The 43,003-nt window shown below is 72.8% G+C and carries 39 protein-coding genes and 1 pseudogene (1 of these 40 only partly in view); 23 read left to right on the top strand and 17 right to left on the bottom strand.

What is annotated here, in order from left to right:
- From ACIQGZ_RS20565 to ACIQGZ_RS20575, 3 genes are all read left to right on the top strand, one after another.
- Positions 1-3,318 carry the 3' portion of a discoidin domain-containing protein gene (locus tag ACIQGZ_RS20565; protein WP_402603580.1) on the top strand. It extends 237 nt beyond the left edge of the window, so only the last 3,318 of its 3,555 coding nucleotides appear in the window; its start codon lies beyond the left edge, outside the window; its stop codon occupies positions 3,316-3,318.
- A 495-nt stretch (positions 3,319-3,813) separates the two neighbouring features.
- A complete protein-coding gene (locus ACIQGZ_RS20570; RefSeq protein ID WP_402603582.1) occupies positions 3,814-5,127 on the top strand; it encodes a GH25 family lysozyme in 1,314 nt (437 codons plus the stop codon).
- A 33-nt stretch (positions 5,128-5,160) separates the two neighbouring features.
- Positions 5,161-5,937 (top strand): D-Ala-D-Ala carboxypeptidase family metallohydrolase, encoded by a 777-nt coding sequence (locus ACIQGZ_RS20575; protein ID WP_402603583.1) that lies wholly within the window; start codon positions 5,161-5,163, stop codon positions 5,935-5,937.
- Positions 5,938-6,085: 148 nt separating this feature from the next.
- On the opposite strand, the gene gap is transcribed toward ACIQGZ_RS20575, so the two are convergent.
- From gap to ACIQGZ_RS20595, 4 genes are all read right to left on the bottom strand, one after another.
- Positions 6,086-7,084 (bottom strand): type I glyceraldehyde-3-phosphate dehydrogenase, encoded by a 999-nt coding sequence (gene gap, locus ACIQGZ_RS20580; RefSeq protein WP_402603585.1) that lies wholly within the window; start codon positions 7,082-7,084, stop codon positions 6,086-6,088.
- 109 nt (positions 7,085-7,193) lie between these two features.
- Positions 7,194-8,150 carry a GlxA family transcriptional regulator gene (locus ACIQGZ_RS20585; protein WP_402603586.1) on the bottom strand — a complete coding sequence of 319 codons (957 nt, stop codon included), beginning with the start codon at positions 8,148-8,150 and terminating at the stop codon, positions 7,194-7,196.
- Between the two features lie 106 nt (positions 8,151-8,256).
- On the bottom strand, positions 8,257-8,751 hold the full coding sequence (locus ACIQGZ_RS20590) for an N-acetyltransferase (protein WP_402603587.1): 495 nt from the start codon (positions 8,749-8,751) through the stop codon (positions 8,257-8,259).
- Positions 8,752-8,915: 164 nt separating this feature from the next.
- The gene (locus tag ACIQGZ_RS20595) at positions 8,916-10,367 is read right to left on the bottom strand and encodes an MFS transporter (protein ID WP_402603588.1); all 1,452 of its coding nucleotides are present in this window, start codon (positions 10,365-10,367) and stop codon (positions 8,916-8,918) included.
- A 194-nt stretch (positions 10,368-10,561) separates the two neighbouring features.
- Between ACIQGZ_RS20595 and ACIQGZ_RS20600 the strand changes: the two genes are divergently transcribed.
- A complete protein-coding gene (locus tag ACIQGZ_RS20600; protein ID WP_402603589.1) occupies positions 10,562-11,251 on the top strand; it encodes a TetR/AcrR family transcriptional regulator in 690 nt (229 codons plus the stop codon).
- Between the two features lie 242 nt (positions 11,252-11,493).
- On the opposite strand, the gene ACIQGZ_RS20605 is transcribed toward ACIQGZ_RS20600, so the two are convergent.
- Complete coding sequence (locus tag ACIQGZ_RS20605) at positions 11,494-11,709, bottom strand: hypothetical protein (RefSeq protein ID WP_402603590.1); 216 nt, start codon at positions 11,707-11,709, stop codon at positions 11,494-11,496.
- 264 nt (positions 11,710-11,973) lie between these two features.
- Between ACIQGZ_RS20605 and ACIQGZ_RS20610 the strand changes: the two genes are divergently transcribed.
- The 5 genes from ACIQGZ_RS20610 to ACIQGZ_RS20630 all read left to right on the top strand — a co-directional run bounded on the left by ACIQGZ_RS20610 (position 11,974) and on the right by ACIQGZ_RS20630 (position 15,967).
- Positions 11,974-12,564 carry a hypothetical protein gene (locus tag ACIQGZ_RS20610; protein ID WP_402603592.1) on the top strand — a complete coding sequence of 197 codons (591 nt, stop codon included), beginning with the start codon at positions 11,974-11,976 and terminating at the stop codon, positions 12,562-12,564.
- Between the two features lie 141 nt (positions 12,565-12,705).
- A complete protein-coding gene (locus ACIQGZ_RS20615; RefSeq protein WP_402603593.1) occupies positions 12,706-13,383 on the top strand; it encodes a sigma-70 family RNA polymerase sigma factor in 678 nt (225 codons plus the stop codon).
- Between the two features lie 345 nt (positions 13,384-13,728).
- Entirely contained in the window at positions 13,729-14,334 is a 606-nt protein-coding gene (locus ACIQGZ_RS20620; RefSeq protein WP_402603653.1) for an ATP-binding cassette domain-containing protein, read from the top strand.
- Positions 14,331-15,194 carry a metal ABC transporter permease gene (locus tag ACIQGZ_RS20625; RefSeq protein WP_402603595.1) on the top strand — a complete coding sequence of 288 codons (864 nt, stop codon included), beginning with the start codon at positions 14,331-14,333 and terminating at the stop codon, positions 15,192-15,194. The genes ACIQGZ_RS20620 and ACIQGZ_RS20625 overlap by 4 nt, the downstream gene beginning before the upstream one ends.
- Complete coding sequence (locus tag ACIQGZ_RS20630) at positions 15,152-15,967, top strand: metal ABC transporter solute-binding protein, Zn/Mn family (protein ID WP_402603596.1); 816 nt, start codon at positions 15,152-15,154, stop codon at positions 15,965-15,967. The genes ACIQGZ_RS20625 and ACIQGZ_RS20630 overlap by 43 nt, the downstream gene beginning before the upstream one ends.
- A 60-nt stretch (positions 15,968-16,027) precedes the next feature.
- Here ACIQGZ_RS20630 and ACIQGZ_RS20635 read toward each other — a convergent pair whose 3' ends face one another.
- Both ACIQGZ_RS20635 and ACIQGZ_RS20640 read right to left on the bottom strand, forming a co-directional pair.
- The gene (locus ACIQGZ_RS20635) at positions 16,028-17,656 is read right to left on the bottom strand and encodes a class I adenylate-forming enzyme family protein (RefSeq protein WP_402603597.1); all 1,629 of its coding nucleotides are present in this window, start codon (positions 17,654-17,656) and stop codon (positions 16,028-16,030) included.
- Entirely contained in the window at positions 17,653-19,422 is a 1,770-nt protein-coding gene (locus ACIQGZ_RS20640) for a CoA transferase (RefSeq protein WP_402603598.1), read from the bottom strand. The genes ACIQGZ_RS20635 and ACIQGZ_RS20640 overlap by 4 nt, the downstream gene beginning before the upstream one ends.
- A gap of 147 nt (positions 19,423-19,569) precedes the next feature.
- Between ACIQGZ_RS20640 and ACIQGZ_RS20645 the strand changes: the two genes are divergently transcribed.
- The gene (locus ACIQGZ_RS20645; RefSeq protein ID WP_402603599.1) at positions 19,570-20,763 is read left to right on the top strand and encodes an acyl-CoA dehydrogenase family protein; all 1,194 of its coding nucleotides are present in this window, start codon (positions 19,570-19,572) and stop codon (positions 20,761-20,763) included.
- 57 nt (positions 20,764-20,820) lie between these two features.
- Here ACIQGZ_RS20645 and ACIQGZ_RS20650 read toward each other — a convergent pair whose 3' ends face one another.
- The gene (locus ACIQGZ_RS20650) at positions 20,821-21,900 is read right to left on the bottom strand and encodes a sugar ABC transporter permease (protein WP_402603600.1); all 1,080 of its coding nucleotides are present in this window, start codon (positions 21,898-21,900) and stop codon (positions 20,821-20,823) included.
- Positions 21,897-23,036 (bottom strand): MFS transporter, encoded by a 1,140-nt coding sequence (locus ACIQGZ_RS20655; RefSeq protein WP_402603601.1) that lies wholly within the window; start codon positions 23,034-23,036, stop codon positions 21,897-21,899. Before ACIQGZ_RS20655 ends, ACIQGZ_RS20650 begins: the two co-directional genes overlap by 4 nt.
- A 316-nt stretch (positions 23,037-23,352) precedes the next feature.
- Between ACIQGZ_RS20655 and tsaD the strand changes: the two genes are divergently transcribed.
- On the top strand, positions 23,353-24,420 hold the full coding sequence (gene tsaD, locus ACIQGZ_RS20660) for a tRNA (adenosine(37)-N6)-threonylcarbamoyltransferase complex transferase subunit TsaD (RefSeq protein ID WP_402603602.1): 1,068 nt from the start codon (positions 23,353-23,355) through the stop codon (positions 24,418-24,420).
- A gap of 222 nt (positions 24,421-24,642) precedes the next feature.
- On the opposite strand, the gene ACIQGZ_RS20665 is transcribed toward tsaD, so the two are convergent.
- From ACIQGZ_RS20665 to ACIQGZ_RS20680, 4 genes are all read right to left on the bottom strand, one after another.
- Positions 24,643-25,845 (bottom strand): metallophosphoesterase, encoded by a 1,203-nt coding sequence (locus ACIQGZ_RS20665; protein ID WP_402603655.1) that lies wholly within the window; start codon positions 25,843-25,845, stop codon positions 24,643-24,645.
- 320 nt (positions 25,846-26,165) lie between these two features.
- On the bottom strand, positions 26,166-26,582 hold the full coding sequence (locus ACIQGZ_RS20670; protein WP_402603603.1) for an arsenate reductase ArsC: 417 nt from the start codon (positions 26,580-26,582) through the stop codon (positions 26,166-26,168).
- On the bottom strand, positions 26,575-27,669 hold the full coding sequence (gene arsB, locus ACIQGZ_RS20675) for an ACR3 family arsenite efflux transporter (RefSeq protein WP_402603604.1): 1,095 nt from the start codon (positions 27,667-27,669) through the stop codon (positions 26,575-26,577). The genes ACIQGZ_RS20670 and arsB overlap by 8 nt, the downstream gene beginning before the upstream one ends.
- Positions 27,666-28,073, bottom strand: a complete 408-nt coding sequence (locus ACIQGZ_RS20680; RefSeq protein ID WP_402603607.1) for an ArsR/SmtB family transcription factor — start codon at positions 28,071-28,073, stop codon at positions 27,666-27,668. The genes arsB and ACIQGZ_RS20680 overlap by 4 nt, the downstream gene beginning before the upstream one ends.
- Positions 28,074-28,152: 79 nt before the next feature.
- Between ACIQGZ_RS20680 and ACIQGZ_RS20685 the strand changes: the two genes are divergently transcribed.
- Positions 28,153-28,626, top strand: a complete 474-nt coding sequence (locus ACIQGZ_RS20685) for an ArsI/CadI family heavy metal resistance metalloenzyme (protein WP_402603609.1) — start codon at positions 28,153-28,155, stop codon at positions 28,624-28,626.
- Positions 28,627-28,683: 57 nt separating this feature from the next.
- On the opposite strand, the gene ACIQGZ_RS20690 is transcribed toward ACIQGZ_RS20685, so the two are convergent.
- Positions 28,684-29,586 carry a LysR family transcriptional regulator gene (locus ACIQGZ_RS20690; protein ID WP_402603612.1) on the bottom strand — a complete coding sequence of 301 codons (903 nt, stop codon included), beginning with the start codon at positions 29,584-29,586 and terminating at the stop codon, positions 28,684-28,686.
- Positions 29,587-29,771: 185 nt separating this feature from the next.
- Here ACIQGZ_RS20690 and ACIQGZ_RS20695 point away from each other — a divergent pair, with 185 nt between their 5' ends.
- The gene (locus ACIQGZ_RS20695) at positions 29,772-30,599 is read left to right on the top strand and encodes an EamA family transporter (RefSeq protein ID WP_402603658.1); all 828 of its coding nucleotides are present in this window, start codon (positions 29,772-29,774) and stop codon (positions 30,597-30,599) included.
- Between the two features lie 114 nt (positions 30,600-30,713).
- On the opposite strand, the gene ACIQGZ_RS20700 is transcribed toward ACIQGZ_RS20695, so the two are convergent.
- A complete protein-coding gene (locus ACIQGZ_RS20700) occupies positions 30,714-31,217 on the bottom strand; it encodes a Dps family protein (protein ID WP_402603615.1) in 504 nt (167 codons plus the stop codon).
- 327 nt (positions 31,218-31,544) lie between these two features.
- Positions 31,545-32,756 (bottom strand): hypothetical protein, encoded by a 1,212-nt coding sequence (locus tag ACIQGZ_RS20705; RefSeq protein WP_402603617.1) that lies wholly within the window; start codon positions 32,754-32,756, stop codon positions 31,545-31,547.
- A 256-nt stretch (positions 32,757-33,012) separates the two neighbouring features.
- Between ACIQGZ_RS20705 and ACIQGZ_RS20710 the strand changes: the two genes are divergently transcribed.
- From ACIQGZ_RS20710 to ACIQGZ_RS20725, 4 genes and pseudogenes are all read left to right on the top strand, one after another.
- Positions 33,013-33,789 (top strand): sirohydrochlorin chelatase, encoded by a 777-nt coding sequence (locus tag ACIQGZ_RS20710; RefSeq protein WP_402603620.1) that lies wholly within the window; start codon positions 33,013-33,015, stop codon positions 33,787-33,789.
- Between the two features lie 160 nt (positions 33,790-33,949).
- Positions 33,950-34,499: pseudogene (locus ACIQGZ_RS20715) on the top strand (YciI family protein).
- Between the two features lie 322 nt (positions 34,500-34,821).
- Positions 34,822-35,583, top strand: a complete 762-nt coding sequence (gene cobF / locus ACIQGZ_RS20720; RefSeq protein WP_402603622.1) for a precorrin-6A synthase (deacetylating) — start codon at positions 34,822-34,824, stop codon at positions 35,581-35,583.
- A 45-nt stretch (positions 35,584-35,628) separates the two neighbouring features.
- Positions 35,629-36,657, top strand: coding sequence for a phosphotransferase family protein (locus tag ACIQGZ_RS20725; protein ID WP_402603624.1), 1,029 nt, complete (start codon positions 35,629-35,631; stop codon positions 36,655-36,657).
- Positions 36,658-36,825: 168 nt separating this feature from the next.
- Here the strand turns inward: ACIQGZ_RS20725 and ACIQGZ_RS20730 are convergent, their stop codons facing one another.
- Positions 36,826-37,224, bottom strand: a complete 399-nt coding sequence (locus ACIQGZ_RS20730; protein ID WP_402603627.1) for a hypothetical protein — start codon at positions 37,222-37,224, stop codon at positions 36,826-36,828.
- Between the two features lie 492 nt (positions 37,225-37,716).
- Here ACIQGZ_RS20730 and ACIQGZ_RS20735 point away from each other — a divergent pair, with 492 nt between their 5' ends.
- From ACIQGZ_RS20735 to ACIQGZ_RS20760, 6 genes are all read left to right on the top strand, one after another.
- Positions 37,717-38,439 (top strand): ABC transporter substrate-binding protein, encoded by a 723-nt coding sequence (locus tag ACIQGZ_RS20735; RefSeq protein ID WP_402603630.1) that lies wholly within the window; start codon positions 37,717-37,719, stop codon positions 38,437-38,439.
- A 32-nt stretch (positions 38,440-38,471) separates the two neighbouring features.
- Positions 38,472-39,542: an amino acid ABC transporter permease gene (locus ACIQGZ_RS20740; RefSeq protein WP_402603632.1), complete on the top strand. Its 1,071-nt coding sequence runs from the start codon at positions 38,472-38,474 to the stop codon at positions 39,540-39,542.
- 3 nt (positions 39,543-39,545) lie between these two features.
- Positions 39,546-40,295 (top strand): amino acid ABC transporter ATP-binding protein, encoded by a 750-nt coding sequence (locus ACIQGZ_RS20745; protein ID WP_402603635.1) that lies wholly within the window; start codon positions 39,546-39,548, stop codon positions 40,293-40,295.
- A gap of 37 nt (positions 40,296-40,332) precedes the next feature.
- On the top strand, positions 40,333-41,115 hold the full coding sequence (locus ACIQGZ_RS20750; protein ID WP_402603637.1) for an acetoacetate decarboxylase family protein: 783 nt from the start codon (positions 40,333-40,335) through the stop codon (positions 41,113-41,115).
- 90 nt (positions 41,116-41,205) lie between these two features.
- Positions 41,206-41,895 (top strand): GntR family transcriptional regulator, encoded by a 690-nt coding sequence (locus tag ACIQGZ_RS20755; protein WP_402603639.1) that lies wholly within the window; start codon positions 41,206-41,208, stop codon positions 41,893-41,895.
- Between the two features lie 44 nt (positions 41,896-41,939).
- The gene (locus ACIQGZ_RS20760) at positions 41,940-42,731 is read left to right on the top strand and encodes an SDR family NAD(P)-dependent oxidoreductase (protein ID WP_402603641.1); all 792 of its coding nucleotides are present in this window, start codon (positions 41,940-41,942) and stop codon (positions 42,729-42,731) included.
- Positions 42,732-43,003 lie beyond the last annotated feature (272 nt).

The raw sequence follows: 43,003 nt of genomic DNA on the forward strand, positions 1-43,003 counted from the left end.
GCCGCCGACCCGCAGTGGCTCCAGGTCGACCTCGGCGCCAAGGCCACCGTCAGCCAGGTCGTCCTGACCTGGGAGGCGGCCTACGCCACGGCGTTCCAGCTCCAGGTCTCGGACGACGCCAAGACCTGGGCCTCCGTCTACTCCACCACCACCGGCGCCGGCGGCACCCAGACCCTCGCCGTCACCGGCACCGGCCGCTACGTCCGGCTGTACGGCACCGCCCGCGCCACCGCCTACGGCTACTCCCTCTGGGAGTTCCAGGTCTACGGCTCGGCCGACTCCACCGGCCCGACCGGCTGCGGCAGCGCCAACGCGGCGCAGGGCCACCCGGCGACCGCCTCGTCCACCGAGAACGCCGGGACCCCGGCCTCGGCCGCCGTGGACGGGGACCCCGGCACCCGCTGGTCCAGCGCCGCCGCCGACCCGCAGTGGCTCCAGGTCGACCTGGGGGCGTCCAGCCCGCTCTGCAAGGTGGTCCTGACCTGGGAGGCGGCCTACGCCACGGCGTTCCAGCTCCAGGTCTCGGACGACGCCAAGACCTGGGCCTCCGTCTACTCCACCACCACCGGCGCCGGCGGCACCCAGACCCTCGCCGTCACCGGCACCGGACGCTACGTCCGGCTGTACGGCACCGCCCGCGCCACCGCCTACGGCTACTCCCTCTGGGAGTTCGCGGTCTACACCGGCACCGGCGGCAGCACCGGAGGCACCACCGGCGGCAGCACCGGTGGCGGCGACGGCGGCGGCACCGGTGACTTCTCCGGTTCGGTCATCTCCGCGTACCAGCAGGTGTCGGCCTCGTCCTGGGAGGGCGCCAACGCCCCCGCCGCGGCGCTGGACGGCCGGACCAACACCCGCTGGTCCAGCCTGGCCACCGACAGCCAGTGGTTGCAGGTGGACCTCGGCGGCACCGCCACGATCAGCGGCATCGTGCTGAACTGGGAGGCCGCGTACGGCACCGGCTACCACGTCGACGTCTCCAACGACGCCAAGACCTGGACCACCCTCTACACCACCACCACCGGCAAAGGCGGCGTGGAGAAGCTCGCGGTCACCGGCAAGGGCCGCTATGTGCGGCTGTACGGCACCGCCCGCGCCACCGGCTACGGCTACTCGCTGTGGGAGTTCCAGGTGTACGGCACAGTCGACACCTCCGCCGCCACCGCGCCGCTGCTCTCCGGGCCCACCAAGGCGCCGGCCACCGTCAACCAGTTCGCCCTGTCCGCGCCCGCCGACAAGGCCCTGATCACCAACACCCGCCGGCCGGCGCTCTCCTGGGCGGCCGTCTCCGGCAGCGCCCGCTACGAGGTCTGGCTCAACGTCAGCCGCACCGACTACGACTTCACCGCCTCGGGCAACCTGCTGGACCTCTACACCAAGGTCGCCGAGGTCACCGGCACCAGCTACACCCCGTCCTGGGACATCACCGACCGGTGGACCTACCGGTGGTACGTGGTCGCGGTGAGCGGGTCGGGTGCCAGGACCACCTCCGACATCCGCACCTTCGGCATCTACCTGCCGGACGTCGCCAAGGCCGACGACGGCATCTCCATCGTCAACGGCGCCCGGGACCTCGACAAGAACGGGACCATCGAGCCCTATGAGGACTGGCGCCAGCCGGTCGAGACCCGCGTCGCCGACCTCCTCGGCAGGATGACCCTGGAGGAGAAGGCGTACCAGATGTTCTACAACGTCCAGTCGTACCCCATGTCCGGCTGGCACTTCGGACCGGCGCAGCCGGCCGACCTCGACACCGTGCTGGTCTCCACGGCCGCCACCCGGCTGGGCATCCCGCCCGTCTCCGCGGGCGACACCACCGCCGGCTACCAGACCACCTACCCGTTGCAGTCCACGCTGGCCGCGGCCAAGGACTACGCGCTCGACTACAAGCTGGCCGACATGCAGCGCAAGGAGGAGCTGGAGGTCGGCGCGCGCGGCACCCTCTCACCGCTCGCCGAGGTGGGCACCAAGGTGATCTACCCCCGCATCCAGGAGGGCAACGGCGAGAACGCCGACGTCGCGGCGGCGCAGCTGCGGGCGCTGGTCGCCGGTCTCCAGGGCGGGCCGGAGCTCAACCCCGGCTCGGTGCTGGCGACCGTCAAGCACTGGCCCGGTGAGGGCGCCGGCGGCGAGGCCGGCATCACTTACGACGGGGTGACCATCAAATACCACATGATCCCGTTCCGGGCCGCGATGGAGGCCGGGGCGGTCAACATCATGCCGGGCTACGCGGGCAGCTCCTACCTCGACCCGGGCGGCCCGGGGGCCGGCGACAGCGCCAAGATCCTCGCCTATCTGCGGCAGAACCTCGGCTACACCGGCCTGATCACCACCGACTGGCTGCCCTCCACCTCCTGGGTGGGCGCGGCCAACGCCGGCTCGGATGTGATGGGCGGGGCCGATCCGGGTGCGGCCGAATTCTCCATGGCCGACTTCGAGTCCAAGGTGCCGCTCTCCCGGATCAACGACGCGGTGACCCGCATCCTGCGGCTGAAGTTCCAGCTGGGCATCTTCGACCACCCGTACGGCGACCCGGTGAACGGCCCGTACCGCTTCCACCAGCCGAGCTATGTGGCGCTGGCCAACCAGGCGTCGCGGGAGTCCGACACCCTGCTGAAGAACAACGGTGTGCTGCCGGTCAAGCTCAACGCCGGGGACAACATCGTGGTGGCCGGGCCGAGGGCCGCCGACGGCGCCTCGTGCTGCATCTGGTCCAGCTACTTCCACCCCGACTACGGCTCGCTGACCACCCTGGACGCCATCAAGGCCAGGGCCGCCAAGGCCGGGGTCAATGTCTTCCAGGACACCGGTCCGTCACCCAAGCTGGCCGTCGTGGCGGTCGGTGAGCCCTCCTACACCCATGCCACCGCATGGCCGAACACCCAGCCCTACCTGCCGGCCGACCAACTGGCCCTGATCCAGAACTTCAAGAAGCAGGGCATCCCGGTGGTGGTGGTGCTGACTCTGCCCAGGCCGATCGTGATCAGCGAGTGGAATGACCTGGCGGACGCCATCGTGGTGACCTACCGGGGCGGTGAGGAGGTGGGGCCGGCGACGGCCTCCCTGCTCTTCGGCGACTACACGCCCAGCGGGAAGCTGCCCTGGCAGCTGCCCCGGAGCCTCGACCAGGTCCTCAAGCCGGGCGGCGGGGACACCCAGGCCGACGCCAACGAGGACTGGAACCTGCCGTACGACCTCGGGGCCACCGCCGCCGAGCGTGCCGACATCCGGGCGAAGATCGACGCTGGACAGCCGGTCCCGACCACCTACGGCAACCCGCTCTACCCGTACGGAGCGGGCCTGACCAGCTGGAAGTGACACTCCGGGGGCCCGGGGACCACGCGGTCCCCGGGCCCCCGCCTGGGCTGGCGGTGCTGGTGTCCCGAGTCTCTGATCCGTCGGCAGTAGGCGGCAAGTGACTCGAGGGTCTGGTCGGCGGTCCTGGCCCAGACGTACGGCCGGGGGTTGTCGTTCCAGTCGGGTGCGGCCGCCGCCGAGCGTGGTGTCCTTCGCGCCGCTGCCGTTGTTCATCCGCAGCGATGCCTTGAGCTGTCCTCGCCGGGGGTGCGCACGGTGCGCTCGAGGTGACGGCATCCGCCCGGCTCGGCCCGGGGGCCGCTTCCGGCCGCGCTGGAGTAACGGGAAGCGACGGGCGGTGCAACAGAGGCGCAACCGGGCCGGTCGATCTGTGGCTCGGCCCGGAAAGGGCCTGATCCGTCTTCCCGTGCCGCCGTCCGCACCCCTAGCATCTCAACTGTCATGGACGCTACAAGACGCCATGGCTCTCACCGTCCGACACCCTTAAGGACAGCCATGCCCACAGCCGGCAGGACTGCCCGCCGCCGAACACTCGCCCAGGCGGCCGGACTCCTGACCACCTCGCTCGCCCTCCTCCTCTCGCTGCCCGGCGCCGCCACCGCGCAATCCGTGGCGGACCGGGGCGCCCCGCCGACGATGACCCACCCCGATGCCGACCACGCCGGATCGGGCCTGCAACGTCAGGGCGGGAGCGGCGTATCCGCCCGGCCCGCAGCCACCCCAGCCGCAGCCACCCCAGCCGCCGCCACCCCAGCCGCCGCCGGCTCGCTGGCCGGCCTGGATGTGAGCAACTACCAGGGCAATGTGAACTGGACGGCGGTCAGGAACAACGGTGCCGCCTTCGCGTACGTCAAGGCGACCGAGGGCACCACCTACACCAGCCCCTCCTACAGCGGGCAGTACACCGGCGCGTACAACGCCGGACTGATCCGGGGCGCCTACCACTTCGCCCTGCCGGACAACTCCGGCGGCACCGCCCAGGCGGACTGGTTCGTCGCGCACGGCGGCGGCTGGTCCGCCGACGGCAAGACGCTGCCGCCCGCCCTCGACATCGAGTACAACCCCTACGGCGCCACCTGCTACGGCCTCAGCCAGAGCGCCATGGTGTCCTGGGTCCGCGCCTTCAGCGACGAGGTACGGGCCAAGACCGGGCGCTACCCGGTGATCTACACCACCACCGACTGGTGGACCACCTGCACGGGCAACACCGCAAGCTTCGGCGCGACCAATCCGCTGTGGCTCGCCCGCTACGCCGGCAGTCCGGGCACCCTGCCCGCCGGCTGGTCGGCGCAGACCTTCTGGCAGTACGCCGACTCCGGGGTCTTCCCCGGCGACCAGGACAGCTTCAACGGCACCCTCGCCGACCTCCAGGCCCTGGCCCTCGGCAACGGCGGCACACCGCCGCCCAGCGCGGGGTGGCCCACCGTGCAGCAGGGGCAGAGCGGTCGGCAGGTGAGCACCGTGCAGTACCTGCTCAATGCGCATGGCGCGTCACTGGCGGTCGACGGTGCCTTCGGCTCGGGCACCGGCAGCGCGGTGCGCTCCTTCCAGACCTCCCACGCACTGGCGGTCGACGGAGTCGTCGGCCCCGCGACCTGGCAGGCACTCCTGGTCACCGTGCAGCAGGGCAGCACCGGCGCGGCGGTCTCCGCCGTACAGGCAGAGCTCAATGCGCATGGCGCGTCACTGGCGGTCGACGGTGCCTTCGGCTCGGGCACCGGCAGCGCGGTGCGCTCCTTCCAGACCTCCCACGCACTGGCGGTCGACGGAGTCGTCGGCCCCGCGACCTGGCAGGCACTCGTCTCCTGACCGTCCCCCGCAAGCTCAAGGAGAGGATCAGTCATGAACGCAGAGCACAACCCGGGAAGGAACATGAGCCGGCGCACCCTCGTCAGAGGCGCGGTCGGTCTGGCGGCGGCGCTGGGCGGCGCGGCCGTCCTGAACGTCGGGCTGGCGGGCCGGGCGTCGGCGTACGGGTGGTCCCGCACGCTCCAGCAGGGCGCCAGCGGCTCGGACGTCACCGAGTTGCAGATCCGCGTCGCGGGCTGGGCGGCGGCCGGCGCGCAGCAGACCTATGTGGCCGTGGACGGCGCGTTCGGGGCGGGCACGGCGGCGGCGGTCAAGCGGTTCCAGTCGGCCTACGGGCTGGCCTCGGACGGGATCGCGGGACCGCAGACCCAGCAGGTGCTCAACGGCCTGGAGGCCGCGGACGGATCGACGACGCACTTCGGCTGGAACGAGTTCACCTCGCACGACGGCGCCGGGTTCACCGGGGGCAAGGTGGGCTCCGCGCAGGTCAAGGAGAACGTGCGGCGGCTGATGTACAAGCTGGAGGCCCTGCGCAAGAAGGCCGGGGACCGCCCCGCCACCATCAACTCCGGCTTCCGCAGCACCTCCTACAACGCCCAGGTGGGCGGCGCCTCCAACAGCATGCACACCTACGGCGTCGCGGCGGACGTGGCCGTGTCGGGGCTCTCCACGCTCAGCGTGTACCGGATCGCCGAGACCTGCGGCTTCTCCGGCCTGGAGACCTACACGGTGTCATGGCAGCACGTCGACAGCCGGATCGAGTACCCGTACGGCTCGCAGTCCTGGTGGTGGGAGGACGGCGTCGCCTGACCCGGGCACCCCGGCCACCGCTCTCGGACCGCCCACCGGCGGCCGGCCTGGCCGGGAGGCAACCGGCTGAGCGCTCCGGTCGGCCCGGCCGGGCCGGCTGGAGCGCTCACCGCGGAGGTACCGGGCCGTGCGGCCTCCCGGTCTCCGGTCAGCCGGCGGCGAGCAGTTCGAGCGTATCGATCACGCGGTTCGAGAAGCCCCACTCGTTGTCGTACCAGGCGACCACCTTGACATGGCGGCCGTCCACCCGGGTGAGAGCCGAGTCGAAGATCGACGACGCCGGGTTGCCCGTGATGTCGGCCGACACGAGCGGGTCGTCCGAGTACTCGAGTACGCCGGCGAGCGGACCCTCCGCCGCTGCGCGGTACGCCGCCAGCACGTCCTCGCGCGTCACATCGCGGGCGACGGTCGTGTTGAGTTCGACGATCGATCCCACCGGAACCGGCACCCGGATCGAGTCGCCCGACAGCCTGCCGTCGAGCTGCGGCAGCACAAGGCCGATCGCCTTGGCAGCGCCCGTCGTGGTCGGCACGATGTTGACGGCGGCCGCGCGGGCCCGGCGGGCGTCGCGGTGCGGACCGTCCTGGAGGTTCTGCTCCTGCGTGTAGGCGTGCACCGTCGTCATGAAGCCGTGCTCGATGCCGGCGAGATCGTCGAGCACTGCGGCCAGCGGCGCGAGCGCGTTGGTCGTGCAGGAGGCGTTCGAGACGATCGTGTGCGCCGCCGGGTCGTACGCGTCGGTGTTGACCCCGAACGCGAGTGTGACATCGGCGCCGTCCGACGGCGCACTGACGAGCACCCTCTTCGCGCCCGCGTCGATGTGGGCGCGGGCGGCCGTAGCCGAGGTGAAGCGGCCGGTCGCCTCAAGCACGATGTCCACGCCGAGCTCGGCCCACGGCAGCTGCGCCGGCTCGCGCTCGGCGAGTACGGTGATGCGGCGGCCGTCGACGACGAGGGCGTCCCCGTCGGCGGTCACCGGGCGGCCGAGCCGGCCCGCCGTCGTGTCGTAGGCGAGCAGCCGCGCGAGGGTGGCGGGCTCCGTGAGGTCGTTGACGGCGACGACCTCCAGGTCGCTGTCGCGTTCGAGCAGTGCGCGCAGCACATTGCGTCCGATGCGACCGAATCCGTTGATGGCGATGCGAGTCATGAGTGGTGTCCTTTGCTCGGTTCGCCCTCAGGATTTCGCGCGGTATCCGCCGGTGACAGCGGCGTGAGTGCCATGGTCCGCAAGGATCGCGCCATGCGGTGGTGGCGGGCTACTCACCCCGGGCGAAGGTCCGCCGGTACTCGCTGGGCGTGGTGCCGAGGATGCGCTGGAAGTGCAGCCGCAGATTCGCACCGGTGCCGAGACCCACGTCCGCGGCGATCTGCTCGATGCCCCGCTGCGAACGTTCGAGCAGCTCACGGGCCACGTCGAGCCGGGCGCGCATGATCCACTGCATCGGCGTGTACCCCGTGTCCTCGACGAAGCGCCGCGAGAACGTGCGCGGCGACACTCCCGCATGCCGGGCGAGCACATCGAGGGTGAGGGGATCACCGAGCCGGTGCAGTGCCCACTCCCGGGTGGTGGCGAACCGCTCACCGAGCGGCTCGGGCACACTGCGCGGTACGTACTGCGCCTGGCCGCCGCTGCGGTAGGGGGCCGCGACCAGGCGCCGGGCCGCGTGGTTGGACGCGGACACCCCGAGATCGCCGCGCAGGATGTGCAGGCACAGGTCGATGCCCGAGGCGGCGCCGGCCGAGGTCAGCATGCTGCCCTCGTCGACGAACAGGACGTTCTCGTCGACCCGGACGAGGGGACGCTTCACCGCGAGTGCCCGGGTGTAGTGCCAGTGCGTCGTGGCGCGCTTGCCGTCGAGCAGGCCCGTGGCAGCGAGCGCGAAGGCGCCCGTCGAGATGGCGGCGAGCCGCGCGCCCCGGTCGTGGGCGGCGATCAGCGCATCGACGACGGACGGCGGGGGGTCGTCACGGTCCGGGTGCCGGTAGCCGGGGACGAAGACGAGGTCGGCCCGCTCAAGTGCGTCGAGGCCGTGGGCGACGTAGTACGACAGGCCGTCGCCGCCGGTCACCAGACCGGCGGCCGCGCCGCACACCCGCACCTCGTACGGCATGCTCGCCCGGGTGGTGAACACCTGCGCGGGAATACCGACATCGAGGGGCTTCGCTCCTTCGAGCACGAGCACGGCGACCTGCCGCAGGGGTGGGACTGGCACGGGGAAGAGGGTACGCCGGAGTGCCGGGGGGTGCATCAGCCCGAGTGCGCCACGGCCGCGCCGGTGCTCGGGCCGACGACGGGCGGAGTTCGACGGACCAGCCGGGTCAGTCGAGATCCGGCAGGGCCAGCCAGTCCTGCCAGGAGAGGTCGCGTCCGACGTACCTCGGACGTTCGAAGGGCCATGCCTCAGCGATCCACTGCGGGACGAGCGCGTCCAGCGCCTGCTGGAGTGCGGTGCCGACCTGGTCGTCCACCACCCACCAGGAGATCTCGGCATCAGCGCCGGCCTTCTCCGGCGGGTCGATGTAGACGCAGCCGAGCAGGGCCGTACCCGCGTCGTCGAACAGCGCGTAGTTGAAGGACTCATGGGCCGCGATCTCGACCTCGTGCCGCACCAGGTCTTCCCGGTCCTGCTCATACGTCATGGTGGCCGGCGGCCAGCCCCATGCCTCACCGTAGATGGACCACAGACGTTGCCGCGAGCCCATCACGGCCGGGTAGTCGAGCGCGGTGTCCGCGCCGGTGATCGGGCGCAGGTGGTGGCCGTCGGGGAGTGCCACGCGGACGGGATGGACGAAATCAGCAGGCAGCCAGGTCATGGGCCGGAGGGTAGTTGACGGCCCGCCACCCGGCATCCGGATATACGGCGGGTGGCCATGGCGCCACGGGTTTTTCTGTTCGGGAACCCGGTAGGCGCAGCGGCCCCGAGGGCTCCCGTTCCGGGCCGGCCCCGGCTGCCGGGGCCGGCCCGTACGGTCGGAGGTCAGTCGTGGGCGGCGAGCAGGTCGCGGTCCCCCGTCTGCGCGGCCCGTTCCGGCGGGCTGGTCCGCCGCAGGACGGTGACGGCGACGAGGACGGCGGCGACCAGGAGCGCGGCGCCGAGGGTCAGGCCGAGCGCGTATCCGTCGTCGAGGGCGTCGAGGGTGGGGGTGCGGCCGGTGCGGTGCTGGGCCGCGGTGCCGAGGGCGGCGAGGCCGAGTGAGGCGCCGATCTGGCGTGAGCTGTTGAGCAGGCCGGAGGCGGTTCCGACCTCCTGGGGCGCGACGCCGGCGGTAGCGATGGAGACGACCGGTCCGAGGCAGAGCCCGAAGCCGACGCCGGCGACGATCGAGGGACCGAGGACATCGGTGGCGAAGGCGCCGTCCGTGCTGATCAGACCGAACCAGGCGAGCCCGATCGCGGTGAGCAGCCCTCCGACGATCAGCAGGGTGCGGGGAGGGAGGCGGTAGCCGAGTTTGACGGCGGCCACCGAGCCGGCGATCAGTCCGAAGGTGAACGGCAGGAACATGACCCCGGTCAGCGCGGGCCCCTTGCCGAGGATCTCCTGGAGGTAGAGGGAGACGAAGTAGAAGCCCGGGGTCATGGCCGCGCCGACCAGGAGGTTGTACGTGTTGGCGCCGGCGACCGAGCGGTTGGCGAACAGGCCGAGCCGGATCAGCGGTTCGCGGGCGGTGGTCCGTTCGACGTGGAGGAAGGCGGCCAGGAGCGCGACGGCGACCGCCAGGGTCGTCAGGGTGACGGTGGAGGTCCACCCGTACTGGTCGGTGCGGACGACGCCGAACACCAGCAGTGTCATGCCCGCCGTGGCCAGGACGGCACCGAGCACGTCCGGACGGCCGGCCCGAGCGGCCGGTGGGGTGGCGGCGACACCGCGCCAGGCCAGGGCCAGCGCGCAGGCGGCCATCGGCACGTTCACCAGCATGACCCAGCGCCAGCTCGCGTACTGCGTGAGCACACCGCCGATCACGACGCCGAAGGCACCTCCGGCGGCGTTGGTCGCGCTCCACACCCCGAAGGCCCGGACGCGGGCCCTGCCCGCGGGGAAGGTCGCGGTCAGCAGTGCCAGCGCGGCCGGGGCCAGTGCGGCGGCCCCGATGCCCTGCAGGGTCCGGGCGGCGACGAGCTGGCCGGGCGCCTGGGCGAGGCCGCCGCCGAGGGAGGCCAGGCCGAACAGGCCGAGCCCGAGCAGCAGGACCCGTTTGCGGCCGTAGCGGTCGGCGGCCTTGCCGCCCAGCAGGAGCAGCCCGCCGAAGGTGAGGGCGTAGGCGTGGATCACCCAGGTCAGGCCCACGGCGCTGAAGCCCAGGCCGGTGGCGATCTGCGGAAGCCCCACGTTCACAACCGAGATGTCCAGCGACACCATGAACTGCACGACGGCGACCACAGCGAGCGTGAGCCCTGGCCGTACACCCGAAACGCCGGAATTGTTCGTCATCGCAGACCCCGTCCTCGTCGCTGTGCTGCCAGTGCCACTAACTTTAGGAACATGTTCCGAAAGTAGCATCCGGAGCGGCCGCTGTGAACCGGAGGGGGCGCACCCCGCGTCGGTTTGGCGACTGGAAGGCGGGTGGACGTACGACCTGCGGCTCGTGTGCGCGGCCGAGTAGGGCGGGACGGCATGATGGGGCCATGCCCCGACCCCCCGCATCTCAGGGCCGCACCGGCCGCCCGCCCGTGACCTCCCGCGCGGAGATCCTGACGGCAGCCCGCCGACTCATCGACCGGGACGGCTGGGAGAAGCTGACCATCCGCCGGCTGGCCGCGGAGATCGGCATCGGGGCGACGACCCTGTACCACCACATCCGGGACAAGGAGGACCTGCTGATCCAGCTGCTCGAACACCACATCAGCCAGCTGGAGCGCCCTCGACTCCCCGGTGACCCACGGGAGCGCATCGTCGCCGCCGCCACCGCGATGCACGACGCGCTCGCGGCCTGGCCATGGGCCGCCGAGGTCCTCACCACCGACGGTTTCGTCGGCCTCCTCGACGAATCGGCGCTCTGGATGGTCGAGGCCATCGTCGCCGGAGCCGACGACCACGGGTGCACACCCGAACAATCCGTCGACGTCTTCCGCAGCATCTGGTACTACACCGTCGGCGAGATCCTCGTCCGCGCCCACACCGCCCGGCGGCAGAACGGCGAGAAGCTCCCCGTGTTCCGCACCAGCTTCGACGCGTCCCAGGTGCCGCACCTGGCTGCCGTCAGCGATCGATGGCGCGCACTGTCCGTACGGGACACCTACCCGCAGGGAGTCCGTGCGTTCGTCGACGGGCTGCTCGCCCGAGCCGCGTCGGCGGCTTCGGACGGCGCCGGCTGAGCCGGAGGGCCTGGGGCCGGCCGGGCCACGGCCTGGCCGTCGCGGACGGCGGTGAAGCGGCCGGGGTCGCACTCCCAGATGCCGACCTCCAGCCGACCGTAGGCCGGCTCCCAGCCGGTGAGGGCCGTCTCCGACTGGCTGTCGAGGCTGGTGGGCTTGGGCTGGGCGGGGGCAGCTCGACGGTCGAGGCGTCGGGGATGCAGCTGGGGGCAGTGCTGGTGTCCATGGTGGATCGGCTCCGTTCAGCGCCCGCTGATGACATGGGCGACGCGTGCGATGGCGGAGGTGCGGGCCAGGCCGGAGTGCTCGTGCACGCGCGGCACGCCGAGCACGCCGGACCAGGGGTGGTCGAGGGCGGTGTTCCGGGTGGCGGGGAAGTGCTGCCGCAGGATGGCCTGCGGCTGGAGCTGGGTGGCGGTGCGGGTCGGACCCTCTGCTTCGGTGGCGCCCTCGCCCATCGGGCGGCGGTGATCGCGGTCCGCGACTGGCAGCGGGAGCAGCAGCCGGCACCGACGGCATGAAACTCAAGCGGGCCGCCCTGGCAGGGGTCGGCTGGGGTCGGCTTCCAGTTCCGCACCTTCGCTGTGATGCGCATCACATGGTGAGTGGGCCTGAAAGCGTGCGCCGTTTTGGCCGACCTGACCCTATGCCCGGCTCACGGCGGCTGGGACGATAAGCCGGCCATGGACGTGGGACGGGGTATGCGCGGGGGACGGGCTGCGGTGTTCGCGGCCGTCTGCGTGCTGCTCGCGTCCCTGGGCCACGTGCTGATGTCCGGCACGGCCGTTCCCTGGTGGTCCGTTGCCGTCGCGTTCGCTGCCGCAGGGGCCGCCGCGTGGTGGCTCGCCGAGCGAGAACGCGGGCCGCTGCTGGTGACCGCCATGACGGTCGGCACCCAGACCGCGCTGCACGCCCTGTTCTCGCTGGGGCAGGCCGCCGACGGCGGTATGACCGGCGAGATGGCGGACATGCCGGGCATGGAGATGCGCGGCCATGCACACCAGGCCGTGGTCACGCTGCCCATGTCGGCGCATCACGGTGGCGGGGCGGTGGGCATGCTGACCGCTCACCTGGTGGCCGCGCTGCTGACGGGGCTGTGGCTGTCAGCGGGCGAGCAGGCGGTGTTCCGCCTCGGCCGTGCGGTGGCCGCGCGGCTGTTCGCCCCGGTGTTGCTGCTGCTGCGTCCGGTCTGCCCGCCGCACCGGCCGCCGCTGAGGCCGCGGCGCGCCCACGACGCGCGCCGACTTCGGCAACTGCTGCTCGTCCACGCCATCACTTCTCGGGGCCCGCCCGCCGGGGCCGTCGCCGTCTGACGGCTCTCCCGTCCGACGGCTCGCTCCCGGGGTCGCCCCCGCCGACGCCACGCCCGCACGGGTGCGGTGGTGCGGTGGCGATCCCGGCACGGTCCTGCGGCCGCCTGCCGCTTTCACCTTTCCCGAGAAGGACTTCCGGCGATGACCCCTGCCCTGCCGCGCCCGCGTTCCGCCCCGTGCCGGCCGCCGTACGACGATGCGACGGTCACCGCCTGGGCGCTCGCCGCCCGTGACGGCGACCCGATCGCGGTGGAGATGTTCGTACGCTCCACCCGGCACGACGTGTGGAGGTACGTGGCGTACCTGAGCGCCGAACCCCAGGCCGCTGACGATCTGACCCAGGACACCTACCTGCGGGCGCTGCGCGGCCTGCCCCGCTTCGAGGGCCGCTCGTCCGCACGGACCTGGCTGCTGTCGATCGCGCGCCGCACCGTGGCGGACCGCTTCCGTTTCGCGGCCGCCCGGCCCCGGCTGCTGGACACCGACGACTGGCAGGCGGTGGCCGAAGGGGCGCAGAACTGCGACCTGCCGGGCTTCGAGGAGGGCGTGGCACTCGCGGACCTGCTGGCGACGCTGCCCGCCGAACGGCGGGAGGCATTCGTCATGACGACGATGCTCGGGCTGCCGTACGAGGAGGCGGCCCAGGCAGCGGGCTGCCCGATCGGCACGGTGCGCTCCCGGGTCTTCCGGGCCCGGACGGTCCTGATCGGGCTGCTCGCCGACGCGGAGCGGCTGCCGGAGGAGCAGCGGCTGCCGGACGAGCAGCGACGGGAGGCGGCCCCTGAGCAGGGCCGTACGGTCGCGGACTGTGCGGCCTGAGGGCGTCCGACACGGTGGGAACCCCCGGGGTCCGGCTCCGACTGCTCCGACGTGGCAGCGACGGAGCCGGGCACCCGGCCGTGCCTCGCTCCGGCAGGCTTGGCCGGGCTGCTCGGCCGCGTCCTGGATGGCGCGTCCGGCGCGGGGCTGGGAGGTACGGAGCGGGTGGAGATCGCCGCCGTACCGGGGGCGGCCCGGGTCCTTGCCGACCGTCGCGAAGTCACCGGGAACTCATCGGCGCCGCTCTCCGACTAACGTCCCGTGGAACTCAGTAGGGAGCAGCCGGGCGCCGTCGCGGCCCGGCGGAGGCAGGCACCGGCCGGGTTGGACGTGCGGCTGCGTGGGGTGGTGTGCCGCCACGGCCGGGTGGAGGCCGTCCAGGGGGTCGACCTCGACGTGGTGCCCGGGGAGCGGATCGCGTTGACCGGTACCAATGGCTCGGGCAAGACGACACTGCTGCGCGCGGTGCTCGGCCTGCACCGCCAGGTCGCCGGCGAGCTGCTGGTGGGCGGGCGCGGCACCCGTACCGCCTCCGAGTGGGCCTGGCGTCGCCGGGCCTGCGCGTGGATCCCCCAGCGGCCGGCCGCCGGACGCTTCCCGCTGCTGGCCCGGGAGCTGCTGGCCAGCAGCGGCGCGGTGGCCGAGGCGGGCGCTGCGGCCGACCGGCTCGGCGTGGGCGCCCTTGCCGACCGGCCGCTCAGTGCCCTGTCGGGAGGCCAGTTGCAGCGGATGCATCTGGCGCGGGCGGTGGGCTGCGTGGCGGCGGGCGCGGGTGTGCTGCTCGCCGACGAGCCCACCGCCGCGCTGGACTTCGCCGGACAGGAGGAGGCCGCCGAACTGCTCACCACGCTGCCCGTGACCTTGCTGGTGGTGACGCACGACCGGGCGCTGGCCTCGCGCTGTGACCGCGTCCTGGAGATGGCGGCCGGCCGGCTGCGGGAGGTCTCGTGAACGCGCTCGGACAGATCGGTGCGCTGCTGCAGCTGGTGCCGGTGCAGCGCGCGGGGGCGGGTCTGCTGCTCGCGTCCCTGGGACTGCCGCTGGTGGGTGTGGTGATCGTCGGCCTGGACATCATGCCGGTGCGGTTCGCGATGATGCATGTCGCGCTGCTGGGTATCGCGGTCGGCATCATCCTGGGCCAGGACCCCGCCCTGTGCGCGATCACGGCGTGCGCGCTGGCCGGTGCGGGCGTGGCCCCGCTCGCCCGGACGCCGGACGGGCTGTCGGGGGCGATGGGCCTGCTGATGAGCCTGGCGATCGCCGCCGCTCTGCTGGTGCTGTCGGTGTCCGGTGTCAATGCGAACGGCGCGTTCGGCCTGCTCTGGGGCTCGATCCTGGCGGTGCGCCCCGCCGATCTGGCGGTGCTGGGCGTGCTGGCGGTGGCGGTTCCGGCGCTCCTGCTGTGGCGGCGCCGTGAACTGGCGCTGCTGCTGCACGACCGGGAGCTGGCGATCTGCTCCGGCGTGCGGGTGCAGTGGATGACCGTTGCGCTGCTGGTCCTGGTGGCGGTCGCCGTCGGCGCGGCCATCCGGCTCACCGGTGCGCTGCTGGTGGACGCCCTCACCCTGCTGCCCGCGCTGGCTGCCCGCCGGCTCGGCCGCTCGCTGGGTTCGATCGCCGCGTGGGCGGTCGGTATCGGTGTGGTGGTGAACCTGGCCGGATTCCTGATCTCGCTCGCCTGGGACCTCCCCCCTGGCCCGGTGCTGGTCCTCGCTGCGGGGGCGGTCGCCCTCGCAGCCCATCTGATACCCGAACGGAGAATCACCCCATGGCGCGCAACCGCGTCCCTGCCCGCCCCCTCGTCGCACTGAGTGCGGGCCTGCTCCTGCTCACCGCGTGCGGCGGTTCCACCGGCACGACCGCCGCCGGGCCCGCCGCGAGCGCCGCGAGCGCGCGGACCGGCGGGCCGGTGGTCGTGGCGACCACGACCTGGGAGGCCGCGTTGGCCAAGGCTGCCGGGGCCGAGGACGTCAAGGTCCTCGTCCCCGCCACCGTGAAGCACGCCCCCGACTACGAGTTGAAGCCCTCCGACCTGACTGCCGTCGCGGGCGCGGACTTTGTGCTCTACGCCTCGTTCGAGCCGTTCGCGGGCCGCGTCAAGGAGGCCGCCGGCTCCAAGGCCGAGCCGGTCGAGGTCAACCTGGACGAGCGACGCGCCGCGACGGCGGCCGAGGTCACCAAGCTCGGCAAGGTCTTCGGCACCGAGCAGGCCGCCGCACGGTGGAACAGCGCCTTCACCGCCCAGTACGACACGCTCGCGCAGCAGGTGAAGGCCGCCTGGGGCACCGGCCAGGCCCCGGTCGTCGTCGCCCAGACGTTCACCACCTGGGCGGCGGAGCTGGCCGGGCTCCAGCCGGCCGGCACCTACGGCCCGGATGCGGTCACCCCGGCGCAGTTGGCCGAGCTGTCGGCGAAGAAGCCGCAGTTCGTCCTGGAGAACGAGGCCATGTCGACCGGCACCGTGCTGCCCGGCTCCGGCGCCGAGCAGCTGGACATCGTCAACTACCCGGGGCAGGACCTGGATCTCCTGGCGGTGTACCGCAACGCGGCCGACCAGCTGGTGCGGGCGTTCTCCGGGTCCTGACCGGGTGGCCTGCCGCCGGAGGGTACCCGCTCGGGCGGGTGCCCTCCGGCGGTGCTGGTGTCAGTGCGCTTCAGCGGCCCACCGCCGTACGGCCGCGCGGTCGGGTTTGCCCGCCGGGGTCAGTGGCAGCGCCTCCGCGAGCAGCAGCGACTCGGGGTGCTTGCGCCGTTCCAGTCCACGGGCGTCCAGATACGCGCACAGTTCGGTGAGAGTGGGCGTATGGCCGCCCCTCGGCACGACGCAGGCCGTCAGCCGCTCGCCCATCAGCGGGCAGGGCACGCCGGTACACAGCACGTCCCGTACAGCGGGGTGCGCCGCCAGTTCGCCTTCGATCTCGGCGGGGCTGATGTTCACGCCGCCCCGGATGACGATGTCCTTGAGCCGCCCGACCAGGCGAAGCACGCCTCCGGCGTCGAACACGCCGAGGTCGCCGGTGCGCACCCAGCCGTCGGCGGTGCGGTACCGCTGGTTCAGCTCGGGCGCCCCGACGTAGCAGAGCGGTGTCATCGGGCCGCGTGCCACGATCTCGCCGACCTCGCCCGGTGTGGTCGCGAACCCGCCGGTGGGTGTGGTGACGCGGATGTCGGTCACGGTGGGGTCGGGCCTGCCGACGACGGTCCCCGGGCCGGCGGCCGAGGGCGGCTCGGTGCCGAGGCCGGTGTGGCAGTTGACGCCGTCCGCCGAGCCGTAGAGGTTCACCACCTGGCAGCCGAGGGCCGTCTCGGCCTCCTTCCGGGTCGCCGGGTCCAGCGGCGAGCCGCCCAGGATCAGGGCCGTCGGCTCCGGAAGGGGCTCGGTCACCTCGTCGAGCATCATGCGCACCATGGTCGGCACGCCCAGGACGTGCGTCGGCCGGTGGCGGCGGATGGCCTCCAGCGCGGCGGCCGGGCTGAAGCGGTCCAGCAGGACGAGTGTGCCGCCGTGCCGGGCGAGCGTGACGGCGGTGCCGCTGCTGCCGAAGGCGGTGGCCAGCGGCACCAGGAACAGGCAGCGCGGTGCGGTGTCCGGGCGTCTCAGGGCCGCGAGGAAGTTGCCCCGGCCACCGGCGAGTGCGTTGTGGGAGTACGCCACCATCTTGGGCTCGGCCTCGGTGCCCGAGGAGACCAGGATGCGGGCGGCTGAATCGGGGTCCGGCCGGGCGGGGGTGAAGCCGGTGGCGTCCGTGCGCAGCAGCTCGGCCAGGGACAGGCAGCCCTCCGGCGCCGCTGCGGTTCCCGCCGCGACCACCGTCCGCAGGTGGGGCAGTTCCTTCCTCGGCGCGGCCGGTTCCGGAGCGTGCTCGGTGCCTCGGTGGTCGGTGGCGGCGATCACGGCGCGCGCACCGGAGCGGCCGAGCAGCGACAGCGCCTCCCGGCTGCCCCGCCCGACGGGGAAGGGCAGGGCGATGGCGCCGAGGGCGGCCACGGCCAGGTCGGCTGTCACGGCGTCGCGGTTGTTGGGGAGTTGGATGCCCACCACGTCGCCGGCGCCTATCCCGGTCGCGCGCAGCCCGGCGGCCAGTGACCGTGCTCTGCGGTCGAGTTGGGTGTAGCAGAGCTTGCCCTTGGCGTCGATGACGGCGCTGCGGTGCGGGTCGGCGATGCGCCGGGCCCGGAAGAGGGCGTACAGGTCCAGGTCGGGGTAGCTTCCGTCTGCGGCCCAGGACCGTCGCAGGGTGGCGGGGACGAGATCGTGGAGCAGCGGGGTCACGAGAACCTCCAGGGCGTGGGGACGGCGAGGGCGCCGTGGCTGTCGCGGGTCAGGGCGCCGGCCAGGCGCGGATCGGCGGACAGGTCCCGCAGGTCGGTGGTGACGGCGGTGGCGGCCAGGCCCCGTTCGCGTAGGAAGGCCACCGCGTCCGTGGTGGGCAGTTGCCGCAGCTGTCCGGCGTGGGCTCGGGCGTCGGTGCGCGAGCTGTCGGCGGCGGCGACCCAGCCGTCGGCGGTGGGCAGTGGGCGGCGGAAGCCTGCTGGACGGCGTGGGTCCGCGCCTGCGGCGGCTCGTCGCAGGGCCGGGGCGGTGAGGGTCTCGGCGGCGCCGAGCAGCGAGGATTCGGTACGCACCCCGCGGCCGGTGTGCTCGCGCAGCAGCAGGGCGGCGAGTACGGCCTCGGCGCCGTGCAGGCCGCCGAGCACGTCGAGCAGGGTCATCAGGGACGGCGCGGGCCGCTCGTCGCTCGGGCGTACCCACTCGGCCATGCCGGTGCGCCCCTGCACCATGAAGTCGGTGGCCAGCGGGGCGCCGGGCAGCCGGCCGCCCCAGCCGCCGGTGTAGGCGTAGACGAGGCCGGGATGGGCGGCGCCGAGCGCGTCCGCGTCCAGGCCGAGCTGTTCGGCCTTGCCCGGTGCCCAGTTGTGCAGGAACACGTCCGCCGCCGCGGCGAGTTCGCGCAGCTGCGCCCGGCCGCCGGGGGACTTGATGTCGATCTGCACCGCGCGCTTGCCCCGGTTGAGGGCGAGCCAGCGGGCCGAGATGTCGCCGCAGCACGGTGGCATGCCGCGCAGCGGGTCGCCGCCCGGCGGCTCGATGCGGACCACGTCGGCCCCCAGCAGACCCAGCAGGTGGGCGGCCAGCGGGGCCTGGATGCGCCGGCCCGCCTCCAGCACGGTCAGCCCGGTGAGCGGAAGCGTGGCCGCCCCGTGGGCCCGGGTACGCTCCGCCGGTGCGCCCGTCCGGAAGGTCCAGGGTGCTTCGGGCTGCGGGTCGCCGGTCCGCTCGACCAGGGAGTGCAGTCGGCACACGTCGGCGCCGGCGGTGGCCGCGGCCTGTTCGATCACCGTCCAGGGGGTGTCCCGGGCGGTCGCGTGCAGGGCTGCGGGCAGCACGGCGCAGGCGGTGGCGTAGCGGAACTGGAACGGTCGCCAGCCGGCCTGAACGGCCTCCGCCGGGGCTCCGATGGCGCGCCAGAAGGCGTCCCACACCCCGGGTGCCAGTGCCTCCAGCTCGAAGCGGGTGCCGTCGGCGGCGGTGAACGGCGGACCACCCGGGCCGATCGGGACCGCCTCGTCCTCGTCCGCGCCCGTTGCCGCGAGGTACTGGGAGACCGTCAGCAGCGCCGCCCGGTCGGCGCCCGTGGAGAGGTGCGTGGTGTTCCCGCCACGGGCCCGGCCGACCAGCGCGGCGAGCAGGCCCTGCACGGTGAGCACACTGGCGCAGGTCGCGGCGTAGTCGGCGGCGAGACCGCGCGGTTCGCCGTCGCGTCTGCCGTGGACGTGCATGATCCCGGTCAGGGCCTGGACGGTCGCCTCGTCGGCGGCGTCGGCCGCCGGGCACAGGTCGGCCCAGGCGAGTTCGGCGCTCACCCCGCCGGGTGCCTCGAACCGGGCCGGTCCGTCAGGGTTCCGCTCCTCCAGCGGTCTCACGCCGAGTGCCCGCAGGTGTGCGAGGGCTGGGGCGGTGAGCGCGGGCGGTCCGGAGACTCGCAGGTGCACGGCGTCGAGCGGCTGCGCCGCCGGGGCGAGGGCAGGGCGGGCCATGGCTCTCCTCTCCGGCAGCCGCGCGGCGGCTGCGCGGGTCACAGGGACGGGCGCGGGAACTCGGCCGCTTCCGCAGCCGACCACTTCCACAGCCAGAGAGTCGGATTGTCGTCTCATCGGGTTCCCGGTGAATCAGGAGAAACTCCCGTGAACGATCACAAAGCACTCTTCACTGCGGGTGGACTGCCCGACTGTCCCCGCGAGATCACCGAGCTGCGCGCGAGGACGGCCGCGTTCGTCCGGGCGCGGGTGATCCCCTGCGAGCAGGTTCTCGACGCCGGCGGCCCCGGCGCGCGCCGAGCACTGGCACGGCTCCAGGCCGAGGCCAAGGACGCCGGGCTGTGGGCGCTGCCGCTGCCGGTCGAGCTGGGGGGCCGGGGACTGCCCCTGTCCCGGTACGCGCACGTCGCAGAGGCCGAGGGGGCCAGCGACCACGGCCCCGCCGCCCTCGGCTCCGCCCCGCTCCTGGACGTGCTGACGCTGGCCCGCCACGGCTCCGCCGCCGTCCGGGACCGCTATCTGAAGCGCATCACCGCCGGTGAGCTGCGCACCTGCTACGCGATGACCGACCCCGACACACCCGGCACCGACCCCACGATGACCTCCACCCGGGCCGTCGCCGGCGCCGACGGCCGGTGGACCCTGCACGGCCGCAAGTGGTTCACCACCGGAGCCGCAGCCGCCGACCTGGTCACCGTCATGGCCCGCACCGACGGGGACCCGGCCGCGCCCGCAGAACTGTCGCTCCTGCTGGTGCCCACCGCGGCACCCGGCTTCCGAGTGGTCCGCGAACTGCCGATCCTCGGAGCCGGCGGGCAGTGGGAGATCGCACTCGACGGTGTCACCGTGCCCGCCGACCACCTGGTGGGCGAGCGCGGCCGGGCACTGCGGGCAGCCGGCGAGCGGCTGCGCCTCGGCCGGGTGCTGCGCTGCCTGCGCTGGCTCGGCCAGGCCGCCCGCGCCTACGAGTTGATGTGCGAGCGGGCCTGCTCCCGTACCCAGGCGTCCGGCCCGCTCGCCGACCGCCAGCTCGTCCAGCAGCTGGTCTTCGACTCGCTCCTCGCCCTCCGCACCACCCGGCCGCTGGTGTACGAAGCGGTGAGCCGCCTGGAGTCCGGGCAGGACGCCCGGATCGAGACCGGACTCGCCAAGGTCGCGGCGGCCCGCATGCTCCAGCAGGTCACCGACGCCGCGATCCAGGTCCACGGCGCGGCCGGGCTCGGCCCCGACACCCCGCTACCCGCGCTCTTCCGGTCCGGCCGCGCCGCCAGGCTGCTGGACGGTCCGGATGAGCTGCACATCTCGGCGGTCGCCCGCCGGGTGCTGCGCCCGGAGCGCTGAACACCCGGGCGCCCGAAGCCCGCCGGCCGGGGCCCGGTCGGCTGGTCGGCGCCGGGATCAGGCGGCGAAGGGCCCGATCAGCCCCGTGAGGATCGCCAGCCCGACGGCCAGGAAGAAGTCGCCCCACACCAGCTCATGCCGGGTCGCCAGGCCGCGTTCCGCGTCGTAGCAACCGCCCAGCAGCATCCCGGCGGGCCGGGGCCCGCCCGGCTCCGAGAGGTGGTGCGCGCAGAGCCGGCGCAGGACGAGTTCCGCCCGCGCCGCCAGCCGATCGGCGTCGGCCGCCGCCCCCGCCGCCCGAGCCCGCGCCGCCAGCTTCAACGCGGCCACCGCCTCGATCGCGGCCGCCGACGTGTCGCCCGGCCCACCCGGCCCACCCGGCCCACCGGCCGGGGGCACCAGCGGTGCGGACCCGACGAGCCGCAGGGCGGTCAGTCGCCGTACCGCAGCCGGGAGTTCACCGCAGCGGCCGATCGCCGGGACGGACATCCCGTCCGCCGCGCCGAGCAGCAGCCAGGCCGCCGTCCGGCTCCAGCCCGGTGCGGGCTCGTCGCACCCCCGCCATCCGCCGCCGGGCAACGCCGCCCAGGCCGGACGGGGCGGCTCCTCCCCGAGGCACAGCCCCAGATGCAGCGTCAGGTGGGAGCGGGCCGCAGCCAGACCCGCCTCCCCCACCCGGGCGAGCAGCGGCACCGTACCCGGCACTCCGTCGGCCCGAGCCAGCCGCCGGGGCCCGCCGAACGCACCACCCCAGGGCACCACGCCCAGTACGGGGTCGAAGGCGCCCAGGCAGGCGTGTGCGGCCCGGTCGCGCAACCCGTCCGCCGTGGCGTCGGCCAGCGCGGTGCCGTACCAGAAGATCATCCCCCGGGTGGCGGTGTCCTGGTCCACCCAGCAGGCCAGGCGCAGGGTGCTCCTACGAGCGGCCGCGACATCGGTGCGGTCCCCCGACGCCAGCGCCCGCAGCCAGAGCAGCCCCGCCCAGAACCCACCGGCCCACGACCCGCGCCCGGTCGTCGTCCAACGCCCGGTGCCCGGATCGGCGTACAGGGGGAAGCGCGGCCCGACCTCCTCGGCAGTGGTCCCGACCCGCTCCAGCACGCCGGCCAGGGCCCGCTCGGCCCACGTGCGGCTCACGCGACCCTCCGGACCCGGCGCACCGCCAGGGACGCCGTGACCGCCGCCCCCGCGAACTCCCCCGCCACCAGCAGCCACCCCGGCCCGTATCCGGCCGCCGACACCGCCAGCCCGAACAGCGGCGGGCCGACCGCGAAGCCGGCGAAGAAGCCCGCCGACACCAGAGCCGAGTCCCGCCCCGCCCGGCCCGGCGCCGACCGCCGCATCACCAGCACCATCGACACGGCGTTCGCCGACACCGCGAACACCCCCACCGCGACCGCCCCCGGCCACACCAGCAGCGGCAGCACAGCCGCTGCGGCCAGCAGCAGCGCGGCACCGACGGCACCGAGCGCGAGCCGGGAGGGCAGCACATCGACCCGGCCGTCCTCGTTCGCCGCCCGCGACCAGCAGACCCGGCCGACTATGCCCGCCAACCCCAGCACGGCCACCGGTAGCGCGGCCACCGTCGCCGACAGACCGAGCCGCTCACTGCCGAACAGCGCCAGGTAGGTGTTGACCGACGCCACCCCGCAGCCGAGCAGCAGCGAGAAGGCCGCCAGCCTGCCGACGAACCCACCCGGCGCCGAGCCGGAGCCGCTGCGGACCGGAGCCGGCACCCCGTCAGCGGGCAGAACGCGTGCGGCCCATAGCGCCGCACCGGCGGCAGTCCCGGCCGCCGCCCATACGGCACCGCGCCAGCCGACGCCGGCCGCCAGCAGCGAGAGCGGCAGACCGGACGCGAACGCGCCGAACTGCACACCCGACTGCTTCCATCCGGTGACCGCGCCGCGCCGCGCCATCGGAAAGGCCGTCAGGATCACCTTGTTGGTGGCGGGATTGGCCAGGGCCTGCGGCAGACCTCCCAGCGCGACCCCGCCCAGCAGCGCCGCCGCACCCGGCGCGGCTCCGATCAGCGCGAGCGAGACGGCCGTGAGCAGCAGCAGCGCCACCACGCACCGTCGCGGCCCCACCCGGTCCACCAGCCGCCCCGCCACCGGCGAGAGCAGCGCCGCGACACCGAAACCCGCAGTCGTGGTCAGCCCCAGCTCCGTACGGGAGACGCCCAACACGCCGACCAGTCGCGGCCCGAGCGCCCCGACCAGGAACAACTGCATCATCGAGAACGCCATCGCGCACGACAGCAGCAACGTCACCCGCGCGCCTGCGGCTGCCTCGGGTACTGCTGTCCGAGCGGAAGCCCTACCGCCACTCATCATCTGCACGGCCGCCCCTTCGGATGCTGCCAGGTCTCCGCCCAGACAGTCGTACCGGCCGTCCATCGAGTTCCCGATGTGCGCCGCTCCCGCTCCCGTCTACGCGGGGGTCGCCTTGGACGCCCCGGCCCGCCACCCCGATCGGGCTGGGCTGCCGTGTCCGCGAACTCCGCGCCTGCGCCCAGCGGGCGCGGCCGCCGCCCTTGTTGCATCTAGTATGTAGTTGCATACCAAGGGCAAGAAGGAGCTGCGGCAGATGGCGGGATCGCCGGTGGTGCTGGGGATCGAGTCGTCATGCGACGAGACCGGTGCGGGCCTGGTGCGCGACGGCGTGCTGCTCGGGCAGGCCGTGGCGTCCAGCATGGACGAGCACGCCCGCTACGGCGGGGTCGTCCCCGAGATCGCCGCCCGCGCGCACGTCCACGCCATGGCTCCCGTCGTGCGAGAGGCACTGGAGCGGGCCGGGCTCACCCTGGCCGACGTCGGCGCCGTCGCCGTCACGGCCGGACCGGGCCTGTCCGGCGCGCTCCAGGTCGGACTCGCCGCCGCCAAGGGCTACGCCTTCTCGCTCGGGGTCCCCCTCTACGGGGTGCACCACCTGGCCGGGCACGTCGCCGCCGCGACGCTGGACGGCGGCCCGCTGCCGAACCCGTCCGTCGTGCTGGTCGTCTCCGGCGGCCACACCTCGCTCCTGCTGGTACGCGACCTGGCCCGCGACCCGATCGTCCACCTCGGGGACACCCTGGACGACGCCGCCGGCGAATGCTTCGACAAGGTCGCCCGCATCCTCGGCCTGCCCTACCCCGGCGGCCCCGCCATCGACCGCGCCGCCCGCACCGGCGACCCCGCCGCCGTCCGCCTCCCCAGCCCGCTCAGCGGACCGCGCGACGACCCGTACGCGTTCTCCTTCTCCGGCCTCAAGACCGCCGCCGCCCGCTGGGTCGAGGGGCAACGCGCGGCCGGCACCGAACCCCACGTCCCGGACGCGGCCGCCTCCCTCCAGGAGGCCATCGCCGACACCCTCACCCGCAAGGCCGTCCGGGCCTGCACCGACCACGGCATCAGCACCCTCGTCGTGGTCGGCGGCGTCGCCGCCAACTCCCGCGTCCGCGCCCGCACCGAAGAACGCTGCGCCGCCGCCGGCATCACCCTGCGCGTACCACCGCTGCGCCTGTGCACCGACAACGGCGCCATGATCGCCGCCATCGGGGACCTGCTGGTGCGCTCGGGCGCCGCACCTTCCCCGCTGAACCTGTCGATCGACCCGTCCGCCCCGCTGGAGTACGCCGCGCTCACCCCGCTCGCCCCGGCCCGGGTCGCGTGACGGCCGCCCAGGTGCGCCGAGCGGACCGGGCCGCGCTGCTCGGCCTGGCGGCGGAGGTCCGCTGTACGCGCGGGCCTGCGGCCGGCCCCCGTGGCACGAACCCGCCCACATCCGCCGGGGCGTCGGGACGGCGCCGCCGGCGGCGGTGAGCGCGCCTCGTACGGCAGAGCGACGGGCCGCGCGTCGCCCTGCCGTACCGGGCGTCCCGCGCCGGGGTCGGTGCTACGCCGACCGCAGGGTGAGCAGCGTGATCTCGCTCGGCGCGAAGACGCGGAAGGGCGGCCCCCAGAAGCCGGCGCCCCGGCTGGTGTAGAGCTGGGTCCGCTCGCCGTGTCGGCTCAGGCCGTGCACCACCGGCTGGTCGATCCGGACGAGGAAGTTGAACGGCCAGATCTGGCCGCCGTGGGTGTGCCCGGAGACCTGGAGGTCGATGCCGGCGGCAGCGGCCTGTGCGACGTACTTGGGCTGGTGGGCGACGAGCAGGACCGGCCGGTCCGGGTCGGCCCCCGCCAGCGCGCCGAGCAGGTTCGCGCTGTGTCCGGCCAGGCCGGAGGAGTCCGCGGTCACGTCGTCCACGCCCGCGAGCACGAGGGAGTCCCCGCCGCGCTCCACCACGACGTGGCGGTTGTGCAGCGGCTCCCAGCCCAGTTCCGCCATGCGGTCCAGCCAGCCCTGGGCCTCCCCGAAGTACTCGTGGTTCCCGGTGACGTAGACCCTGGCCAGCCGCGACCGGACCGTCCCGAGCGGCGCGGACTGCTCCCGGCGCTGGGCGGGGGTGCCGTCGGCGATGTCGCCGGCGTGGACCACGACGTCGGCGTCGAGCGCGTTGACCGCCTCGGCGACCCGCGCCGACCAGCCGGCCCGGTCGATCGGCCCGTAGTGGGTGTCGGCCAGCACGACGACCCGGGTCCCGTCCAGGCCGCCGCCGAGCCGCGCGAGGCGGACGTCCATCCGCTTCACCCGGGGCACACGCATGGCCTCGTGGTGTCCCCAGGCCAGCAGTCCGGCCGAGACCACGGCGACGGCCAGGGCGATGACCCTGGCGCGGTCGGCGCCGCCGATGTCGAGCCCGACCAGCACGAGGTGCAGCAGCCCGCCCAGCGCCGACCAGGTGAACAGCACCCAGACCACCCCGAGGGTGCTGTCCGCGATACGAGCCGCCCGGTCGGCCCGCCGGCGCCCGTGGCCTGCGGCCATCAGGAACGGGAAGGAGACCAGCCCGGCGGCGAAGACCACCGTGCCGGCCAGGAAGACCGGGAACGGCCAGTGGGCGCCGGAGGCGAACAGCGTCCACCAGGGCAGGAAGAACAGAGCGGCGAGGACGAGGAAGACCACGCTCCCGCCCAGTCGCCGGCGCAGGGACCGCCGGGGGCCCGCGCTCCCGCCCCCGGTCTCGGCCCCGGCCTCGGGTGGGGCGACGGCCATGGTGGCTTCCGGCCCGCCGACGTGGGCCGACCCCGGGTCCGACCCCGACCAGTCCGACTCCGACCAGTCCGACTCCGACCAGGTGGATTCGCCGTCTGTCACTACGCTGCCCCTCACGTCCGCTGACCGGCCGGTCGGTCACCATCATCCGTCACACGGCGGACCAGGGAACAGCCCGGGTCCTGTTTCCCCGTCGAGTGGCAACGCCGCCCTGACTTCCCTACGTCCCCCGCTCTGCTCCCAGCACCAGGTCATCGACGCGCGTACGCCGGACGGGCACGGGGGAGCCGGGAGAGAACGGGCAACGGCTGCGGCGCTGATCAGGCGGCGGCCTCGATACCGAGTCCGGCGAGCAGGCCACGGATGCGCTGCTCGATCTGGTCGCGGATCGGGCGGACGGCCGCCACGCCTTGACCGGCCGGGTCGTCCAGCTTCCAGTCCAGGTACCGCTTGCCGGGGAAGTACGGGCAGGCGTCGCCGCAGCCCATGGTGATCACCACGTCCGAGGCTTGCACGGCCTCGGAGGTGAGGACCTTCGGTGCCGCCGCGGCGATGTCGATGCCGACCTCGGCCATGGCCTGGACGACGGCGGGGTTGACGGTGTCGGCGGGGGCGGAGCCGGCCGAGCGGACCTCGACCCGGCCTTGGCCGAGGCGGGTGAGGAACGCGGCGGCCATCTGGGAGCGGCCCGCGTTGTGGACGCAGACGAAGAGCACCGACGGCTTGGACTCAGACACGGGCGGGACCTTCGGGGGCGGCGGCGGGTTGGGGGAAGCAGCGGCGGGCCGCGAGCGCGACATAGACCAGGCCGATGAGGACGGGCACCTCGATGAGGGGGCCGACGACCCCGGCCAGGGCCTGGCCGCTGGTGGCGCCGAAGGTGGCGATGGCGACCGCGATGGCGAGTTCGAAGTTGTTGCCCGCAGCGGTGAACGCGAGCGTGGTGGCCTGCGGGTACTCCAGGCCCACCGCGCGGCCGAGCAGCAGGGAGCCGGTCCACATGAGCGCGAAGTAGACCAGCAGGGGCAGCGCGATGCGGGCGACGTCCCACGGCCGGGAGGTGACGGCCCCGCCTTGGAGGGCGAAGAGGACGACCACGGTGAACAGCAGCCCGTACAGGGCGAAGGGGCCGATGCGCGGGACGAGCGTGGTCTCGTACCAGGTGCGGCCCTTGGCCTTCTCGCCCAGACGGCGGGTGAGGTAACCGGCGGCGAGGGGGACGCCGAGGAAGATCAGCACGCTGCGGGTGATCTCCCACACCGAGATGTCCAGGGCGGTCTGTGCCAGGCCGAGCCGGCCGGGCAGGACCGACAGGTAGAACCAGCCCAGCGCGCTGAAGGCGATCACCTGGAAGACGGAGTTGAGGGCCACCAGGACGGCGGCGGCCTCGCGGTCGCCGCACGCCAGGTCGTTCCAGATGATGACCATGGCGATGCACCGGGCCAGCCCGACGATGATCAGCCCGGTACGGTACTCCGGCAGGTCGGGCAGGAAGATCCAGGCCAGGGCGAACATCAGCGCCGGGCCGACGAGCCAGTTCAGCACCAGCGAGGGGACCAGGAGACGGCGGTCCCGGGTGACGGCGTCGAGTCGGTCGTAGCGGACCTTGGCGAGCACCGGGTACATCATCACCAGCAGGCCGAGCGCGATCGGCAGCGAGACGCCGGAGACGGTCACCTTGGCCAGCGCCTCCCCGAGGCCGGGCACCAGTCGGCCCAGCCCGAGGCCGAGGGCCATCGCGGCCAGGATCCACACCGCGAGGTAGCGGTCCGTGAACGACAGCCGGGCCGCCACCGGAGCGGACGCCTGGCTCTCGGCGCTCACGAGCCGGCCCCGGGCGCGGCGGCAGGTGCGGGCAGCGGCTCGCCCGCCGGGCGGGTCAGGATGCCGGCGAGGCGGTCGGTCATCTCCGGGAGCAGCCGGTAGTACACCCAGGTGCCCCGGCGCTCGCAGTCGACCAGCCCGGCCTGCCGCAGCAGTTTCAGGTGGTGGGAGATCGTCGGCTGGGACAGGTCGAAGGCCGGGGTCAGGTCGCACACGCACACCTCTCCCCCGGCCCGGGAGGCGATCATCGACAGCAGCCGCAGCCGCACCGGATCGCCCAGCGCCTTGAACACTCGCGCCAGCTCCACGGCCTGGCCCTCGTCCAGCGGAGCAGCCAGCAGCCCGGGGCAGCACCCGTCCGCGCCGTCGTCCTGGCCGAGCACCCGAAGTTCCTGTTTCGACATGCGTCTATGTTGACAAGCTTCGATCCAGAGCGCAAGGTTGCATCGACGTACATCAATCCAGCATGTTGGGAGCAGTGCCATGTCCCGAGTCCAGCTCGCCCTGCGCGTCGCCGACCTCGAAGGCTCCATCGCCTTCTACTCCAGGCTCTTCGGCGTCGAACCCGCCAAGCGCCGCCCCGGCTACGCCAACTTCGCCGTCACCGAGCCGCCCCTGAAGCTCGTCCTCATCGAGGGCGAGAGCGGCGCGGACACCCGCCTGGACCACCTCGGCGTCGAGGTCGCCACCACCGACGACGTCACCGCCGCCACCGACCGGCTCAAGGACGCCGGCCTGGCCACCTTCGAGGAGAACGACACCTCCTGCTGCTACGCCCTCCAGGACAAGGTCTGGGTCACCGGCCCCGGCAAGGAGCCCTGGGAGGTCTACGTCGTCAAGGCCGACGCCGACACCCTCGGCAGCAGCGCCGGCAGCACCCCCGCCCCCTGCTGCACCGGTGGCGAGCAGCCCGCCGAGCCGACCGACGCCCCGGCCGGATGCGCCTGCGGCAGCTGACACCCGCTGCGCCTGGACGGAGCAGCCTCGGCTGACAGCGCCGGTGGCCCCGGCTGGTCACGTACGCGCGCGCGGGGTGCGGTGGTCCTCGCGGTAGAGGTCGGCGGCGAGGGCGATCGCGGTGTGGGTGGCGGGGTGGGTGGTGTGGGCGCGCCAGATGAGGTGGACGGGAACCGGCTTGGCGTCGCGCAGCGGGCGGTAGCTGATGCCGTCGCGGCGGTACTGGGCGGCGGTGGCCTGGGGGGTCACTCCGATGCAGCGGCCGGTGGCGATGGCGGCGAGCCAGTCGTCGATGTCATGGGTGTACTCGACTGCGGGCCGGTCCCCCTCGGGCCACAGGTCCAAGGCGGTGGTGCCGGTCCGGCGGTCGATGGCCAGGGTGCGGCCGGGGAGCTCGGCCAGGCGGATACTGCGGCGGCGGGCCCAGGGATCGTCGGACGCCAGGGCGACATAGCGGGCCTCCTGGCCGATCAGCGCGTGCGACCACGGGGTGAGGTCGATCGGGGCACGGATGACGGCGAGGTCGCACAGCCCTTCGGCGAGGCCGCCGGTGGGAGTGTTGTGGCGGATGAGGCGCAGCTCGGTCTCGGGGTGCTGTTGGTGCCAGCGGCGTTGGAACTCGGTGGTGTGCCGGCCGAAGGCGGACCAGGCGTGGCCGATGTGCAGGCGGGTGTGGCCGGTGGTGGCTTCGCGGACGAGTCGGTCGGCGCCGGCGAGCAGGACGCGGGCGCGGGCCAGGGCTTGGACGCCGGTGGCGGTGGGGGCGATGCTGCGGCTGGTGCGGTGCAGCAGCCGTACGCCGAGCAGGCTTTCCAGGGCGGCGAGGGTGCGGGAGACGGCGGCTTGGGAGATGCCGAGTTCACGGGCGGCGTCGGTGAAGCTGCCGGTGTCCATGATGGCGACCAGGCACCGCAGGTGCTTCAGCTCCAGCCCGGCCGCCCTGTTCCGCAGCTCGTCCATACGTCCAGCGTATAGGTCGGTGGCTGGATGCATTTTGCGTATGCCGGCCGCACTCGCATCGTGGGGGCATGAAGCCCGACTCCTCCCCCGCCGCGACGCCCCGGACCGCGGTGGCCGACGGGACCACCGCAGCCGACGGGGCCGCTCCCGCCCGGGGCTCGGGGCACGGGGCCGGGGTGGCGCTGATGCTGGGCAGCGGCCTGTCCACCCAGACGGGGGCCGCCATCGCCGCGCTGGCGTTCCCGGTCCTCGGACCCGCCGGTGTCGTAGCGGTACGCCAGTGGGTGGCCGCCGTCGTCCTCGCGGCCGTCGGCAGGCCCCGGCTGCGGCGCTTCACCGCAGCGCAGTGGCGTCCCGTGCTGGGCCTCGCGCTGGTCTTCGCGGCGATGAACCTCTCCCTCTACACGGCGATCGAGCGGATCGGGCTCGGACTGGCCGTCACACTGGAGTTCCTCGGCCCGCTGACCGTGGCCCTGGCCGGCTCCCGCCGCCGCATCGACCTGGCCACCGCGGTAGCGGCCGCGGGCGCGGTGGCCGTCCTCACCCGCCCCACGCCCTCCACCGACTACCTCGGCATCGGCCTGGCCCTGCTGGCCGCGACCTGCTGGGCCTGCTACATCCTGCTCAACCGAACCGTCGGCGCCCGCCTGCCCGGCCTGGAAGGCTCAGCCGCCGCCGCGGCGCTCTCCGGCACCCTCTACCTCCCCGTCGGTGCCTGGGCGCTCTGGCACCACCCGCCCACACCCACCGCACTGGGCTGCGCCCTGGCAGCCGGAGTGCTCTCCTCCGCAGTGCCCTTCCTGGCCGACCTGCTGGCCCTGCGCCGCGTCCCGGCGCACTTCTTCGGCGTGTTCATGAGCGTGAACCCGGTCTTCGCGGCCCTCGTCGGGCTCGCCGTCCTCGGGCAGCGGCTCGACCTCCTCGCCTGGCTCGCCATCGCCGTGATCGTCGGCGCGAACACCGCCGCCGTCTCCACCGCACACCGCTCCACCACCCGCCGGAGCACGACGTGAAGGTCCTCATCGCCCGCCTGCCCCGGGCCCGCCGGGATCGACTGGAACGGCGCCCGGGGCCATCCTCGCGTACCGAGGGATCGTCGTCGGCCGACGGCACGAGGGGGGCCGGTCTCAGACGGTGCGGTTCTCCGCGCTGACCATCCAGGCGTGCTTCTCCAGCGAGTCGATGATCGCGTGCAGCAGGTCGGCCGTGGAGGGGTCCTCGCTGTCGACCTGGTCATGGTGGGTGCGCAGCGTATCGACGGTGGCGCGCAGGCGTGCGGTGACGAGGTCCACAACGGAGCTCACACTCTGCTCGCCTTCCGGGAACCCGGGGAGAGTGGTGGTCGCCGCCACGGTGTCGGAACGGCCGTCCGGGCAGGACGCGAGCGCGCGCATGCGTTCGGCGATGGTGTCGGCCGCCTCCCTGGCCTCGTCGACGACCTGATCCAGTTGCAGGTGCAGATCCCGGAAGTTGTGGCCGACCACGTTCCAGTGGGCCTGCTTCCCCTGGAGGTGCAGTTCCACGAGGTCCACCACGATCTGCTGCAAGGCTCGGACAAGCTGCGGCGAGGCCGTGAACCCGGCGACATCTGCCGAACGCCGGGAGCCCCCAGAGGCAGCGGAAGCGGTCATGGTGTCTTCTCCTTCGAGAGCACAAGAGAGCGGCCCCCGGAACCGGAGGCCCCCGGGCCGACGCCCTCAAGCCTACGAAGGTCCCTCCCCGCCGCCACCCGGCGTCCGCCCGTCCGCCCACCCACCCGTCCGCCCGTCCGGCATGCTCCGCGCGGCTGCCACCTTGCCGTCCCCAGCCGCCTCATCGTCCGGCGCCGCCCATGCGACGGTGCCCCTGCGCAGTCGACGCGCACCCGCCCGCGCCCTCTCGGCTGCGGCACGGTCGCCCGATCGGACGCACCCTCCCGGAGCTGCCCGGTGCTGCCCGAGTCGGGTCGGTCGCAGGAGTCAGCCGACCCGCTCGACGGTGGCGAGCACCGGTCCCAGGGCGACGGCTGCGGGCGTCCGTTCGATGTAGTGGCGGAGCGCGTCATGGATCTCAGCCGGCAGGTGTCCGGCAGCGAGTCCCGCGCACAGGGCGAGCAGCGCGCGGACCAGTTCCTGTAAGGGCGCCGGGAATCCTTCCAGTGCCGTGTCGTCGCCGGTCTTGAGGCCGTCACAGACGGCTCTCATCGCCGCGTCGACGTCCTTGAGCCGGCGGTCGAGCTCCGGCCCGTCCGTGTCCGTGCCGATGAAGTGGATCAGCGCGGGCCGGAACCGGAGGATGTTGGGATGCCGCGCCCAGAAGGGCGGTCGCGCTCCCTCCGGCAGCGGGTTCAGCGGCCGCGGCTCACTGTGGCCGACACGGCACCAGTCCAGGTGAGCGGCCCTGGGTATGAAGCGGGGCGGATTGAGGCTCCACCGCCAGGAGAGCACGGGGGCGAGTCCCTGTACCGGCAGGCCGGTGGTGCGGAAGCGGTCCGGCGGCTGGACGGTGAACTCCGGGGCGCCGTCCGGACGGAAGGTCAGGCTCAGCTGCCAGGCGCAGCAGTAGCGGCGGGCCTCCGCAGTGATGATCAGCTTCAGCGACTCGTCCGGCGCGAGGCGAACGTGGGTGCGGTCGAGGTACGGCCGGGTGCCGATGGGTCGGCGGGTGTACTCGTCGACCTCCCACAGCTGCGACTCGGGCCGGTCGAGGTCGAAGGTCAGTTCGGGCACCGACTGGCTCCCGGCCGTCTCCTTCCCGATCAGCGCACCGGTCGGCGGCGCGTCGCGTTCGAGGACTTCGGCGCGGATGCCGCGCAGCGTGAGATGGGCGTCCGAGCGGTTGGTCAGGGTGACGAACAGCACCGTGTGGCCGAAGTCGATGCCGCCGTGGTCCCGTGCCCACCCTGCGATGTCCTCGCCGCCGGTCAGGACGCCCGGCCCCCGCACGGGTGGGTCGGCGGTGATGGCGTCGAGCGCGGGGAGCACGACATACCGCCCGACCGGATCGTGCTGCTCGACCAGGACTTCCACCGCGTCGGGCCCGGGTGGCCGGGCCGCCTTCGGCTGGTCGTGGACGTGCATGCCGCCGTACACCGTGCGGACCTGGAAGATCGGACCATTGACCGTGCTGTCCGACACCGAATTGTTGGTGCTGCCCGCCGCCGAGGCGCCCTGCTCCGAGTCCTGGGACATGACCGATACTCTGCCACGCCGGACTGACAGCGTCTCAGGTTCGGTGCCGGAGGGTCGGCCGGGCCCACGGTGGCGACGTGGGCTTCACCAGGGCGGCGCCGGGATGAGACCGACCCGACTGCCGCGAACCAGGCGACCGGGGCTCTGGAGCCGACCTGCGGTCGACCCCAAGTTCCGTCACGGACTGTAGTGTGTTCATCACTCCATGGGACCGGCATCCGCACCGTATGACAAGGGTGGTACGACAGTGACCGACATGACCGAGACGCCGTACCAACGGGCCGCCGCCGAGTCTGCCGCGAGCGCGCTGCTCCTCCTGGCGCACGGCAGCCTCGACCCCCGGGCGCAGGAGTCCACTCGCGCGCTCGCCCAGGCGGTCAGGCTGTCCCAGGCCTGCCGGGTCGAGGTCGCGTACCTCCGGCACGTCCGCCCCCGGGCACGTCAAGTACTCAGCACGTTCGCCGAGGCCGGACACGACCGTGTGGTCGTGGTGCCGCTGCTGCTGACCTCCGCTTTTCACGCCCGGGTCGACCTGCCCAGGGCGCTGTCCGACCCGCCGGCCCTGGCACCGGTCGTGACGCCGGTGCTGGGCGGTTCGCCGGGCGCGCCCGACAAGCGGCTGGTCGCGGCGCTGCGGCGCCGCCTCACCGAGCTGAATGCCGCGTTTGACGCAGTGGTGGTGGCAGCTGCGGGCAGTAGCGATGTCGAAGCGTGTTCGTCGGTGACCGCCATGGCGTCCGCGTTGGGCGCGGATCTCGGTCTGCCGTGCCTGGCCGGTTTCGCGTCGACCGCGTCACCGACGCCCGGGGAGGCGGTGGCGCAACTGCGCCTCGCGGGAGCGCACCGGGTCGCGGTCGCTTCCTACTGCTTTGCTCCCGGTCGGCTGTTTCGCCAGGCAGCCGACTCCTCGACCGCAGCCGGCGCGGTCGGCATCTCCGAGCCACTGGGCGACGCGCCCGAACTGGTCGAACTCGTCCTGGAACGCTTCCACCAGGCCTGCGACACGAAGGCCGGAGCAGGGAGCGCCTTCTAGGCCCGCCACGGCTGTCGGCGGCACTTATGGACCCGGGCACTGACAACCGGTCGGGACCGACCGCCGCATGTCACAGCCGGAAGCTCTCTGTGGGGCTGTCGAGCAGCCACCGCAGTGAAACCCACTCGACCGGGTTACCGCCGCGAAGAGATCCTTGGGCATGGAGTTCCTCTGCTACCACCGCGACCGGTCCGGCTCCGCAGCGCTACGCGACGAGCTGCTGGAAGAGCTCTGGTCCGATATGGATCGGTACGCGGAGGAATGATCGCCCGGCGCCCGACCTTCGCCGACGACGCCGACACACCCACCGGAAGCCTGCACATCGTCAGCCTGCCCGATCCGGTGGCCGCCCGCGCGTTCGCCTTCGACGAGCCGAACTACCAGGCCGGCGCCTACCGGAACGTGCTGCTGCACCGGTGGCGCCACACGCTGGGGCGCACCATGTGGGACTTCCCCGGCGGCCGGACCGGCGACAACCGGTATCTGGTGCTCGGCCTCGGCACGGGGCAGCCCGCCGACCTCGCGGTGCCGCCGGACCGGGACGAGCTGATCGCCTACGGGCCGCTGCTGTCCGACGACGGCGCCACCTGGCTGGGCACGGCGGCACTGTCCGGGCGCCGGACCCGGAGACGGCGCGCGCCGTGCTGACCCCGGACCGGTACGCCGACATCGAGGCACACAACTGGCAGTTCGGCGGGCGGCCGTCCTGACCGAGGGTGTCCGGCCGACCTCGCGGCCGCGCGCAGCCTGCTCGGTAGTCTGTCGCGGGCCGCGCCCGGCGGCCGGTCCGGGGCGGCCACCGCCCCGTCCCCGGCGCCCACCGCCCTGCCGTCCGCGGTCGCCGGCCAGGCGCGGTCGGCGGACGACGACCCCTGCTCCAACCTCTCGTACGGGTGACACCGGCCCCCGGCGGCCTCACATCCGCCGCACAGGACCCGCCCCGCGTGAGCGCGCCGCCCGGCCGACGATTCAGCGGCGGCGGCCCCGGGGCCGTACGGTCCCGCCGCGCGGGTGACCGGCACAATCGTGCCCATGCGGCAGATCATCGTCATCGGTATCGGCGCGGGCGACCCGGACCACCTCACCCTGCAAGCGGTCAAGGCCTTCGCCCGCACCGACGTCTTCCTCCTCCTCGACAAGAACGAGCAGCGCCAGGACCTGATGCGGCTGCGCCGCAGGATGATCGAGGAGCACGCCGGGCCCGGCCACCGGGTCGTCGAGGTGCCGGACGCCGAACGCGACCGCACCGCACCCGGCTATGCGCAGGCCGTCCGGGACTGGCGCCGGCGCCGGGCCGAGCTGGTGGGGCGCCTCATCGCCGAACACGTCGGCCCCGACGGGACCGGCGCGCTCCTGGTCTGGGGGGACCCCGGGCTGTACGACAGCATGACCGCCGTCCTCGACGAGGTCCTGGCCGCCGATCCGGCCGCGTTCACCTACGAGGTCGTACCGGGGATCAGCAGCGTCTCGGTCCTGGCCGCCCGCCACCGCACCACCCTCGCCCGGGTCGGCCGGCCGCTGCAGATCACCACCGGCCGGCGCCTGGCCGCCGACGGCTTCCCTCCGAGATCGCCCGACACCGTGGTGATGCTCGACGGGCAGAGCGCCTTCGCGGCGATCGACCCCGCCGGGGTCCACATCCACTACGGCGCCTACCTCGCGGGCCCGGACGAGATCCTGGCCTCCGGTCCGCTGCGGGAGACCGCCCCGCAGATCGCGCGTCTCCGGCAGCAGGCCCGCGACCGGGTCGGGTGGATCATGGACACCTATCTGCTGCGCCGGACCGACGACTGAAGCACCCCCGCTCGACAAGGCCGACCGCCCTGGAAGGATGAGGCGATGTGGTCACAACTGCCGTGGGGGGAGAAGCTCCGGGCCGAGCTGGGTTCGCCCCGACGAGCCCGCAGGCTGGGCAGCAGCCCGCGATCACGCGTCTGGCGGGCCGAGCTGTCGGGCGCACCCGTGGTGGTCAAGCAGCTCATCGACGGCCCGGGAGCAGCCGAGAGGTACGCCCGCGAGGTGGCCGCCCTACAGCTCGCGTCCCGGGTCGACCCACCCGTAGTGCCCGTGCTCCTCGGCACCGATCCAGCTGAACGGGTGCTCGTCCTGGAGCACCTGGACCACCAGGAGCCGCGCGAGGACTGGCCGGTGGACTACGCGGCGGCGCTGGCCCGGCTCCACGCCGCCACCGACGCTGACGCCGCAGGCAGCCTTCCGACCTGGTCGGGTCCGACCCAGGACGATGCCGACTCCTTCCTCAGGCTTGCCAGGGCACTCGGCGTAGCGGTGCCGAGCAACGCTCGAACCGAACTGGACGGCCTGGTCGACCGCCTGACCCGGACGGTCGGTCAGGCCCTGCTGCACGGCGATCCCTGTCCGGGCAACGACAGGCACACCAGCAGCGGCGTGAGGTTCATCGACTTCGAACAGGCCGCGCTGGGCAACGGGATCGTGGAACTCGCCTACCTGCGCATCGGCTTCCCGACCTGCTGGTGTGCCACCGCTCCCGATCCCGACATGCTGGACGCGGCCGAGGCCGCCTACCGCACGGCATGGCGCCACGCGACCGGCACCGAGGTCCAGGGCGATCTCACCGACGCGTGCGCCGGCTGGCTGCTACGGGGCGACGCCCTGGTCCAGCGGGCCCAGCGCGGGACCACCGACCACCTGAGCAGAATCCCGTACCGTGACTGGAAGTGGGGCACCGCGACCGCGCGCCAACGGCTGGTACACCGCCTCCGGATCGTCAGCCGGCTGACCGCCGGGAGCAGCGAGCTGCCGGATCTCGGAAAGCTCACCGCAGCCATGCGCGAGAGCATGCTCACCCGTTGGCCCGCACTTCAACCGCTACCCGCGCAACGGCCTTGAGGGCCGATTGGGAGTTCCGATCGCCTTGCGGCGCCATCGCTCCTGCGCCGCTCCTCGTGCGCGGCCATGCCATGGCCGGCCCGATGGCGCCGGTCTCTGTGGTCGACCGTCACCCCGGCCGTGCCGCTCCGCGTGGACTACGCACTCACCCCGCTGGGGCAGCGCCTGCTACCCGTCATCCAGGCCGTCACCGGATTGGCCGAGCAGGACATGGACCAGGTCGATGGCGCCCGCGCAACCCACGACGCCGGACGACAGCAAGCACCCGGCCGGGAGTCCCAGGCCGCCTGCTTCCGCAACGTCGCGGCCCATCGCGAACCCGGGCTTCGTCATCGAGGTCAGGGTCCCCGAGCTGCGCAAGCTGCCGCTCCAGGTGGAGCGTCTCACCCTGGATGGTCGAGTCGGCCGGCCCGCTGCGGACCGAGCCAGAACGGACGCCTGTTCCCAGCGCCACCGCTCCTCCACCACATCGCCGTGGTGCTCCAGGTGCACACCCCGGATGGCCGCGCAGTCCGTGAGGTGGACCGAGATCTCCAGGGGCCGGCCGGCGTCCGGGGCGGTCAGCATCCGCCAGGGAAGGCTCACATACCGCCCGGCCTGCGCATCCGTCAGCGCCGGTGACACCGTGGCGGCGCTGGGGGTGACGGGGCCGCCCGAGGCCTAGGAACGCCGCTTCGCCCTGCGGTGCGGGCCGCCGTCCCGCCCGGAAGGGCCGGCGGCGGGGGCGCGGGTCTCGGCCCGGGGGTGGGGGACGTCTCTGATTGGTCACGGCGGGATCAACCCCTAGGCAGGGCAGTCGCCGCCGTGTACGGTGACGGCCATATCACTGAAATGTCAGTGGAATTCCACTGATGCCGGGGGCTCGGCGCTGGCTGGCCGGAGCCGAAGGGGTGCTACGAGACGAGGTACCAGGTGAAGAAGTCGCTGTGGTCCGGCGTTGCTGTCGGGATTGCCGGACTGCTTACTCTCACGGGTTGCTCAGGGCAGGGGTCGAAGGACGCGCAGGGGGGAAAACCGTTCGGGGACTGCAAGGTCACCGAAAACCCGCCCATCCACAAGATGGACACCATTCGGAGCGGCGCACTCACCGTCGCCGCCTCGCTGCCCTACCCGGCGGGTTACCGGGGCAACACGCTCGACTCCGTCGACGGCGGTTACATGTACTGCCTTGACGCGGAGATCGCGAACCGGGCGGGCCTCAAGAAGATCGACCTGGTCAATGCCTCCTTCGAAGCCCTGGTGACGGCCAAGGCATCGAACTTCGACTTCGCGGTCTGGGACATCTACAACACCCCGGAGCGGCGCAAGGTCGTGGATTTCTCGACTCCGTACAACACGTACGAGACGGGTGTCCTGGTCAAGAAGGGCTCGAAGCTCACCGACACCTCGATCAAGCGGGCGAGCGTGGGCGTCCTGGCCGGCTCGGTGCAGCTGAAGTTCGTCAATGACAGCCTGAAGCCCCGGCAGGTGCGCGTTTTCAACTCCAACGACGACCTCTTCAACGCGCTGCTCGCGGGCCAGATCGACGCGGCACTGAACGACACCGCGACCGTCATGCCACGGGCCGCCAAGTCGGACGGAAAGCTCGAAGTGATCGGAAGGTACCCGGTCGGCGGCGATGTCGCCGCCCTGTTCCCGAAGGGCTCGCCGAAGGTCGCCGCAGTCGACCAGATTCTCGCTGACATGAAGAAGGACGGAACCCTCAAGGCCATCATGGCCGAGTGGCTCAATCCGATCCTCGGCGGTGACCCCACCGCACTCCCCGACTGGAGTTCGCGATGACGGACACAAAGGCAGACCGAAGAGAGCCCGCCGTGTCGGAACCCCCCGGCGTCCAGGGCTTCTCCCCCGCCCGGCCGCTGTCCACCTCCAGGTACCTCGGCAGTGCGGCCGTGCTGGCCCTGCTGGCGGTCGTGCTGTGTTACCAGTTCACCGGTGCTGCGGTCAGCCGGTCCGGGGCGCCACACCTCCTGCTGGGAATCGTCCTCCCGGTCCTGGTCCTGGGCGGCCCGATTCTGGCCGCGTACCGCCGGAGCAAGCTCTCGGAACGGGAATGGGACGAGCACCGCCACACCGAGGCGCGGGCGTCGGCGGCCCGGTCCCGGAACGCATCCGTCTCCTCGCTCGGGCTGACCGGATTCGTGGCCGTGGCCGCGCTGGTCGGACTGCTGATCGTCACCAATGACGGCGCGGTGCAGAAGACGTTCTTCAACACCTCCTTCATGGCCAAGAGCCTCGGGGACATCTTCAGGGCACTGACCGTCAACATCGAGATCGCCGTCGGTGCGCAGATCCTGGCGATGGCCTTCGGCCTCCTCCTCGCGATCGGCAGGCTGCTCCCCGACAAGGGCTTCTGGCCGGTGCGGATACTGTCCATCGCGTATATCGACGTCTTCCGTGGCATTCCGTCGGTGGTCCTGATCTACCTGGTGTGCTTCGGCCTTCCGCTCACCGACGTCCCGATCCTCAGCAAGGGCGATCCGGTGGTCTACGCGATCGTGGCGCTGGCCCTCACCTACAGTGCCTACAATGCCGAGCTGTACCGGGCCGGTATCGAGTCCATCAACAAGGGGCAGACCTCGGCGGCGCTCTCCATGGGACTCTCCCAGAAGGACGTGCTCAGGTTTGTGATCCTGCCGCAGATGTCGCGGAACATCGCGGCGCCGATGCTGAGCCAGTTCATCGGGTTGCAGAAGGACACCGCGCTGGTGATCGTGGTCGGGATCATCGATGCGTTCAGCCAGGCGAAGATCTACTCGGCGAACGACTTCAACCTCTCCGCCGTGACCGCGGTCTGCTTTGTGTTCGTCCTCATCACGATTCCGCAGACCCGATTCGTCGACTACCTGCTGGCGCGCTCCGGCACAAAGCTGAAGAGGGTCTGAGCAATGACGGCTGCATTCGTGGAACTCGACCGGGTGACGAAGAAGTACGGTGAGCACACCGTCCTCGACCAGGTGGACCTCGCCGTCGCCCGGCACGAGGTGGTCACCCTCATCGGGGCATCGGGATCGGGGAAGTCGACCCTGCTGCGCTGCGTCAACGGGCTCGAAGCCATCCAGGCCGGCCGGATCTCACTCGGCGGCGATGTCATCTCCGGCGAGGGAGTCGACCTGGTCAGGCTGCGCCGCCGGGTCGGGATCGTCTTCCAGAGCTACAACCTCTTCCCGCATATGACGGTGCTGCGCAACTGCACGCTCACCCCGGTACGGGCCGGCGTGGCGACCAAGGCCCAGGCGGAGGCGGACGCCCGCGCCATGCTGGAGCGCGTCGGCCTCAAGGACAAGGCCGACGCCTACCCCGACCAGCTCTCCGGCGGCCAGCAGCAGCGGGTGGCCATCGCCCGCGCGATGCTGATGCGCCCGGAGGTGCTGCTGCTCGACGAGATCACCTCGGCCCTGGACCCGGAGCTGGTGATCGAGGTGCTGAACCTCGTCCGCGAGCTGGCCGCCGACGGCATCACGATGATGATGACGACCCACGAGATGCCCTTCGCCCGCGAGATCTCCTCCAAGGTCTGCTTCCTCCACCAGGGAACCGTCCTGGAGCAGGGCACCCCCGGGCAGATCTTCGACTCTCCCACCACGCCGGAGCTGAAGACGTTCCTGCGACGGGTCCACGAGGCCAGCCGGGACTGACGTCCGCCTGCGCCGCACCACCACCGAACCATCCTCCATGGAGCTGACGATGAAGCAGGACTACGACGTCAAGGACTTCTTCAAGTACCTCGGGTACCCGAGCGGAGACCAGCCGTACTGGTCCGAGAACCTCCGCACCCTCTCGGTCTACTGCCGGGGCGACGCCGCCAACCTCCGGGCGCTGCTGGAGCCCACCCCGTTCGAGCTGGCCGACGACCGGTTCGTGGTGCAGATCGCGGATTTCGGGAACGCCACACCGGGGCCCTTCTACGACTCCGGCGTCGTCATCCCGGTCCGGTACAAGGACCAGCTGGGGGTGAACTACTACTTCGAGTACGAGGACCAGCCCTGGAGCGTGGCGTTCGGCCGTGAGGTGTGGGGCTACCCCAAGCACTTCGGTGAGATCGACCTCACGGACAGCGAAGCCGCGGTGCGGGGCACGGTCACCCGGGCCGGCCGGCCGGTCTTCGGCATCTCGATGACGCCGCAGCAGGGCTACTCCAATGACGCGTGGGCCGACATGGCGCTCTATCCGCACCTTCAGGTCCATGCGCTCCCCGAGGCCAACGGGCCGGGTTTCAAGGCGTTCGAGATCGTCTCCCGCGACACCTCCAAGGACTTCGTCCTCAAGCGGAAGACCTTCGGTCCGGCCGAGGTCGAGCTGAGCTCGGTGCTCTCCGTCAACGGCGTGCAGCTGAAGGTGGTCGAGGTCCTGGGTGGCGAGTACTCCGTCGGCGACTACGCCTGCACGGTCGAGAACGGCATCTCCACCGTGCTCGACGACCTCCTGGCGGACGGTCGGGAGGAACCGGCCCGGTAGGCGCCGCCTGACGTCTAGTCTGCTCCGAGTCATCCACCGGTGGCACCGCCGAACAGGTCGGCGGTGCCGCCTCCAGAGAGGTTGGACACAGTGCGCTCTGCATACGTCGCCGGCAAGCGAACGGCCAGTGGCGAGCCCGGGACTGCGAGCCTGCTCAGCGAATCGGCCCACTCCGCACTCTGTTCGCGACTGGTGCGGTGCGAGATCATGCCGGGCGAGCGGCTCAGCGAGGCCGAGTTGCGCAGCAGTCTGGGCGTGGGCGCCTCGCCGGTGCGCGAGGCGATCCGGCGGCTGGAGTTCGAGAAGCTGGTGGCGATCTTCCCGCGCAGCGGGACGTATGTCACCGACATCGCGCTCAAGGACTCCCGGTCCGTGATGGAGCTGCGGCTCGAACTCGAAAGCCTCAGCGCCGTGCTGGCGTGCACCCGGGGCTCGGTGGCGGAGAAGGAGCGGCTGGTCGCGCTGGCCGAGCGGCAGTTCGCCACCGATCAGCTCCAGGAGTGCATCGACCTGGACGCGGCCTTCCACCGCAGCCTGTACCGGATGACCCGGAACGACTATCTGATCACCACGGCCGAGATCCACTTCAACCTCGCGCTGCGCCAGTGGTACTTCTGCTCGAAGGCGGTGAAGACCCCGGACTGGACCGGGGTGGACCACCGTCCGCTCGCGGCGGCCATCGCCGCAGGGGACGCGGACGTCGCCGGCGAGCACATCCGCGAGCACATCCGCCACGACTCCCAGCAGGTCGTGAAGATACTCACCGACTACGGCCTCTAGCCACGCCGCCGGCTCTCCCACCCGGCCGGCCGAGGAGCCCCCGCATGCAGCACAAGGAACCGACCGTACACCGCCTCTTCGACCTGACCGGACAGACCGCCCTGGTCACCGGCGCCTCGGGCGGCCTGGGCCGGGCCCAGTGCCTGGCCCTGGCCGAGGCGGGGGCCAGGGTGATCGTCTCCGATGTCGACCCCGAGGCCGCGCGGGAGGCCTGCGACCGGCTCGGCGCGGCAGGAGCCGACTGCGTCCCGCTGGAACTCGACGTCACCTCGACCGAGAGCGTCAACGCGGCCTTCGACGTACTGGAGTCCCGGGGCGAGCGCCCGGAGATCCTGGTCAACAACGCGGGTGTCTCCCTGCGCAACAGCGCGCTGGAGGCGACCGAGCAGGAGTTCGACCTCACCCTCGCGGTCAACCTGCGCGGCACGTACTTCACCGCGCAGCGCGCGGCGCGCACCATGCGCGGTCGCGGTGGCGGCCGGATCATCAATGTCTCCTCCATCGGCGGCCTGGTGGTGGACGGTGAGCGCTCCTCGGTGTACGACGCCTCCAAGGCCGCCGTCGTCCAGGTGACCAGGAACATGGCGTACGAGTGGGGCAGGCACGGGATCAGGGTGAACTCCATCGCCCCCGGCTACATGCGGACCGCCATGACCTCGGACCTGCTGCCCAGCCAGGAGGTCGAGGAGCGGATCGTCCGCGATCACATCCCGCTCGGCCGGGTCGGTGAGCCGGCCGACCTGAGCGGGGCCGTCGTCTTCCTGGCCTCGCGGGCCTCGGCCTATGTCACCGGCCACACGCTGACCGTCGACGGCGGCTGGCTGGTCTCGCTGTAGCCGCACGGTCGGCATCACCCGGAGGTGCTGCGGCGCCTGGGCCGGACAGCCCCGGCCGCACCCCTCCACCCTCCCCGGTCGGCGCGGCGCCCCGCGCCGACCGGGTCATCCGCCCCGGACATCCGGGCACCCAGAGCCCCGGACATCCAGACCTCCGGCCTCGCGGCCGAGTACCCCAAGGAGTGCGTGTGCGCATGGACGCTGTGACCCAGGTCCCCGCACCGGTGAACGAGCCGGTCCACAGCTACGCCCCCGGCAGCCCCGAGCGGGCC

It is taken from the genome of Streptomyces sp. NPDC092296 (assembly GCF_044755465.1).
GTDB lineage: Bacteria > Actinomycetota > Actinomycetes > Streptomycetales > Streptomycetaceae > Peterkaempfera.

What these genes read in the sequence shown, in the direction of transcription:
- ACIQGZ_RS20570 (WP_402603582.1), top strand. Translation starts at nt 3,814, where the DNA reads ATGCCCACAGCCGGCAGGACTGCCCGCCGCCGAACACTCGCCCAGGCG.
- ACIQGZ_RS20575 (WP_402603583.1), top strand. Translation starts at nt 5,161, where the DNA reads ATGAACGCAGAGCACAACCCGGGAAGGAACATGAGCCGGCGCACCCTC.
- gap (WP_402603585.1), bottom strand. Translation starts at nt 7,084, where the DNA reads ATGACTCGCATCGCCATCAACGGATTCGGTCGCATCGGACGCAATGTG.
- ACIQGZ_RS20590 (WP_402603587.1), bottom strand. Translation starts at nt 8,751, where the DNA reads ATGACCTGGCTGCCTGCTGATTTCGTCCATCCCGTCCGCGTGGCACTC.
- ACIQGZ_RS20595 (WP_402603588.1), bottom strand. Translation starts at nt 10,367, where the DNA reads ATGACGAACAATTCCGGCGTTTCGGGTGTACGGCCAGGGCTCACGCTC.
- ACIQGZ_RS20600 (WP_402603589.1), top strand. Translation starts at nt 10,562, where the DNA reads ATGCCCCGACCCCCCGCATCTCAGGGCCGCACCGGCCGCCCGCCCGTG.
- ACIQGZ_RS20605 (WP_402603590.1), bottom strand. Translation starts at nt 11,709, where the DNA reads ATGGGCGAGGGCGCCACCGAAGCAGAGGGTCCGACCCGCACCGCCACC.
- ACIQGZ_RS20615 (WP_402603593.1), top strand. Translation starts at nt 12,706, where the DNA reads ATGACCCCTGCCCTGCCGCGCCCGCGTTCCGCCCCGTGCCGGCCGCCG.
- ACIQGZ_RS20630 (WP_402603596.1), top strand. Translation starts at nt 15,152, where the DNA reads ATGGCGCGCAACCGCGTCCCTGCCCGCCCCCTCGTCGCACTGAGTGCG.
- ACIQGZ_RS20640 (WP_402603598.1), bottom strand. Translation starts at nt 19,422, where the DNA reads ATGGCCCGCCCTGCCCTCGCCCCGGCGGCGCAGCCGCTCGACGCCGTG.
- tsaD (WP_402603602.1), top strand. Translation starts at nt 23,353, where the DNA reads ATGGCGGGATCGCCGGTGGTGCTGGGGATCGAGTCGTCATGCGACGAG.
- ACIQGZ_RS20665 (WP_402603655.1), bottom strand. Translation starts at nt 25,845, where the DNA reads ATGGCCGTCGCCCCACCCGAGGCCGGGGCCGAGACCGGGGGCGGGAGC.
- ACIQGZ_RS20680 (WP_402603607.1), bottom strand. Translation starts at nt 28,073, where the DNA reads ATGTCGAAACAGGAACTTCGGGTGCTCGGCCAGGACGACGGCGCGGAC.
- ACIQGZ_RS20685 (WP_402603609.1), top strand. Translation starts at nt 28,153, where the DNA reads ATGTCCCGAGTCCAGCTCGCCCTGCGCGTCGCCGACCTCGAAGGCTCC.
- ACIQGZ_RS20690 (WP_402603612.1), bottom strand. Translation starts at nt 29,586, where the DNA reads ATGGACGAGCTGCGGAACAGGGCGGCCGGGCTGGAGCTGAAGCACCTG.
- ACIQGZ_RS20695 (WP_402603658.1), top strand. Translation starts at nt 29,772, where the DNA reads ATGCTGGGCAGCGGCCTGTCCACCCAGACGGGGGCCGCCATCGCCGCG.
- ACIQGZ_RS20700 (WP_402603615.1), bottom strand. Translation starts at nt 31,217, where the DNA reads ATGACCGCTTCCGCTGCCTCTGGGGGCTCCCGGCGTTCGGCAGATGTC.
- ACIQGZ_RS20705 (WP_402603617.1), bottom strand. Translation starts at nt 32,756, where the DNA reads ATGTCCCAGGACTCGGAGCAGGGCGCCTCGGCGGCGGGCAGCACCAAC.
- ACIQGZ_RS20710 (WP_402603620.1), top strand. Translation starts at nt 33,013, where the DNA reads ATGACCGAGACGCCGTACCAACGGGCCGCCGCCGAGTCTGCCGCGAGC.
- cobF (WP_402603622.1), top strand. Translation starts at nt 34,822, where the DNA reads ATGCGGCAGATCATCGTCATCGGTATCGGCGCGGGCGACCCGGACCAC.
- ACIQGZ_RS20725 (WP_402603624.1), top strand. Translation starts at nt 35,629, where the DNA reads ATGTGGTCACAACTGCCGTGGGGGGAGAAGCTCCGGGCCGAGCTGGGT.
- ACIQGZ_RS20730 (WP_402603627.1), bottom strand. Translation starts at nt 37,224, where the DNA reads ATGCTGACCGCCCCGGACGCCGGCCGGCCCCTGGAGATCTCGGTCCAC.
- ACIQGZ_RS20735 (WP_402603630.1), top strand. Translation starts at nt 37,717, where the DNA reads ATGGACACCATTCGGAGCGGCGCACTCACCGTCGCCGCCTCGCTGCCC.
- ACIQGZ_RS20745 (WP_402603635.1), top strand. Translation starts at nt 39,546, where the DNA reads ATGACGGCTGCATTCGTGGAACTCGACCGGGTGACGAAGAAGTACGGT.
- ACIQGZ_RS20750 (WP_402603637.1), top strand. Translation starts at nt 40,333, where the DNA reads ATGGAGCTGACGATGAAGCAGGACTACGACGTCAAGGACTTCTTCAAG.
- ACIQGZ_RS20760 (WP_402603641.1), top strand. Translation starts at nt 41,940, where the DNA reads ATGCAGCACAAGGAACCGACCGTACACCGCCTCTTCGACCTGACCGGA.